Here is a 47,393-nt window from a genome sequence, read left to right as displayed (position 1 = left end):
GAACTCGGCCCCGACGGTGTGCTCTCCGCCCTCGTCGACGCCGCCGCGCCCGCGCTGCGCGCGGACCGGCCGGAGGCCCGCCAGACGGTGACGGCCCTCGCGCACGCCTTCGTCCACGGTACGGACGTCGACTGGCCCACTCTGTTCGCGGGCCATGACCCGCGCCTGGTCGAGCTGCCGACGTACGCCTTCCAGCGCGAGCGCTACTGGCTGGAGCCGGCGGCTGGGGGCGATGTGTCCTCGGCGGGGCTGTCCGACGCCGGGCACCCGCTGCTCGCCGCCTCGGCCGAACTCCCGGACGGCGGAGCGCTGCTGACCGGGCGGATCTCCCTCGCCACCCACCCCTGGCTGGCCGACCACGCGATCGACGGGCTGGTCGTGCTCCCCGGTTCGCTGCTGCTCGACCTGGTGATCGCCGCCGGTGACCGGGCAGGCGCGCCCCGGGTGGCGGAGGCGACGGCGACGGTGCCGCTCGCCCTGCCGGAGCAGGGCGCGGTCCGGGTCCAGGTGGTCGTCGGGGCGGCGGACGGCGCCGGCCTGCGGTCGGTCGTCGTGCGGTCGTGCCCCGAGGCGGGCGACGGAGAGGAATGGACCGTCCATCTGACGGCCGCCGTCGGTGCCGAGCGGGAGCCGGCCGCTCCGGTGGTCTGGCGGCCGGGCACGGAGCTCGCCGCCGACACGGTGGCCGAGCGGATCGCCGACCAGGGCATCGCGTACGGACCGGCGTTCCCGGGGCCGCGGCGGGTCTGGCAGGAGGAGGCCCGGGTGTGGGCCGAGGTCGAACTGGCCGAACCGGGGGCGTTCGTCCTGCACCCGGCGCTGTTCGACGCGGCGGTCCGGGCGTGGACCGCCACCCGGGACGCGTCGGGGCCGCTGGTGCCGGTGTCCTGGACGGAGGTGCAGGTGCACGCCGCCGGGGCCACCGCCGTCCGGGCCGTGATCGGCCGCGCGGGGGCGACGGAGTCGCACCAGGACACGGACGCGGACACCGTCTCCGTGGTCCTGACGGACCACGACGGCATGGTGGTCGCCTCGGCCGGTTCGGTGCGGCTCGCGCCGGCGCCGTCCGCCGGGCGGCGCGGCGAGCCGGACGCCCTGTTCCGGCTGGAGTGGCAGCCGGCCGCCACCGCGGCGCCGGTGGACCGTGCCGACTGGGCGGTCCTCGGCGACCGGCCCGGCGGCCCGGAGGGCATCCGCGCGTTCGCCGGTCTCGGTGCGCTGGCCGCCGCGGTCGACACCGGCACGGCAGTGCCGCCGGTGGTGCTGGTCCGGGTGACGGCGCCCACCGGGGACGTACCGGCCGCCGCCCACACGGCGGTCCGGGAGGCGCTGGCGCTCGTCCAGGAGTGGCTGGCCGACGAGCGGTTCGCCGAGTCCCGGCTGGTGTTCGTCTGCGCCGGGGCGACCGACGGCGGCGATCCGGTGGCCGCCGCGGTCTGGGGTCTGGTCCGCTCCGCGCGGTCGGAGCACCCGGGCCGGTTCGGGCTGCTGGACGCGGACCTGGACCGGGCGGCGGACACGGCCGCGCTGGCCGCGGTCCCGCTCGGGGCGGAGACGGAGGTGGCCGTCCGGGACGGCGCGCCGCTGGTGCCCCGGCTGACCCCGGCGGTCCGGGCCGAACAGGCCGAACAGGCCCCGGACCGGGCGTTCCCGGCCCTGGACCCGGCGGGCACGGTGCTGGTCACCGGCGCCACCGGCGTGCTGGGCCGCCTGGTGGCCCGTCATCTGGTGACGGCCCACGGGGCCCGCCGGCTGCTGCTGATCAGCCGGAGCGGTCCGCGGGCCGAGGGCGCCGAGGAGCTGCGGGCCGAGCTGACCGGGCTGGGGGCGGAGGTCGTCCTCACGGCCTGCGACGCCGCCGACCGTGACGCGCTGGCCGGGCTGCTGGCCGCGATCCCGGCGGCGCACCCGCTCACGGCCGTCGTCCACACGGCGGGCGTGCTGGACGACAGCCTGATCACGTCGATGACCGCCGAACAGGCGGCCGGGGTGCTGCGCCCGAAGGTGGACGCGGCCTGGCACCTGCACGAGCTGACCCGCGGGCTGGACCTCTCGGCCTTCGTGCTGTACTCCTCGGCCAGCGGTGTGCTGGGCGGCGTCGGCCAGGCCAACTACGCGGCGGCCAACGCCTTCCTGGACGCGCTCGCCGCCCACCGGGCCGGGCTCGGCCTGCCCGCGACCTCGCTGGCGTGGGGCCTATGGGCCGACGCCAGCGCGATGACCGGGCACCTCTCGGAGGTGGACCTGCGCCGGCTGGCCCGGGGCGGGCTGGTGCCGCTGACCGCACGGGACGGCATGGCGCTGTTCGACGAGGCCGTCGGCACCGGTGAGCCGCTGCTGGCGGCGGTCCGCTGGGACGTGGGCGCGCTGCGTGCGCAGGGGTCGGCCCTGCCGTCGGTGCTGCACGGTCTGGTCCGGGGCCCGTCCGGCCGTCGGCAGGCCTCGGCCGGCCGCTCCGGGGCGCTGCTGGACCGGCTCGCCGCGGCCGGCGCGGCGGAGCGCGACCGGATCCTGCTGGACGCCGTGCGGGAGGCGATCGCGACCGTGCTCGGTCACGACGGCACCCAGCGCGTCCAGCCGGACCGGGTCCTCTCGGAGCTGGGGTTCGACTCGCTGACCGCGGTCGAACTGCGCAACCGGCTCGGCCTGCTGACCGGGCTGCGGCTGCCCACGGCGCTGGTCTTCGACCACCCGACGGCCGCGGCGATCGCCGCCCACCTGGCCGAGCGCCTGGTGCTGCCCGGTACGCGGGAGGACCACCCGGTGGCGAGCGTCGGCGAGGAGCTGGACCGGCTGGAGGCGGCGCTGGCCGCCACCTCGGTGACGGACCTGGACGGCCGGGCGGTAGCGACCAGGCTGGAGACGCTGCTCGCCCGGTGGCGGGACGCGATGGCCCGCCCCGAGGAGGCGGCGGACTCGGAGCGGATCGCCAGCGTCTCGGTGGACGAGCTCTTCGACATCATCGACGCCGAACTCGACCCCCAGTGATGGGACAAGTGACGGGTCCGGTGACCGGTCCGGTGGCCGTGCCGGTGATCGGACCAACGGCCGACCCGGCAGCCGAAGCGGCGCCCGGACCAGTGACCGTCCCGGTCGCCCGCCCGGGGAACGACCCGCACACGACGCAGCACGGAAGGGAACGACAGGTGTCGGAGCAGGACAAGGTCGTCGAGTATCTGCGACGGGTGACCGCCGACCTCAAGCGGTCGCGCCAGCGGGTGCGCGAGCTGGAGGACCGCGAGCACGAGCCGATCGCGATCGTCGGCATGGCCTGCCGCTACCCCGGCGGGGTCCGGTCGCCGGAGGACCTCTGGCGGCTGGTGGAGGACGGGCGCGACGCGATGTCGGAGTTCCCGACCGACCGGGGCTGGCCGGCCGACCTCTACCACCCGGACCCGGACCACCCGGGCACCACCTATGCGCGGGCGGGCGGATTCCTCTACGGCGCGCCGGAGTTCGACGCCGGGTTCTTCGACATCTCGCCGCGCGAGGCGCTCGCCATGGACCCCCAGCAGCGGCAGCTGCTGGAGACCGCGTGGACCGTCGCGGAGGGCGCCGGGATCGACCCGCTGACCCTGCGCGGCAGCGACACCGGGGTGTTCGTCGGGGCGATGTACCAGAACTACGCGCTGCGGCAGAGCACGGTGCCCGAGGAGGTGGCGGGTTACCTGATCAGCGGCAGCGCCGACAGCGTCGTCTCCGGCCGGATCTCCTACGCGATGGGGCTGGTGGGCCCGGCGGTCACCGTCGACACGGCCTGCTCCTCGTCGCTGGTGGCGATCCACCTGGCCGCCCGGGCCCTGCGGGCCGGTGAGTGCTCGCTGGCCATGGCGGGCGGCGTGACGGTGATGTCGACGCCGACGCTGTTCATGGAGTTCTCCCGCCAGCGCGGGCTGTCCGCCGACGGCCGCTGCAAGTCGTTCGCGGCGGCGGCCGACGGGACGGGCTGGTCCGAGGGCGTCGGCCTGGTGCTGCTGGAGCGGCTGTCCGAGGCACGGCGCAACGGCCACCGGGTGCTCGCGGTGCTGCGCGGCAGCGCGGTGAACCAGGACGGCGCCAGCAACGGGCTGACCGCGCCGAACGGGCCGTCCCAGCGCCGGGTGATCCGCCGGGCCCTGGCCGACGCGCGGCTGACCACGCAGGACGTGGACGTGGTGGAGGCGCACGGCACCGGCACCCGGCTCGGCGACCCGATCGAGGCGGAGGCGCTGCTGGACACCTACGGCCGGGACCGCCCGGACGGCCCGCCGCTGTACCTGGGCTCGGTGAAGTCGAACATCGGGCACACCCAGGCCGCCGCCGGGGTCGCCGGGGTGATCAAGGCGGTCATGGCGATGCGGCACGGGGTGCTGCCCCGGACGCTGCACGTGGACGCGCCGTCCCCGCACGTGGACTGGGCCTCCGGCGCGGTGTCGCTGCTGGCCGAGCCGGTGGCGTGGCCGGAGACCGGGCGGCCGCGCCGGGCGGCGGTGTCGGCGTTCGGGATCAGCGGCACCAACGCGCACCTGGTGCTGGAGCAGGCCCCGGCGGTCGAGGAGCCGGCCGAGGGGCCGACCGGGGAACCGGCCGACGGGGCGGTGGCGCGCGGCACGCTGCCGTGGGTGGTGTCCGGGCGCGGTCCCGAGGCGCTGCGCACCCAGGCGGCCCGGCTGGCCGACTTCCTGACCGCCGACTCCCTGACCGCCGGGGCCGCCGCAGGGTCCGCGCCCGGACCGGTCGACGTCGCGTGGTCGCTGGCCACCACCCGCCCGGCGCTGGAGGACCGGGCCGTGGTGCTGGGCGACAGCCCGCAGGAGTTGCTCGACGGCCTGCGGGCCGTCGCGGCCGGCACGGCCCACCCCGCCGTCGTGCGGGCCGAGGGCGCGGCCGGGACCGGCCGCGGGGTGGCGTTCCTGTTCACCGGCCAGGGCGCCCAGCGGGCCGGGATGGGCACCGGGGCGGCCGAGGCGTTCCCGGTGTTCGCGGCGGCGCTCGACGAGGTGTGTGCCGCGTTCGACCCGCTGCTGGGCGTCCCGCTGCGGGAGGCGATGGCCACCGGGGTCGCCGCCGACGGCCGGTCGCTGGACCGGACCGATCTGGCCCAGCCCGCGCTGTTCGCCCTCCAGGTCGCGCTGGTCCGGCTCGCCCGGTCGTGGGGCATCCGGCCGGCGGCCGTGGCTGGCCACTCGATCGGCGAGCTGACGGCCGCGTACGTCGCGGGCGTCTGGTCGCTCCCCGACGCCTGTGCGGTGGTGGCGGCCCGCGGCCGGCTGATGCAGGCGCTGCCGACCGGTGGCGCGATGCTCGCGGTGCAGGCCGAGCCGGACCGGGTGCTCGGCTGGGTGGCCGAGCAGGAGGCCCGGACCCCGGGGCAGCTGGCGGTCGCCGCGGTCAACGGTCCGACCTCGGTGGTGGTCTCCGGCCGGGCGGACGCGGTCGAGGGGGTCGGCCGGGTGGCCCGCGCGGCGGGCTGCCGGGTCAAGGCGCTCACGGTGAGCCATGCCTTCCACTCGCCGCTGATGCGGCCGATGCTCGACGCGTTCGGCGAGGTGCTGGCGGGGGTGACCACCCGGTCGCCCGAGCTGCCCGGGGTCGCCGCGGTGACCGGCCGGTGGAGTGACGGGGCGTCCTGGGGCTCGGCGGCCTACTGGGTGGACCAGATCTGCGCGCCGGTGCGCTTCGCGGACGTGACGGCCACCCTGCTCGCGGACGGGTTCGACACCTGCCTGGAGGCGGGCCCGGACGGGGTGCTGTCGGCGCTGGTCGCGGAGTGCGCCTCGGCGGTCCGGGCCGCCGCGGCCGGCCCGGCCGGCGAGCTGCCGGGCGCACCGCTGGCCGTGCCGCTGCTGCGCCGGGACCGCCCGGAGCGCGGCGCCGCGCTGGCCGCCGCCGCGGCCCTGTTCACGGCCGGCGTCCCGGTCGACTGGGCCGGGGTGGTCTCGGCCGGGACCGACGGCAGCCCCCGGCGGGTGGACCTGCCGACGTACACGTTCCGGTCCGACCGGTACTGGCTGTCGCACGAGGAGGGCGCCGACCCGGCCGGCCCGGCCGGGCGGACCGACCCGGAGTTCTGGCGGCTGGTGGACCAGGGCGACCTCGAAGGGCTCACCGCCGCACTGGAGTTGACGGGCGACGTGCCACTGAGCCGGGCGCTGCCCGCGCTGTCGGCCTGGCACCACTCGCGGCAGGCCGGCGAGCGGGCGGCCGACTGGCAGTACCGCACACGCTGGCAGCGGCTGCCCGAGGCCGACCTGGCGGACCTGGCTGCCCTGACCGACCCGACCGCCCCCGCCGGCGCGCCCGGCCGCTGGCTGGTCGTCGTCCCGGAGGGGGAGGACGACCGGCCGTGGGCGGCGGAGGTGGTCGCGAGCCTGCGCGGGCGCGTCGAGCCGGTGATCGTGCCGGTGGCCGCTCGCGCGGAACTCGCCGACCGGATCCGCGCCGCCCTCGCCGACACCCCGGCCCCCGCCGACACCCCGGCCCCCGCCGCCCCCGACGCCGCCCCCGCCCTTCGTGGCGTGCTCTGCCTGGCGGGCGTCGACGAGCGGCCCGAGCCGGACCACCCCGAGATCACCCGCGGCCTCGCCGGCGCCCTCGCGGTCCAGCAGGCCGTCACCGACCTCGGCCTCGACGTCCCGCTCTGGACGGCGACCAGGGACGCCGTCCCGGCGACCCCGCAGGACGGCCTCGGCGGCTACGCCCAGGCCCCGCTCTGGGGGATCGGCCAGGTCGCCCGGCTGGAACAGCCGCTGACCTGGGGCGGCCTGGTGGACCTCCCGGCCGCGCCGGACGGGCGGACCGGCGCTCGGCTCGCCGGCCTCCTCACCGGGGCGACGGGCGAGGACCAGGCCGCGATCCGCGGCGACGCGGTGTTCGCCCGCCGGCTGGTGCGCGCCCGGCCCGGCCCGACGCCGCCGCGCTGGCAGCCGTCCGGCACCGTCCTGGTGACCGGCGGCACGGGCGCGCTGGGCGCCGAAGTGGCCCGCTGGCTCGCCCGGGAGGGCGCCGGGCACCTGGTGCTCACCGGCCGCCGGGGCGCCGACGCACCGGGCGCCGAGGAGCTGGCCGCCGAACTGGCCGCGCTGGGTACCGAGGTGAGCATCGAGGCGTGCGACGTGGCGGACCGCGCCGCGCTCGCCGCCCTGCTGGCCGGGCTCCCGGCCCCGGTCACGGCCGTGGTGCACGCCGCCGGGGTGCTCGACGACGGCGTGCTGACCGCGCTGACGCCCGGGCGGCTCGCCGAAGTGGCCCGGGCGAAGGCCGCCGCCGCGCTGAACCTGCACGAACTGACCCTCGGTACCGAGCTGTCGGCGTTCGTCCTCTTCTCCTCCGTGGCCGGCACGCTGGGCAGCGCCGGCCAGGGCAACTACGCGGCAGCCAACGCGTTCCTCGACGCGCTGGCCGAGCGCCGGGTGCGGGACGGCCTGCCGGCCACCTCGATCGCGTGGGGGCCGTGGGCCGGCGCCGGGATGGCGGCGGGCGACGGCGCCCGGCAGAAGCTGGCCCGGCTCGCGGTCGAGCCGATGGCGGCCGGGCCCGCCCTCGCGGCGCTGCGCACGGCGGTGGACGCCGGCGCCGCCACCACCGTGGTCGCCGACGTCCGCTGGGCGCGGCTGGCCGCCGCGGGAGCGCCGCTGCCGCCGATGCTCGCCGACCTGCCCGAAGCCCGGCCGGAGCCCGCCCCGAGCGGCGCGACGGCCGGCCCGGGCAGCGCCACGACCGGGCTCGCCGCCCTGCCGCCCGCCCAACTCGACCGGGCCCTGCGCGACTTGGTGGCGGCCACCACGGCCCGGGTGCTGGGCCACCGGGACGCGACGGCGGTCGTCGCCGACAAGCCGTTCCGGGAACTCGGCCTGGACTCGCTCACCGCGGTCGAACTGCGCAACGCGCTGGGCACCGCCCTCGGCGTCACCCTGCCCCCGACCCTCGCGTTCGACCACCCGAACCCGCAGGCGCTCGCCGCCCATCTGCGCACCCGGCTGCGGGACGACACCGAGCAGCGGGCCGACCGGTCCGCGGCCGGTGCCGATCCCGCGGAGGACCTCGTCGCGATCGTCTCGATGGACTGCCGGTTCCCCGGCGGCGTCGCCAGTCCGGAGGACTTCTGGGAGCTGCTGCGCACCGGGCGCGACGCGGTGTCCGAGTTCCCGACCGACCGCGGGTGGGACCTCGCCACCCTGTACGACCCGGACCCGGAGCGGTCCGGCACCAGCTACACCCGCCACGGCGCCTTCCTGGACCGGCCCGACCGCTTCGACGCGGCGTTCTTCGGGATCGGCGAGCGCGAGGCGGCGGCGATGGACCCGCAGCAGCGGCTGCTGCTGGAGATCGCCTGGCGGGCGGTGGAACGCGCCGGCCTGGACCCGCTCGGTCTGCGGGAGAGCCGCACCGGGGTGTTCATCGGCACCAACGGGCAGGACTACCTGTCGTTCGTCCGGGAGATCCCGGACGGCCTGGACGGCTACCTGGGCACCGGCAACGCGGCCAGCGTGCTCTCCGGCCGGCTCGCCTACACCCTGGGCCTGCGCGGTCCGGCGCTCACCGTGGACACCGCGTGCTCGTCCTCGCTGGTGGCACTGCACCTCGCCGCCCGGTCGCTGCGCCAGGGCGAGTGCTCGCTGGCGCTGGTCGGCGGGGCGACGGTGATGTCCGGCCCCGGAGTGTTCGTCGACTTCAGCCGCCAGCGCGGACTCGCCGAGGACGGCCGCTGCAAGGCGTTCGCCGCGGGGGCCGACGGCACCGGGTGGGGTGAGGGCGCGGGCGTCCTGGTGCTGGAGCGGCTCTCCGACGCGCGCCGCAACGGGCACCCGGTGCTCGCGGTGCTGCGCGGCAGCGCGGTGAACCAGGACGGCGCCAGCAACGGCCTGACCGCGCCGAACGGGCCCGCCCAGCAGCGGGTGATCGGCGAGGCGCTGGCCGACGCCGGTCTGACGCCGGCCGAGGTCGACGCGGTGGAGGCGCACGGCACCGGCACCCGGCTGGGCGACCCGATCGAGGCGCAGGCTCTGCTGGCCGCCTACGGGCAGGAGCGCCCGGCCGACCGGCCGCTGTACCTGGGCTCGGTGAAGTCGAACATCGGGCACACCCAGGCCGCCGCCGGCCTCGCCGGGCTGATCAAGATGGTGCTGGCGATGCGGCACGGGGTGCTGCCCCGGACGCTGCACGTGGACGCGCCGTCCCCGCACGTGGACTGGTCGTCCGGCGCGGTGTCACTGGTGACCGAGCCGGTGGCGTGGCCACGGACCGACCGGCCGCGCCGCGCCGGGGTGTCCTCCTTCGGGGTCAGCGGCACCAACGCGCACGCGATCATCGAGGAGGCCCCCGAGCCGGAGCCCGGGCCGGCCCCCGCCCCCGCGGCGGACCTCGCGACCGGCTCCGTCACCGCCACCGGGACCGCCGCCGCGGCCGCCGGCGTCCTCGCGCTGCCGGTCTCCGCCCGGGGCGCGGACGCGCTGCGCGCCCAGGCCCGCTCGCTCCGCGCCCACCTCGGCACCCACCCCGACCAGACGCTCGCCGACCTCGGCTGGTCCCTCGCCACCGGCCGGGCCGCGCTGACCCACCGGGCGGTCGTCCTCGCCGAGGACCGGGCCGGCTTCGACGCCGGCCTCGCCGCACTCGCGGCGGACCGCCAGGTGCCCGGGGTAATCACCGGCCGGGTGGCCGCGGACGGCGCGGTGGCCTTCCTCTTCACCGGGCAGGGCAGCCAGCGCCCGGGAATGGGAAGGGAGTTGTACGAGGCGTTCCCGGTCTTCCGGGCGGCGTTCGACGAGGCCTGCGACGGGCTCGAAGAGCGGCTCGGCCACTCCGTCCGGGGCGTGCTGCAGGCCGGCCCCGGCTCCACCGGGGCCGCCCTGCTGGACCGGACCGGGCACGCCCAGGCGGCGCTGTTCGCGCTGGAGGTCGCCCTCTTCCGGCTCGTGGAGAGCCGGGGCCTGGTGCCGGACGTGGTGGCCGGGCACTCGATCGGGGAGCTCGCCGCCGCCCATGTGGCCGGTGTGTTCGACCTCGCGGACGCCACCGCACTGGTCGCGGCCCGGGCGCGGCTGATGGAGGAGCTGCCGCCCGGCGGCGCGATGACGGCCGTCGAGGCCGGGCCGGACGAGGTGGCGGAGCTCGTCGCCGAGCGTGCCGACCGGCTCTCGGTGGCCGCGGTCAACGGCCCCGCCGCCACCGTGCTCTCCGGCGACGAGGACGCCGTCCGGGAGGTCGCCGCCGTGCTGGCCGCCAGGGGCCGGCGGACCAAGCGGTTGCGGGTCAGCCACGCCTTCCACTCCCCGCACATGGCGGGCATGCTGGCCGCGTTCCGCGCCGAGGCCGAGCGGATCGCCTACCACCCGCCGGTGATCCCGCTGGTCTCCAACCTGACCGGTGCGGTGGTCGGTCCGGCCGAGGTGACCGGCGCCGACTACTGGGTGCGGCACGTGCGGGAGCCGGTCCGGTTCGCCGACGGCGTCCGGACGCTGGAAGGGCGCGGGGTGCGCACCTTCGTCGAACTCGGGCCGGACGCCGTGCTCACCGCGATGGTCCAGGACTGCCTCACCGATCCCGGGGCCGCCGCGGCCGTCCCGCTGCTGCGGGCCGACCGCCCGGACCGCGCCGCGCTGACGGCCGCGTTCGCCCGCCTCCACGTACGGGGACTGCCGGTGGACCTGACCGCCCCGGGCGGCGGCCGCCGGGTGGACCTGCCGGTCTACCCGTTCCAGGGCCGCGGCCACTGGCTGTCCGCGACCCGCTCCACCGCCATGACCGGCCGGCCCGGGGCCGGGAACGGCACCGGCCGGGAGGCCTTCACCGGACAGGAGCCGGCCGGCAGCCCGCACACGAGTCCGCACACGAGTCCGCACACGTATGTGCGGCCGGGGTCGAAGCCGGACGAGGCCGAGACCGGGAGCGAGACGCTGCGCCGACGGCTCCGCGAAGCGCCGCCCGCGTCCCGGACGGCGCTGCTGACCGAGGTGGTGCTGGATCAGGTCGCCGCCGTGCTCGGCGATCCGGACGCGCCCGCCGGGCCGGCCGACGCCTTCACCGAACTCGGGCTCAACTCCCTGGGCGCGGCGGAGCTGCGCACCCGGCTGCACGAGGCGACCGGGGTCCGGCTGGCCCCGTCGGCGATCGTCGAGTGCCCGACGGGCGCGGCGCTGGCCGCCCTGCTGACCGAGCGGATCGTCGACGCACCCCCGGTGGACCCGACTCCGACTCCCACTCAGGCTCCGACTCAGGCTCAGGCTCCGGCCCCGAACGGGTCCGAGACCCCGCTGGTGGCGCTGTTCCGGCAGGCCAGCCTGGCCGGCCGGGCCGGCCAGGGGCTGCGCCTGCTCGCCGCCGCCGCCCACCTGCGCGACGAACCGGACGGCCCGGACCGCCCGGACGGACCGGACGCCCCGGCGTCGGCGCCGCCCGCACCGCGGAGCGCCCGCTTCGCCGAGGGACCGGCCGGACCGCCCCTGGTCTGCTTCCCCTCGCTGGTGGCACCCGCGCACGCCTACCAGTACGCCCGGTTCGCGACCGCGTTCCGGGGCCGCCGGGGCCTGACCGTGCTCGTGCCGTCCGGGTACGCGGCCGGTGAGGCACTGCCCCGCACCCTGGCGGAGTTCGTCGGCCGCCAGGCGGCCGCCGTCCGCGCGGAGCACGGCGACCGGCCCGTCGTCCTGGTGGGCTACTCGTCGGGCGGCTGGGTCGCGCACGCCGTGGCCGGAGCGCTGGCGCAGGAGGGAGCGGCCCCGGCCGCCGTGGTCCTGCTCGACAGTCACCTGCCGGGCAGCCCGGGTCTCACCGCCCTGGAGTCGACGCTGTTCACCGCCCTGGCGGACCGCGCGGAGCTGGTGGAGGCGACCACGGACGCCGGACTCAGCGCGATGGGCCGTCACTTCGACCTGTTCCGCGACTGGCGGCCGGCGCCGGTGGCGAGCCCGGTCCTGCTCGTCCGGGCGACCGAGTCCCTCCCCGGCACCGCGGCGGACCGACCGGTCCCCGCGGCGTCCTGGCCCACCCGGCACACGACGGTCGACGTGCCGGCAGATCACCTGACCATCATCGGAGACTCCGGACCCTCGACCGGCCGTGCCGTCGAGTCGTGGCTGTCCGGATCGGTACCGGAGGAAGAAGCACCGCGATGACCACCGAATCCACCCCGCCCGCACCGGCCCCGGAGGCCGACACCGTGTTCGGTCCGACGTTCATGCAGAACCCCTATCCCTCCTACGACGTCCTGCGCACCGAGGCGCCGGTCGGCCGGCACGTGGTGAAGACGCTCGCCTCGGAGGTCAACGCCTGGGTGGTGACCCGGCACGAGGACGTCCGGGCGCTGCTGGCCGACCAGTCGCTGTCCAAGGACGCGCTCGGCCTGCCCCGGATCATCGAGCGGCACGCCCTGCACCCCGACGGCTCGGCGGGCAGCAACCCGCGCAGCATGCTCTTCAGCGACCCCCCGGACCACACCCGGCTGCGGCGGATCGTCTCCAAGGCCTTCACCATGCGCCGGGTCGAGCAGATGCGGCCGTGGATCGAGGAGTTGGCCGACGACCTGGTCGAGGACGTCGTGCCGGGCGCGGAGTTCGACCTGGTCGAGCAGATCGCCCTGGCCTTCCCGATCTACGTGATCGGCGCCCTGCTGGGCGTGCCGGTGTCCGACTTCGCCGATCTGCGCCGCTGGAACGGCGTGCTCACCAGCGTCCGGTCCACCGCCGCCGAGAAGCGGGAGGCGGTCGGGCTGGCGTACGGCCACCTGGCGGCGGTGGTCGAGGCCAAGCGCAAGGAGCCCGCCGACGACCTGGTGAGCGCGCTCATCGACGCCGAGGACGACGGCAACCGGCTGGACGGCGGCGAACTGATCTCCAGCCTGTTCCTGCTGATGAACGCGGGCTACGAGACGACCGCGAACATGATCAGCAGTGGCGTGCTGGCGCTGATCCAGCACCCCGACCAGCTGGGCCGGCTCCGGGCCGACCCCACCCTGCTGGCCGGTGCGGTCGAGGAATTCCTGCGCTACGAGAGCCCCTTGAACCTCGCCACCATCCGCTGGACCACCAAGCCGGTCCAGGTGGGCGAGGTGACCATCCCGGCGGACGAGATCGTCTTCGTCTCGCTCTGCGCCGCCAACCGGGACCCGGCGGTCTTCGCGGACCCCCACCAGCTGGACGTGGGCCGCACCAGGAACCAGCACCTGTCCTTCGGCCACGGCATCCACCACTGCATCGGCGCCCCGCTGGCCCGGCTGGAGGGCGAGGTGCTGTTCGGCCGCCTGCTGAGCCGCTTCCCCCGCTGGGAGCTCGCGGTGCCGGCCGACCGGCTGGTCTGGCGGCACAGCCTCCAGTTCCGCGGGCTGGAGAGCCTGCCCGTCCTGCTGTCCTGACCGGCACCCACCCGGCCCGCCCGGCCCACCCGGCCCGCCCGGCCCGTTCCGTACGACCGAGCGTGCCCGACACATCCCGACCAACAGATTCCGACCGACACATCCCGACCCGAGAGAGACGAGATCACGATGACCGACAACGCGGTAGCCGGCACGGCGGTGGGCGAGGGCAAGGTCGCGGCCTTCTTCGACGCGTGCGCCCGGGACGCCTTCGACGAGGCGGTCGCCTGCTTCGCCGAGGACGGCGTCTGGAGCGTGGCCGAGGGGCCCGAGCCCGGCACCACCTACCGGCGCGACGAGATCCGGGACTACCTGGTGGACCTGGTCAAGAAGCGCGAGGAGTTCGGCGATCAGGGGATCGCCCTGGTCTTCGAGCCGGCCGTGGTCGTGGGGGACCGGCAGATCATCGAGTTCACCCTGCGCGACGCCACCGGCCGGGTGCTGGACCGGGGCGTGGACCTCTTCACGCTCAAGGACGGCCTGATCCTCGTCAAGGACGTGTTCCGCAAGGCCTGACAACCCCGGTACCCGACCGCCCCGGCTCGTCCCAGGGCACCCGACCCCACCCGTCATGACCGCCGGGAGCACCCGGCACCCCTACCGAAGGAACGATGGACAATGTTCGAGAACCTCAGTGAGCACCTGGTCACCTTCGCCAACGACATCGACTTCGAGGACCCGAAGGTCGGACAGAGCGGCACCTACGTGGCGGAGCTGCGCGACCCGTCGGGTGCCGCGATCGGTACGGTCGACGGCTTCTACAAGATCGTCACGCGCCGCGAGAGCGACGACGAGCTGATGACCTGCATCACCGAGAAGATCGCGCTCGCCGACGGCGACGTGCACGTCGAGGCCTGGGCGCGGTTCAGCAACCTGGTCTCCGGTGAGTGGCTCTACTGCCCGGTGGTCGGCGTGAGCGGCAGCTACGCCGGGCGCACCGGGGTCCGCCAGTGGCGCCCGGTCGACCCCGGCAAGGTCGCCGAGGCCAAGCTGGTCTTCTTCTCGACCCTGCTCTCCTAGCCCGGACGCATGGACACGACTCCGGACACGGCCGGCCCCGCGGGCCCCGCGAGGTCCGCGGACCTCGCGGGCTTCGCGGGCAAGGTCGTACTGATCACCGGCGGGGGCGGCGGAATCGGTTCCGCCGCCGCCCGGCGGTTCACCGCCCAGGGCGGTCACGTCGTGCTGGCCGACATCGACCGGGCCCGCGGCGAGGCGGTCGCCCGGGAGACCGGCGCCCTGTTCGTCCGGGCGGACACCGCCGAACTGGCCGACAACGAGCGGCTGGTGCGGGCCGCGGTCGACCGGTTCGGCGGCCTGGACGCCGTCTGGCTCAACTCCGGTGTCCTGGCCGGGAGCGCGATCGGCGACGGGTTCGATCCCGAGGCCTACCGGCGGCTGCTCGCGGTCAACGTCGACTCGGTGGTCTACGGGGTGCAGGCCGCGCTCCCGGCGCTGCGGGCCCGTGGCGGGGGCTCGATCACGGTCACCGCCAGTACCACCGGGCTGCGTCCCTCGCCCGACGTGTTCTACGCCGCCTCCAAGCACGCCGTGGTGGGGCTGGTCCGGTCGCTGGCGCCGGCCCTCGCGGGCGACGGCGTCACCCTCAACGTGCTCTGCCCGGGCGCGGTCGAGACGCCGCTGATCGCCGGGCGCCTCGCCGCCTGGCGGGCCGCCGGGGTGGCGGTGGCCGCCCCGGACCTCGTGGTGGACGCGATGGCCGTCGCCGTGCGGGACGGGCGCACCGGACAGGCGTGGGTCGTCGCGGCGGACACCGGCATCACCCGCTTCGAGTTCGCCGACCTGGTCGTCGCCGGGGAGGGCCGGCTGCGCTTCGCCGACGGCCGGGTGACCAGCACCACCGCCGGTCCGCACGACGACGGCGGCCACGACGCCCCGGTCGACCCGCCCGGCGCCCGCCCCGGCGACCCGGCGGCCGCCCCCGCCGCCCCGCCGGCCCCGGGTCGGTGACCCGGGGCCGGCCCCTGCCTCTGCCCACCGTCATGAGAGAGGACCCGAATGCTGTCCATCAAGGCCGCCGTCGCCCGAGGCAAGGGCGGGCCGTTCACGGTCGAGGACGTCCTGCTGGAGCCGCCCCGGGCCGACGAGGTGCTGGTCCGGCTCGTCGCCACCGGCCTGTGCCACACCGACCTGCTGGCGCTGGACCAGATCCTCCCGCCGGGCCTGCCCGCCGTCCTCGGGCACGAGGGCAGCGGTGTGGTCGCGGCCGTCGGCGCGGGGGTGACCTCGGTCGCCCCCGGCGACCCGGTGGTGCTGGCGCCGATGAGCTGCGGCTCCTGCCGTCCCTGCCTCACCGGCCACCCGATGCACTGCGCGTCGTTCCTGCCGCTCAACCTGCGCGGCCGGCGGGCGGACGGCTCGACCGCCTACCGGGACGCGGACGGCGCCGAGATCAACGGGCACTTCTTCGGCCAGTCCTCCTTCGGGGACCACGTCGTCGCCCACCGGCGCAGTGTCGTGAAGGTCCGTGAGGACGCCCCACTCGAACTGCTCGGCCCGCTGGGCTGCGGGCTGCAGACCGGCGCGGGCGCGGTGCTCGGGGTGTTCGCGGCACCGCCCGGGAGCAGTCTCGTGGTGTTCGGCGCCGGGCCGGTGGGGCTGGCGGCGGTGATGGCGGCCAGGATCGCCGGCTGCTCACGGATCATCGCCGTCGACCTGAACCGGGCCCGGCTGGACCTCGCGCTCGAACTCGGTGCCACCGACGTGCTCGACGGCGCCCAGGACGGCGTGGCGGCCGCCGTGGTCCGGCTCAGCCGGGGCGGTGTCGACTTCGCGCTCGACGCGGTGGGCCTGCCGCGGACCGCCCGGGCCGCCGTGGAGTCGCTGGCGGTCGGCGGAACGGCCGGCATCGTCGGTTCGGCGGGCACCGGGCAGGACCTCTCGGTCGGGCTGGTCCAGCTGCTCGGCCGCACGGTGAAGGGCATCCTCCAGGGCGACAGCGTCCCGCAGCTGCTGATCCCGCAGCTGCTGGACTTCTTCCTGGCGGGCCGGTTCCCGCTGGACCGGCTCGTCCGGTCGTACCCGCTGGCCGACATCAACCGCGCGGTCGCGGACTCGGTCGCCGGAGCTGCCGTCAAACCGGTACTGCTGCACGGCCCGGCACCCGCCTGAGCCCGGTGCCCGCCGGGTGCCCGCCGGGTGCCCGCCCGCCCCCTACGGGCCCGGGCGGGCACCCGCGCCTCCCGCGCGACCTACAGCGCGTACGGCCGGTGCGTCCGGGCGAAGGCCGCGGCGTCCCAGTCGCCGCCCAGCTCGGGCGCCAGCGAGGCGACGGCCAGCGCGGCGAAGTCCGGCGCGCCGCCCGCGTGCGCCGGGAGGGCGCCGAGCAGCGGAGCGTCCGCCGACCGGGGCAGGTCGGCGAGGTTGCAGCGCTCGGCGAGCCCGGGGCGCTGCGGCCAGGAGCCGACGACGACGCCGGCCAGCGGCAGCTCGCGCGCCCGCAGGGCCTCCGCCGTGAGCGCGACGATGTTGAGCGTGCCCAGCCCCGCCGAGGCCACCAGCAGCACCTCGGCCGCGAGACCGGCCCGCCGCACCGCGCGCGCCTGGTCGGCCAGCGTCCGGCCCTCGTCGTCGTAGTGCACCAGCAGTCCGCCGGCGCCCTCGACCAGTACCAGCTCGTGCGACGCGGCCAGCGCCGCGACCTCCGCCGCCACCTCGTCGGGCGACACCGGGGGCAGTCCGGCGCGCCGCGCCGCCGTGTTCGGGGCCAGCGGCTCCGGGTACCGGGCCAGCTCGCGCGTGGTCAGCCGACCGGCCGGCGCGCCCGCGGCCGGGTCGGCGGCGAGGCGGCGGACGTCGTCCACGTCGCCCGGCTCGCCGGCGGCCAGACCGGTCTGGCCGGGCTTCAGCACCGCGACCCGCGCGCCGCCCCGCAGCGCCGCCGAGGCGACGGCGGCGGTGGCGACGGTCTTGCCGACCTCGGTGTTGGTCCCCGTGACGAACAGGATCCGCGCGCTCATCCGGCCACCGCCGCCGCCGTCACGGCCGCGGCGATCCGCGCCACGTCCTCGTCCTGCGTCACGTACGGCGGCATCGTGTAGAGGAGGTCGCGGAACGGCCGCAGCCAGACGCCCTCCCGGGCTGCGGCCTCGGTCGCCGCCGCCACGTCCACCGGGTGGTCGAGCTGCACCACCCCGATGGCCCCCTGCACCCGTACGTCCCGGACCCCGGGCAGCTCGGCGGCGTCCGCCAGGCCGTCCCGCAGGCCGCCCTCGATCCGCTTCACCTCGACCTGCCAGTCCTGGCCCAGCAGCAGGTCGATCGAGGCGTTGGCGACCGCCGCGGCCAGCGGGTTGCCCATGAACGTCGGCCCGTGCGCCAGCACCGGCATCTCGCCCCGGCTGATCCCGTCCGCGACCTCGGCGGTGCAGAGCGTGGCCGCCATGGTCAGGTAGCCGCCGGTCATCGCCTTGCCCAGGCACATGACGTCCGGCGAGACGCCGGCGTGGTCGGCCGCGAACAGCGCGCCGCTGCGGCCGAACCCGGTGGCGATCTCGTCGAAGACGAGCAGCACCCCGTACCGGTCGCAGAGTTCGCGCAGCATCCGCAGGTAGGCCGGGGAGTGGAACCGCATCCCGCCCGCGCCCTGCACGACCGGCTCGACGATCACGGCGGCCAGTTCGCCCGCGTGCCGCTCCATCAGCGACTCGAACCGCGCCGCGTACCCGGCGTCCGGCGGGGCGTCGAAGCCGGCCGGCGGCTGGGGTGCGAAGAGCTGGTCGGGCAGCACCCCGCCCCAGAGGTGGTGCATGCCGCCCTGCGGGTCGCAGACCGACATCGGGTGGAAGGTGTCCCCGTGGTAGCCGCCGCGCCAGGTGAGCAGCCGCCGCTTCTCCGGCCGCCCGACGGACTGCCAGTACTGCAGGCACATCTTCATCGCCACCTCGACCGCCACCGAGCCGGAGTCTCCCAGGAAGACGTGCCGCAGCGGTTCCGGGGTGATCTCGACCAGCCGGGCGGCGAGCCGTACGGCGGGCTCGTGGGTGAGCCCGCCGAACATCACGTGGCTCATCCGGCCCAGCTGGTCGCGCACCGCCTCGTCCAGCACGGGGTGCCCGTAGCCGTGGATCGCCGCCCACCAGGACGACATGCCGTCGACCAGCTCGCGGCGGCCCGCGACGGGCTCGGCGAGCCGCAGCCGCACCCCGGACGCCGATTCGACGACGTAGGGGGTGGCGGTGCCGGGCATCGGGCCGTACGGGTGCCAGACGTGCGCCCGGTCGAGGGCGAGGAGGGTGTCGGTGGTCAGCTGAGCCATGGTGAGTCTTTCCCTGCGGACGGTCAGGCGTTGGGGGCCAGCTCGGTACCGGCACCGCGCCGGCGGACCCGGACGAGGTCGCTGCGCAGCCCGTCGCCGGTGTTCGCCCCGGCGACGGCCGTCCCGGCCCCGGCGGTCTCGGTGGCCTCGGCGGTGTCCGCCTCGACGGCCGGCGCGGTATGCCCGCCGCAGGGCCCGCAGCCCCCGGCCTGCTCCGCGGTCGGCTGTTCGGCCGGCGCGGCGTGCCCGCCGCACGGCCCGCAGCCGCCGCCCGTCCCGCACGCGCCGCCCTCGGCGGCGGCCGCGATGTCGGCCCGGTGCCGGGGCAGGGTGGCCTCGCCGGCGCCCTCCACCTCGAAGCCCGCGTCCTTGATCATGTCGAGGTCGGCCTGGCCGGCCTGGCCCTCGCTGGTCAGGTAGTCGCCCAGGAAGATCGAGTTGGCGATGTGCAGGCCCAGCGGCTGCAGCGAGCGCAGGTGGACCTCGCGCCCGCCCGCGATCCGGACCTCGACGTCGGGGCAGACGAAGCGGACCATCGCCAGGATCCGCAGGCAGCGCTGCGGGGTGAGGTTCCACTCCTTGGCCAGCGGGGTGCCCTCGAACGGGATGAGGAAGTTGACCGGCACCGAGTCCGAGCCCAGCTCGCGCAGCGCGAAGACCACGTCGACCAGGTCGCCGTCGCTCTCGCCCATGCCCGCGATCAGGCCGGAGCAGGCGGACAGGCCCGCGCCGTGCGCCTTCTGCACGGTGTCCACCCGGTCCGCGTAGGTGTGGGTGGTGGTGATGTCCCCGTAGGTGCCCTCGGAGGTGTTGAGGTTGTGGTTGTACGCGTCGGCGCCGGCCGCCCGCAGCCGCTCGGCCTGGTTGTCGGAGAGCAGGCCGAGGCAGGCGCAGATCTCGACGGCCGGGTCGGCGTCCTTGATGGCCGAGATGGTGTCGGCCACCCGGTCGATGTCACGGTCCGTCGGGCCGCGGCCGCTGGCCACCAGGCAGACCCGCTTGGCGCCGCCGGCGACGCCCGCCTTCGCCGCCTCGGCGGCCTGGTCCGGCTTCAGCCAGGTGTACTTGAGGATCTCGGCCTTGGAGCCCAGCCGCTGCGAACAGTACGAGCAGTCCTCCGGGCAGAGCCCGCTCTTGAGGTTCACCAGGTAGTTGAGCTTGACCCGGCGGCCGAACCACTGCCGGCGCACCCGCCCGGCGGCCGCGACCACGTCCAGCAGCTCGTCGTCGGTGGTGGCGAGGACGGCCAGGGCCTCCTCGCGGGTGGGGATTTCCCCGCGCAGGCCCTTGGCGGTGAGGGTATCGAGCAGATCCATGAGGCTGATCCTGCCTGCTGGCCGTCGGGCGACGCCAGAGGGAACCCACCAGAAGATCTCCGGGAGGATGTGCGAGTTGTCACAGTGTCACAGCTCACGGTAGTGGTGCAGGTCACGTCCCCCGGGGGCCGGGGTTACCGACCGGTAGTACGGGTGATCGTCAACGGCCCGCCCCCGTGATCTCCACCACCCGCGCACTGCTTAGAATCTGCGCCATGACCACGCAGGGGGAGCGGACCCCGCCATCGGGTGACCAGGAACAGCACGGAGCCGCCCGGCCGGCCGAGGCCCATCGACAGCCGCCCGGGAGATTCGGCGCCCGCCGCGTCGTGGGCTGGGTCGTGGTGGTCGGCGTGGTGGCGGCCGGCGGCTGGATCATCACCCGCCCGGCGCCCGGCGACTGGATACCCGGACTGGGCCCGGCCAGCAAGGACGCCTCCAGCACCCCGCGGGTGGTCGGCAGTCCGCCGCCGCGCGCCGCGACCGACCCCGAGGGCCTCAACGTCGACACCCTCTTCCCCGCCCAGCGGGTGATCGAGGTCGGCGCCTACCGGGGCAAGCGCTCCGGTGTCCGGCAGGGCGAGAGCTGCGCCGAGACCCTCCAGGACCGCGCCGAGGACCTGCTGCGCGACAGCGGCTGCCAGGCCTACCTCGCCGTCAGCTTCGCCGGCCAGGCCCAGCCGGTGCTCAGCAGCGTCACCCTGCTGCGCTTCGCCGACCACGCCGCCGCCGCCAGGGCCGCCGAGACCCTGCGGGCCAAGCCGGGCGCGCTCACCTTCATCCTCCCGGACGCCTCCACCGCCCCCGCCCAGCCCGCCGGCAGCGCCAAGCCCGGTTCGGAGCAGCGCGTCGCGGCGGTCGGCCAGTACGTGACGGTCACCAGCTCGCGGCCCGTCGAGCCGCACGGTGCCCCGCCCGCCCCCTCCGGCCCGCCCACCCCGGTCGGCGCCCCGTCCACCGCCCCGGCCGGCGGCGAGCAGGCGCTCGACGAGGCCACCCGGGCGGTCTCCTTCTCGGCGGGCGCGCCCTTCGTCTGGATGTGACGCGGCGGCGGGGCCCACCCGTGGTGGACCCCGCCGCCGTCGGGTGGTCAGCCGTCGAGCCGGTCCACCGAGGTGACCCGCAGGACCGCCCGGCCCTCCTCGTCGGAGCCGTACAGGTCGACCTCGGCGCTGATGCCCCAGTCGTGGTCACCGGCCGGGTCGTCGAAGATCTGCCGGACCTTCCAGGAGGAGTCCTCCTCCTCGATCAGCAGCATCTTCGGGCCACGCGCGTTCGGCCCGGTCCCGAGGTCGTCGTGCTCGTCCCAGTACCCGTCCATCGCCTCCGCCCAGCGGTCCGCGTTCCAGCCGTACTCGCCGTCCAGCTCGCCGAGGGCGTGGTAGTTCTCCAGCGCGGCCAGCTCGACCCGGCGGAACAGCTCGTTGCGCACCAGCACCCGGAACGCCCGCGCGTTGGCCGTCACCGGCGCCGGCTTGTCGTCCAGCGCGACCTCGGGGGCCTGCGGATCGGTCGGGTTGGCCAGCTGCTCCCACTCGTCCAGCAGGCTGGAGTCGACCTGGCGGACCAGCTCGCCGAGCCAGGCGATGACGTCCTTGAGGTCGTCGGTCTTGAGGTCGTCGGGCACGGTCTGCTCCAGCGCCTTGAAGGCGCCGGCCAGGTAGCGCAGCACGATGCCCTCGGTGCGCGCCAGGTCGTAGTGGCCGACGTAGTCCGAGAAGGTCATCGCCCGCTCGTACAGGTCGCGGACCACGGACTTCGGCCGCAGCTCGTGGTCGCCGATCCACGGGTGCGCCCGCCGGTACACCTCGTAGGCGTGGGTGAGCAGCTCCTCCAGCGGCTTCGGGTAGGTGATCTCCTGGAGCCGCTCCATCCGCTCCTCGTACTCGATGCCGTCGCGCTTCATCTCGCCGATGGCCTCGCCGCGGGCCTTGTTCTGCTGCGAGGCGAGGATCTGGCGCGGGTCGTCGAGGGTGGCCTCGACCACCGAGACGACGTCCATCGCGTACGAGGGCGAGGCCGGGTCGAGCAGCTCGAAGGCGGCCAGCGCGAAGGTGGAGAGCGGCTGGTTGAGGGCGAAGTTCTCCTGGAGGTCGAGGGTCAGCCGGACGATCCGGCCCTCCGCGTCCGGCTCCGGGAGCCGCTCGACCACGCCGCCCTCCAGCAGCGAGCGGTAGATGGCGATCGTGGTGCGGATGTGCCGACGCTGCGCACCGCGCTCCTCGTGGTTGTCGGTGAGGAGCTTGCGCATCGCCTCGAAGGCGTTGCCGGGCCGGCCGATCACCGACAGCAGCATCGCGTGGCTCACCTTGAACCGGGAGACCAACTGCTCCGGGTCGGCCGCGATCAGCCGCTCGAAGGTCTCCTCGGACCACCCGACGAAGCCCTCCGGCGCCTTCTTGCGGACGATCTTGCGCTTCTTCTTCGGGTCGTCGCCCGCCTTGGCGACGGCCTTGTCGTTCTCGATCACGTGCTCGGGCGCCTGCGCGACGACCTGACCGACGGTGTCGAACCCGGCCCGCCCGGCCCGTCCGGCGATCTGGTGGAACTCCCGGGCCCGCAGCACCCGCACGCGCACGCCGTCGTACTTGGACAGCGCGGTGAACAGCACCGTGCGGATCGGCACGTTGACACCCACGCCGAGCGTGTCGGTACCGCAGATGACCTTCAACAGCCCCGCCTGGGCGAGCCGTTCGACCAGTCGGCGGTACTTGGGCAGCATGCCCGCGTGGTGCACGCCGATCCCGTGCCGCACGAAGCGGGACAGGTTGCGGCCGAACTTGGTGGTGAAGCGGAAGTTGCCGATGAGGGCGGCGATGGCGTCCTTCTCCGCCTTCGAGCACATGTTGATGCTCATCAGCGACTGCGCCCGCTCGACGGCTTCCTTCTGGGTGAAGTGCACGACGTAGACCGGGGCCTGACCGGTCTTCAGCAGCTCCTCCAGGGTGTCGTGCATGGTGGTGCGGCGGTACTCGTAGAACAGCGGGACGGGCCGGGTCGCCGAGCGGACCACGGTGGTCGGCCGGCCGGTGCGGCGGGTCAGGTCCTCCTCGAAGCGGCGGACGTCGCCGAGCGTCGCGGACATCAGCAGGAACTGCACCTGCGGGAGTTCCAGGATCGGGATCTGCCAGGCCCAGCCGCGGTCCGGCTCCGCGTAGAAGTGGAACTCGTCCATGACGACCTGGCCGACGTCGGCCCGGGCGCCGTCCCGCAGCGCGATCTGCGCCAGTACCTCGGCGGTGCAGCAGATGATCGGCGCGGTCGGGTTGACGCTCGCGTCGCCGGTCATCATGCCGACCTGCTCGGTGCCGAACATCTTGCAGAGGTCGAAGAACTTCTCCGAGACCAGTGCCTTGATCGGCGCGGTGTAGAAGGTCCGCTTGCCCTCCGCCAGCGCGGCGAAGTGCGCACCGGCCGCCACCAGGCTCTTCCCCGACCCGGTCGGCGTCGCGAGGATGACGTTGTTCCCCGACACCAGCTCGATCAGGGCCTCCTCCTGCGCCGGGTACAGCGTGATCCCGCGCTCCTCCGCCCAGGCGGCGAACGTCTCGTACAGCGCGTCGGGGGTAGCGGGCTTCGGCATCAGATCAAGGAGGGTCACCCGGCTATCTTGCCTGCTCGCGCACACCCCGGGCAAAGCCCGGGGCTCAGCTCCTCCCGCAGCCGCGGGCACCCGCTCGGCGAGGCGCACCCCGGCGCACCCCTCCTGCCGGACGGCCTCCCCGGCGCCCCGGTGCGCGAGGTCGACGAACACCCGGGCCCGCTTACGCTCCGACGGCGCCGGCAGCCCGAGGCCCCCACTGACCTCGATCCGCCGGTAGACGGCGTCGGAACGGCCGCCCGGGCGTGTGCCGCTTCGCACATTGCCCGGGTCGCGCCCGCCGTGCCAGAGTGCCGGGCATGGCCCACCGCACCGCGTCCGAACCGCCCGTCCGCACTCCGGCGGACGCCGTTCCCGCCCCCGCCGCCGTCTTCGACTGGCTCGACGAGACGGCCGAGCTGCGGGCCCGGGCGGGCCTCACCCGGACGCTGCGCAGCCGCCCGAGCGAGGACCCGGTGCTCGACCTCGCGGGCAACGACTACCTCGGGCTGACCCGGCACCCCGCGGTCACCCGGGCCGCCGCCGACGCGGCGCTGCGCTGGGGCGGCGGCGCCACCGGCTCCCGGCTGGTCACCGGAACCACCGCCCTGCACACCGAACTGGAGGGCGAGCTGGCCGAGTTCTGCGGGGTGGAGGCGGCCCTGGTGTTCTCCTCCGGCTACACCGCGAACCTGGCCGCGCTGACCGCGCTCACCGACCCGGACACCCTGATCGTCTCCGACGCCTACAACCACGCCTCGCTGATCGACGGCTGCCGGCTCGCCCGCGGCGACGTCCACCGCGCCCCGCACAGCGACCCGGACGCCGTCCGGGCCGCGCTCGCCGAACGCGCCCACCGCCGGGCGCTGGTGGTCACCGACTCGGTCTTCTCCGTCGACGGCAACGCCGCCCCGCTGCCCGGACTCTCCGCCGCCGCCCGCGCCCACGGCGCCGCCCTGCTGGTGGACGACGCGCACGGCCTGGGCGTGCTCGGCCCCGGCGGCGCCGGTGCGCTGGCCGCCGCGGGCCTGGCCGGCGAGCCCGACACCGTCGCCACCGTCACGCTGTCCAAGTCGCTCGGCTCGCAGGGCGGCGCGGTGCTCGGCCCGCGCCGGGTGATCCGCCACCTCACCGAGACGGCGCGCACCTTCATCTTCGACACCGGCCTGGCCCCGGCCGCCGCCGGCGCCGCCCTCGGCGCCCTGCGCCTGCTGCGGGCCGAGCCGCACCGCGCCGAGCGGGCCCGCGAGGTCGCCCGCACCCTCGCCGCCCGGCTCACCGCCGCCGGCCTGCGGGCCTCCACCCCGGACGCGGCGGTCGTCTCGGTCCGCGCCCCCGGCCCGGAGGCCGCCGTGGCCTGGGCCGCCGACTGCCGCCGGGCCGGTCTCGCGGTCGGCTGCTTCCGTCCGCCGTCCGTCCCGGACGGCGTCTCCCGGCTGCGCCTCACCGCCCGGGGGGACCTCACGGACGGCCAGATCGCCGACGCGGTCCGGATCATCGCCTCCCTCGCCCCGGCCGGCGCGCACTCCGCCTGACCGCACCCGCCCCCCGCAACCACGCACCGGTCGGTCCGCGTCCCCTCCCGGGGGCAGTGCGCTCCGCCGGGGGGCGGAGCGAATTGCGGGGGAGCGATGGCGGGGGCGGCGGATGCGACCGTTCCTCGGCAGGGTATTCGTCCTGACGGCGGCCGCCGCGCCGTGCGGCGTCGGCCCCGCTGGTGCCGAGCCGCACCGCAGCGCACGCGGCCCCGGCCGCCGGGTGGTCCGGCGAGCCCGGCCGGCACATTCGCGGACTCTGCGCACCGTGGCACGAGGGCCCGCCCGAGAACTGCCCGGGGACGTTCAACCCCGCACGGCGCACCCGTCTCCTCCTGCACGTTCCAGGAGGACGTCGGCCACCTGGCCGTCAGGCCCGTCCGGTGCGAGGACGGCGTCTGCCGCGCGAGCGGGGGGAAGCCGGTGGCGCACTGGCCGGCGATGAGCCTGTTCGGACTGGCCGCCGTGCCGTTGGCGGTCTTCCTGCTCGTCGTCGGCTTCAGTGGCCCGGACTCCTGGGAGCGGCGTCGGGCTGCCCCGGGTCACCGGCGGTGCGCTCCCGCTCGCCTTCCGCTGCCTCCTCGTCTCCGGCGAGGCCGCCGAGCACTCCTGACCGCCGCCCTTCCCGACCGCCGGCCTACGGAGCCGAACCGGGCGGCCGGTCGGTGCGTCCCTGCAACCGGGGGCGACGGAACAGGGGTGGCGATGGATCCGGACATTCGGCGGGCACTGGTGAAGGCGCTGACGATCGCCGCCGCCGTGCTGGCGCTGCTCGGGGTGGGCGGCTGGGGCGCGGTGACGGCCGGGGAGGGGCTCGGGTACGCGACCGGCCTCTCCGGCACCCCCGGAGTGCTGGTGGCGGACCGGTGCCTGCGGACCGACTCCGCCGAGGCCGTCCCGACCGAGACCGGCGACTGCCGGGGCACCTTCTACCCCGACGGCGGCGGCCTGCCGAACGAGTACGCCCGGATCGACTGGAAGGTCGACACCCACAACCGCGTCCGGGTCTCCTGCGAGGACGGCGAGTGCCGCCTGGCGGGCACGGCCGGGCTGTTCAAGTGGCTGAGCCTCTTCCTGTTCGCCCTCGCGGCGATCACCCTCGGCGCCTGCCTGGCAGCCCGGCTGCTGAAGTCGCTGATCCCCTGGAAGTGGCTGGTCACCGCCCTGGCGATCACCACCGGCGCCCTCCTCACCGGCGCCTTCGCCTTCCTCCTGGGCGGCCTCGCCGCGGGCTGAGGTCCCGCCCTCGGCGCTCGCGCAGGAAGTCGGCCCCGCCGACTTCCGGCGCGGACAGGGTGGCCTCAGGACCCCGGCGCCGTCCGGTGCTGCGCCGGGGCCTCAGAACCCCGCCAGCTCCAGCAGGAACGCCGTCTCCGCGTCGCGCCGGCCCGCTGCCGCGCGGGGGGCGGCGACGATCACCGCGAGGGCGCGGCACCAGGCCAGGACGCGGGCCGGATCGGCCCCGGGGACGCGGGCGCTCAGGTCGGCGATCGCCCGGTCCAGGGCGGGCCGGTCGGTGACGCCGTCGAGCACCCAGTCCACCAGGTCGAAGTCCGGGTCCCCGAGGGACGGGCGCGGGTCGATCGCGACCGGTCCGGCCGGGCCGTCCAGGACGTTGGCCGGGTGCAGGTCCCCGTGGACGAGCGCGAGCGGCCCGCCGGCCGCCAGCTCCCGGGCGAAGGCACGCGCCCCGGGCGGCACCGCGCCGGGCGCGCGCCGTTCGGTGAGGTCGAAGAGGAACTCCACCCGGTCGCCCAGCGGCCGCAGGGCCAGCCCGTCCACCGGCACCGAGCGCAGGGCGCCGAGCAGCGGCGCCACCTCCGCCGGCCGCCAGGCCCGCTGCCGCAGCGGCGCCCCGGGCTCCACGTCCGCCAGCAGCAGGGCGTTCGCCGCCGTGTCCGTCGCCAGGAGCCGCACCACGGACGGCAGCCCCGACCAGGCCCGCAGGGCCACCGCCTCCTGCGCGGCCACCTCGGGATCGGGCGTCAGCTTCAGCCAGACCGCGGCGCCGTCACCGCGCGAGCAGCGGAACACCCGGGACGTCCCGCCGCCGCCGGCCGCGCGCAGCTCCAGGCCCCAGCGCCGGGCCAGCTCCTCGACCACCGCCGGGAGGGCCGCGCACCACGCCTCGGCCGCCGGGCCGAAACGGACCGTCAGCCGGTCCCGGACCTCGGCCGGCACCGTCACCAGGTCGCCCGGAACCACCTCGCCCGGAACCGCCCCGCCCGGGAGCGCCCCGCCCGGAACCGCCCCGCCCCCCTTCACGGCCGCCCCACCACCAGCAGCGCCTCCGCGCCCACCGGGCGGTAGCCGGCCGCCTGGAACGCCCGCACGCTGGTGGCGTTGCCCGGCGCCTGCTGCGACCAGATCCACTCGCCCTCCGGGAGCAGATGCCGGGCGCTCGCCGCCAGCGCGCGCCCCAGGCCCCGGCCGCGCGCCTGTGGGTCCACCTCGATCGCGCACTCCCACCGTCCGGCCACCCCGCGCCCGAGCACCAGGACCCCGCCGTCGACCGTGAAGACCCGGACGTCCTCGCGGTAGCGCAGCGCGCGCACCACCCGGGGGTGTGCGCGGTCCCGGACCTCGGCCAGCGGCAGCGGGGGAGCACCGGGCAGCCGGCCGGCCACGGTCAGCAGGTCGATGGTGCCGGCCACCCGGCCGGTCCGCTCGGCGAGCGCGGTCAGGAAGGGCGGGCAGAGCGGTGCGGCCAGCGGGTCGCTCGGCACGGCGGCCAGCGCGGCCCGCACCCAGGCCGGGTCCTCGTCGGTGAACACCACGGCGTGCGCGGAGAACGCCAGCACCCCGGCCTCGCGCGCCGACGGCTGCGGCACCACCGTCACCGAGCCGTCCGGCGGCGGGAACAGTCTGCCCGCCGCGTCGGCCATGATCTCCCGCAGCCCTCGCCCGCCCACCCCGACGCCCCCCGTTCCACCCGTTCCACCCGTTCGGAGAGCGTCAGCCTATGCGACCACCGCGCGGTGCCCGCCGCCCCGTCAGGTCTTCCGGGCCCGGCTCGGCTGCACCCGGCTCGGCTCGCCGGGGGCCTTCGGATGGTCGGGCGGGTACGGCAGCTCGCCCAGCCCCTCGTCCCGCAGCTGGCGCTCGTACAGCTCCAGCAGCCCGTCCAGCCGGTACGCCTTGTCGTCCATCTCCGCCTGGAGGTCGCCGAGTTCGGCGAACCGCGGTGGCACCGTCCGCAGGTCGAAGTCCTCCGGTGCGGCGTCGTCCAGCTCCTCCCAGCGCAGCGGCGTCGAGGCGGTCGCCCGGGGGCGGGCGCGCAGCGAGTAGGCGGAGGCGATGGTCCGGTCCCGGGCCATCTGGTTGTAGTCCACGAAGATCCGCTCGCCGCGCTCCTCCTTCCACCACGCGGTGGTCACCCGGCCCGGCATCCGCTGCCCCAGCACCCGGCCGAGCGCGATCACGGCGTGCCGGCCGTCGGTGAACGTCCACCGCGGCTCCAGCGGCACGTACACGTGTACCCCGCGTCCGCCGGAGGTCTTCGGCCAGCCGCGCAGTCCGTGCTCCTCCAGCACGGCGCGGAGTTCGTGGGCGGCCAGGGCGGCGTCGTGGAAGTCGGTGCCCGGCTGCGGGTCGAGGTCGATCCGCAGCTCGTCGATGTGGTCGGTGTCGGTGCGCCGCACCGGCCACGGGTGGAAGGTCAGACAGCCCAGGTTGGCGGCCCAGAGCACGGCGGCCGGCTCGGTGGGGCAGATCTCGTCGGCGGACCGCCCGCTCGGGAAGCTGATCCGGGCCGTCGGCAGCCACTCCGGGAGGCCCTTCGGCGCCCGCTTCTGGTAGAAGAACTCGCCCGTGACGCCGTCCGGGAACCGCTGCAGCGTGGTCGGCCGGTCCCGCAGCCCGCGCAGCACCCCGTCCGCGACGGCCAGGTAGTACTGCGCGACGTCCAGCTTGGTGAAGCCGCGCTCGGGGTAGTACACCTTGTCCGGATTCGACAGCCGTACGCTGCGCCCGGCGACATCCAGTTCCACGGCTGCGCCCATGCCTCTCACGCTAGACGCGCTCCGCCCGGCGCGCGCCCCGGAACGGTTGGCGCGAGGATCGGAGCCATGGACCTGCCCGTGATGCCGCCGGTGGCGCCGATGCTCGCCAAGTCGGTCGCCAAGATCCCGCCGGGAATGCAGTACGAGGCCAAGTGGGACGGCTTCCGCACCGTCGTCTTCCGCGACGGTGACGAGGTCGAGCTCGGCAGCCGCACCGGAAAGACGCTCACCCGGTACTTCCCCGAACTGGTGGAGGCCCTGAAGCGGGAGCTGCCGCCGCGCTGCGTGCTGGACGGCGAGGTGGTGATCGCCCGGGACGGCCGGCTGCGGTTCGAGGAGCTGCTGGAGCGGATCCATCCGGCGGCCAGCCGGGTGCGGCTGCTGGCCGAGCGCACCCCCGCCTCCTTCGTCGCCTTCGACCTGCTCGCGCTCGGCGACGCCTCGCTGCTCGACGAGCCGCTCTCGGTGCGCCGCCCGGCCCTGGAGGCGGCGCTCGGCGGGGCGGCCGACCCGGTCTTCACCGCCCCCGCGTCCACCGACCGCGAGCTGGCGCAGAGCTGGTTCGCCGAGTTCGAGGGGGCCGGACTGGACGGCGTGGTGGCCAAGCCGCTGGACCAGCCCTACCGGCCGGGGGAGCGGACCATGTTCAAGATCAAGCACGAGCGCACCGCCGACTGCGTGGTGGCCGGCTACCGCGAGCACAAGAGCGGACCGGTGGTCGGCTCGCTGCTGCTCGGCATCAACGACGCCGAGGGCCGCCTGCAGCACGTCGGCGTCTGCGCCGCCTTCTCGATGGCCCGCCGACGTGAACTCGTCGAGGAACTGGCGCCGTTGCGGATGACGGACGTCTCCGCCCACCCGTGGGGCGGCTGGGCGGACGAGGCCGCCCACGCCGATGCCCGGCTGCCCGGCGCGGTCAGCCGCTGGACCGGCGGCAAGGACCTCTCCTGGGTGGCGCTGCGCCCCGAGCGGGTGGTCGAGGTGGCCTACGACCACATGGAGGGCACCCGGTTCCGGCACACCGCCCAGTTCCGCCGCTGGCGCCCGGACCGCACCCCGGAGAGCTGCACCTACGCGCAGCTGGAGGAGCCGGTCTCCTACGACCTGGCCCGGGTCCTGGGGAGCTGACCGGCCGACGGGCCCGCCGGCCGGTCGGCTCCCCGGGGCACCGGGGGGACCGCTCAGGTCACCGAGGCGGACGGCGACGAGCTCGCCGTCGCGGGCGGGAACGAGTAGACGTTCCCCGGCGAGACGATCTCGGTGATCGCCTTGGCGAAGAGCGTCGACGGCTCCTCGCCCTGGGACGAGATGTCCGTGTTCAGCAGCACCGCCAGGGTGGCCTGCGCCGACGGCAGGTAGACCACGGCGCTCTGGTAGCCGGGCAGCGAGCCGTTGTGCCCGACCCAGCCGTGGTTGACGAACAGCCCGAGCCCGTAGCCGACGTCCGGCAGCGGGGTGGGCGGCGTCACCAGCCGCTCGGCCTGGGTGGCCGGCTTGAGCAGCGTGCCGGTGGCCAGCACCTTCGCCCACTTCTGCATGTCGGCCAGGTCGGAGATGACCGCGCCCGCCGCCCAGGCCCAGGACGGGTTCCAGTCGGTGGCGTCCGCGATCGAGCCGTCCGGCGTCTGGTCGGTGTACCCGCGGGCGTGCGGCTGGGGGAACGCCGCGTCGGTCGGGAAGACCGTCCGGCCCAGCCCGGCGGGGTCGAACACCTGCTGCTTCAGGAAGACGTCGAGCGGCTGCCCGCTCAGCTTCTCCACCACCAGGCCGATCAGCACGGTGTTGGTGTTGCTGTACTCGAAGGCGCTGCCCGGGGCGAAGTCCGCGGGGTGGTCGAAGGCGTAGGAGAGCAGCTGCTGCGGGGTGAAGACGCGGTTCGGGTCGTTGACCACGGCCTGCTGGAAGTCCGGGTCCGCGCTGTAGTTGAAGAGGCCGCTGCGCATGTCGGCGAGCTGGCGCAGGGTGATCGTGTCCCCGCCGGGCACGCCCGCGATGTACGTGCCGACCGGGTCGTCCAGCCCGGCCTTGCCCTGGTCGACCAGCCGGAGCAGCCCGGTGACGGTGAAGGTCTTGGTCTCGCTGCCGATCCGCATGTTCAGCCCGGTGACCATCGGCGTACCGGCGACCTTGTCGGAGACGCCGAAGGCCTTGAGGTAGCTGCCGTCGGGCGTGGTCAGAGCGACCATCACCCCGGGGACGGAGGCCTCGCTCAGCACCTTCTGCACCGCCGAGTCCAGCCGGGCGGTGACGTCCGGGGTGAGCGCGGCCACGGTGCCGCCGGCCGTCGGCGAGGAGCCGGACGCGCTCGGCGAGCCCGAAGCGGAACCCGAGGCGGAGCCCGAGGCGGAGGACGGGCCGGAGGACGGACCCGACGACGGGCCGGACGGGCTCGCCGAGGGGCTGAGCGCGGCGGGGACGGCCGTGACCGCGCCGGCGGGCGGGGGGTCGGACGCCGTCCGGCCGGAGCAACCCGCGGCGGTCAGCAGACCGGTCAGGGCCAGGACCGCGGTGGCCGCCCGCACGGAGCGGCGGGGGAGCGGGGCGAGCGGCCGTCGTGTCTTCGTCATGATCGGAGCGCCTCTCTGGGCCGAACGGCCCCGGAGCGGCGCTCCACGGGGCCATGGGGGGAGCGATCGCCACCGTATGCGCGCCACGACCGGCCCGCGCGCGGGCCGCCGCCGCACTGGCCCGAACGGCCCCACCCCCAAGCACCCCGGAACCGCCGGCGCGCCGAACCAGTCGAACCCCCAGTCACCCGGCCCGGTTCACGCCCGGCCGGGCCGCCGCGCCCGTGCCGAGCGCCCCCAGCGCTCCGCCGAACGGGTGGCCACCGGCACGCCGCGCCGGTCGGCGGGCCCGGCTCGGGCACGATCGTTTAGCCCAGCTGTGGCGCCCCTTAAGAATTCCTCGATGGACCGCACCCCCTCCCACCAGGCAGATTGCTCCATGTTCGGTGCGAGGAGGCAGGAGCAGCCACCCCGCCGGGCCCCGTCGGCCTGCCCACACCAGGCCGCCCCACCATGCGTCAGGAGCCGCCGCAGTGAAGGCACTCGTCAAGCAGAAGGCAGAGCCCGGACTCTGGCTGATGGACGTCCCGAAGCCTGCCATCGGCCCCGGCGAGGTGCTGATCAAGGTACTGCGCACCGGGATCTGCGGCACCGACCTGCACATCCGCAAGTGGGACGGCTGGGCCCAGCAGACCATCCGGACCCCGCTCGTCCTCGGCCACGAGTTCGTCGGCGAGGTGGCCGAGATCGGCGCGGCCGTCGCGGACATCTCGGTCGGCGACCTGGTCAGCGGCGAGGGCCACCTGGTCTGCGGCAAGTGCCGCAACTGTCTGGCCGGCCGCCGTCACCTCTGCCGCAACACCGTCGGCCTCGGGGTCGGCCGGGACGGCGCCTTCGCCGAGTTCGTCGCGCTGCCCGCCTCCAACGTCTGGGTGCACCGGGTTCCGGTGGACCTCGACGTCGCGGCGATCTTCGACCCCTTCGGCAACGCCGTGCACACCGCGCTCTCCTTCCCGCTGGTCGGCGAGGACGTGCTGATCACCGGTGCCGGTCCGATCGGCATCATGGCCGCCGCCGTCGCCAAGCACGCCGGTGCGCGCAACGTGATGATCACCGACGTCTCGCCGTACCGCCTCGACCTGGCCCGCGAGGTCGGTGTCACGCTGGCCCTGAACGTGGCCGAGCACACCATCGAGGAGGGCCAGCAGAAGCTCGGCCTGCGCGAGGGCTTCGACGTCGGCCTGGAGATGTCCGGCCGCCCCGAGGCGATGCAGTCGATGATCGCCAACATGACCCACGGCGGGAAGATCGCCATGCTCGGCCTGCCCGCCGAGCAGTTCCCGGTCGACTGGGCCTCGGTCGTCACCTCGATGATCACCATCAAGGGCATCTACGGCCGCGAGATGTTCGAGACCTGGTACGCGATGTCCGTCCTGCTGGAGGGCGGGCTCGACCTCAGCCCCGTGATCACCGGCCGCTACGCCGCCGCCGACTTCGAGGCCGCCTTCGACGAGGCCGCGAGCGGCCGCTGCGGCAAGATCATCCTCGACTGGACCGTCTGAGACCGTCTGACCCCCTCTAGGGAGACACCGTGTTCGACAACGTGCGCGACGACCTGGCCGCCACCCTCGACGAGATCCGCGAGGCCGGCCTGTTCAAGCCGGAGCGGGTGATCGGCACCCCGCAGAGCGCCGCCGTCACCGTCACCGCCGGCGGGCAGCCCGGCGAGGTACTGAACTTCTGCGCCAACAACTACCTCGGCCTCGCCGACCACCCCGAGGTGCTCACCGCCGCCAAGGACGCCCTGGACCGCTGGGGCTACGGGATGGCCTCGGTCCGGTTCATCTGCGGCACCCAGGACGTCCACAAGGAGCTGGAGGACCGCCTCTCCGGGTTCCTCGGCCAGGAGGACACGATCCTCTACTCCTCCTGCTTCGACGCCAACGGCGGCGTCTTCGAGACCCTGCTCGACGAGCGCGACGCCGTCATCTCCGACGCGCTGAACCACGCGAGCATCATCGACGGCATCCGCCTCTGCAAGGCCCGCCGGCTGCGCTACGCCAACCGCGACCTGGCCGACCTGGAGCAGCAGCTCAAGGAGGCCCAGGGCGCCCGCCGCCGGCTGGTCGTCACCGACGGCGTCTTCTCGATGGACGGCTACGTCGCCCCGCTGCGCGAGATCTGCGACCTGGCCGAGCGCTACGACGCCATGGTCATGGTCGACGACTCGCACGCGGTCGGCTTCGTCGGCCCGAACGGGCGCGGCACCCCCGAGCTGCACGGCGTGACGGACCGCGTCGACATCATCACCGGCACCCTCGGCAAGGCCCTCGGCGGCGCCTCCGGCGGCTACGTCGCGGCGCGCCGCGAGATCGTCGCCCTGCTGCGCCAGCGCTCGCGGCCGTACCTGTTCTCCAACTCGCTCGCCCCGGTGATCGCCGCCGCCTCGCTGAAGGTGCTCGACCTGGTCGAGCGCTCGACCGAGCTGCGCGAGAAGCTGGCCGCCAACACGGCGCTGTTCCGCTCGCGGATGACCGAGGCCGGCTTCGAGATCCTGCCCGGCGACCACCCGATCGCCCCGGTCATGATCGGCGACGCGGCCGAGGCCGGCCGGCTCGCCGAGCTGCTGCTGGAGCGCGGCGTGTACGTGATCGGCTTCTCCTTCCCGGTCGTGCCGCACGGCGCGGCCCGGATCCGGGTGCAGCTGTCCGCCGCGCACTCCACCGAGGACGTCGAGCGCGTGGTGGCGGCCTTCGTCGACGCCCGCGCCGCCCTGGGGGAGTAGCCCCCGGCCGGGGCACCTCCCGGGACCGCCCGTGGCCCGTCCGCCCGGAACCGGACGCGCCACGGGCACCCCCGGGCCGCCGTGCGGCGCACCACGTCCGCTCGGCACCCCGCCGCCGCACGGTGCGCCGCGGCGCACCACCAGAGACCAACTGCCCCACCCTCCCGCCCGGGAGTGGGACGTCGGCCCGGCCGACGCCCCACTCCCGTTCGCGGTTTCGGCGGACCCGCCCGCCCACGGCGCCGCCCGCTGTTCCCCCCGCTGCGCCGCCGGACGTCCCCCCCGGTGGCTCCGGCACCCCGCGGCACGCTGGCAGAATTGGCGTGTGATCGACGCACGACGGCTGCGGACCCTGCGGGCCGTGGCGGACCACCGCACGGTGACCGCCGCGGCGGCCGCCCTCTACCTCACCCCCTCGGCGGTGTCCCAGCAGCTGGCCGCGCTGGAGCAGGAGACCGGCCACCACCTGCTCGCCCGCGAGGGCCGGGGGGTGCGGCTCACCGCCGCCGGGGAGATCCTGCTCGGCCACGCCGACGCCGTCCTCGCCCAGCTGGAACGGGCCGAGGCCGATCTCGCCGCCTACAGCGCCGGTGTGGCCGGTGAGGTCACCGTGGCCTCCTTCGCCACCGGGATCTCCCTGGTGCTGGCGCCCGCCATCGGGACCCTCGCCGCCCGGGCGCCCGGCGTCCGCCTCAAGGTGCTGGACGCGGAGGGCGACGCCAGCCTGCCGATGGTCCTGGAGGGGCGGGCCGACCTGGCGGTGGCCGTCGAGTACCGGGGGGCGCCGCGGGCCGACGACGCCCGGCTCACCCGGGTGCCGCTGTACGCCGAACCGTTCGAGGCGGTGCTGCCGCTCGGCCATCCGCTGGCCGCCGGGGAGGGGCCGATCGCCGTGGCCGACCTGGCCGCCGAGCCGTGGATCGGGCCCTACCCGGGCAATCCGTGCCACGACGTGGTGCTGCTGGCCTGCGAGCACGCCGGGTTCCAGCCGCGTCTGGTGCACTCCTCGGACGACTTCCGCGCCGTCGTTGCGCTGGCCTCGGCCGGTGCGGGGGTGGCGCTGGTGCCCCGGTCCGCCCTGCTCGGGGTGGATCTCGGACGGGTCGCGGTGCGGCCGGTGGACAGCGCGCTCGCCACCCGCCGGGTCTTCGCCGCCGTCCGGGCCGGCGCCGACGGCCACCCGTTGATCCGCCCGGTGCTGGAGGCCCTCACGGAGGTGGCCGCCGCCACCGGCTGACCGCGCCCGGGGCGGCGGCCCCGGAAACCACCGGGACCCCGCCTCCCCCGGTGGGCCGGGGGAGGCGGGGTCCCGGGTGGGACTCAGATGCTGAGCAGACCGATGACGTGCCCGTCGTCGTCCACGACCGGCCAGGTGTCCAGACCGCGGGCGCGCATGGTGGCCGTCGCGGTGGCGGCCGGCATCCCGGCGGTGGCGAACGGCGCGCGGTCGTGCTTCACCGCCCGCACCGGGGTGCGCTCGGTGTACCAGGAGCGGGCCCGGAACGGCGCGAGGTGCAGACGGGTCAGCAGCCCGGCGCAGCGGCCCTCCTCGTCGCGGACCAGGGCGTGCGGGGCGCCGGAGCTGAGCAGGATGTCCAGCGCGGTGTCGACCATGACGTCGTCACTGATCTGCAGCTCGGGTCGGGTCATCACGTCCCCGACCGTGGTCAGGGCGTCGGCGGCGAAGTCGGCGGGGTGTTCGAGGGCCATGGTCATGGGGCTCCTTCGGGTCGGTCCACCGGTGACGGCGGCGATCAGGGAGGTGCTCGACGGTGCTGCCGCGGTTGGGCCCGGCCCGCGGGTGTCCGGCCGGATCCGGCCGGTCCCGCCGACGCGCGGCGGGACCGACCGGACGCGGGGCCTACGCGGCCAGGTCGACGCGCCGCGGCCCGCCACGGCGGGCGCCGCCGGTGCCGCCGCCCTGGCCGCGGCCGCCGGTGCCGCCGCCCTGCTGGCCGCGGCCGGCCGAGGTGGGGCGGCTGCGGCGGTTGCGACCGCCCGAGGCGCTGCGCCGGGGCCGCTCGACCACGGGGTCGGCGATCACCACGGGCACGCCGGTGGGCACGCGGGCGCCGGTGATGCGGGCCAGCTCGTCATCGGTGGAGTGGACCCGGGTGGACTCGGGGGTGATGCCGGCGGTGGCCATCATCCGGGCCGTCTCGCGGCGCTGGTTGGGCAGGACGAGCGTCACGACGGTGCCGGACTCGCCCGCCCGGGCGGTGCGGCCGCCGCGGTGCAGGTAGTCCTTGTGGTCGGTCGGCGGGTCCAGGTTGACGACCAGGTCGAGGCCGTCGACGTGGATGCCGCGGGCCGCGACGTTGGTCGCGATCAGCGCGGTGACCTGGCCGTTGCGGAACTGCTGGAGGGTGCGGGTGCGCTGGGGCTGGGACTTCCCGCCGTGCAGCGCGGCCGCCTTCACCCCGCTGGCGAGCAGCTCGTCCACCAGCCGGTCGGCGCCGTGCTTGGTGTCGGTGAACATGATCACGCCGCCCTCGCGCGAGGCGATGTGGGCGATCGTGGCGTTCTTGTCGCCGTTCTGCACGTGCAGGACGTGGTGCTCCATGGTGCTGACCGCGGCGGCGGACGGGTCCACCGAGTGGGTGACCGGGTCCTTGAGGAACCGGCGCACCAGGCGGTCGACGTTGCGGTCGAGGGTGGCGGAGAACAGCATCGTCTGGCTGTCGGCCTCGACCTGGTCGAGCAGCTCGATGACCTGCGGCAGGAAGCCCATGTCGGCCATCTGGTCGGCCTCGTCGAGGACGGTGATCCCGACGCTGTCGAGCCGGCAGGCGCCGCGCTGGATCAGGTCCTTGAGGCGGCCGGGAGTGGCCACGACGACCTCCGCCCCCCGGCCCAGGATCTGGGCCTGGCGGCCGATCGAGACCCCGCCGACCACGGTGGCGAGCCGCAGCCGCACCGAGTGGGCGTAGGGGGTGAGCGCCTCGGTGACCTGCTGCGCGAGCTCACGGGTGGGCACCAGGACGAGAGCCAGCGGCCGGCCCGGCTCGGCCTGCCGGCCGGCGATGCGGGCCAGCAGCGCGAGGCCGAAGGCGATGGTCTTGCCGGAGCCGGTCCGGCCGCGGCCGAGGACGTCCCGGCCCGCCAGCGAGTTCGGCAGCGTCGCGGCCTGGATCGGGAACGGCGAGGTGACGCCCTGGCGGGTGAGCACCGTCAGCAGGGCCTTCGGCATGTCGAGCTGGTCGAAGGTCTCGACGGCCGGCAGGGCCGGGGTGGTGCTGACCGGCATCGCGAACTCGCCCTGCACGGAGGAGCTCTGGCGCCGCCTCGGACCGCCGCCCGAGCGGGAGCCGTACGAGGAGCCACCACCACCGGAACGCGAGCCGTAGGAGCCGCCGCCACCACCCGAGCGGGAGCCGTACGAGGAACCGCCCCCGCCGGAACGGGAGCCGTAGGAGCCGCCGCCGGAGCGGGACTCGGAATTCTGGTACGAGGAGCGACTGGAGCGATTCATCAGGAGACCTTCCTCAAGGTGGCACGTCACGAGGAAGGCTCCGCGCCCACGGGTAATCCGGGCGGAGGCTGCAAGGAACGGGCCGGAACTGGCGGAGCGTGGACGGTGAAACCGTGCGGCACGTCACCTACGGTCGGCGCTCACCGCGCGGGCGGGAGCGAAGAACCTCGAACCGTGAATCATCACGGCGGGGCGCCGACCCGGACGCGGCGCGGAGCAGCTCGCGTGGGGAAGGCCGCCGGTGGCGGAGCCGGGAATGAAGCCCGGGCAGCGGTGGGTCCTGCGAAAAGCCGAGGGGCCCGCACCAGGCATGAACGCGGTGCGGGCCCCTCGCTGCCGGGCGGGTGCCGTGGCAGAAACTACAGCGGACGAATGTTCTCGGCCTGCGGGCCCTTCTGGCCCTGCGTGACGTCGAACTCGACCTTCTGGCCCTCGAGCAGCTCACGGAAGCCGTTGGCGTTGATGTTCGAGTAGTGGGCGAAGACGTCGGGGCCGCCACCCTCCTGCTCGATGAAGCCGAAGCCCTTTTCCGCGTTGAACCACTTCACAGTGCCATTAGCCATAAAGAAATCTCCTTCAAGGGGCTGTCCGGAGCTCGCACGGTGCGTGCTCCGAGATGCCGCGATGATGACCCACCCGGGGAAGAGCCGGGAAACAAAAATGCGCCTGCGAGACCTCAGCAGGCCCACACAAAGTTCATGGGAACCACTACTGCAACTCATTCGACTCTAGCAGGCCGGGGGTCTCCGTGGTGGAGCGATTCACCCCCGGCGGCTCCGCGGCCCCGCCCGGGGCCGGCTGTCGCGGCGGCGGAAGCAGCGCCAACCGGTCGGCCGCCCGGCGGAGTTGGCGTCCCGGTGCGCGGGGTCGGCCGGGCCTGCGAATCGCTCGAAAGAGCGGCGGGCACAGGTGCGCTGACCGCCCCCGCCGACGCGGTTCGCGCCGGCGGCAGACCGTCCGCGCCCGCGAAATTCCGTCGGCGCGGTGGTGAACCGCACCATACGGATTCCGGTTATGTGCGAATTCGAGACCTTCCGGAGGGCCCGCTGGGGCGAGTTCCGGCGCATACTGGGGGAGATGACGAAATCAGCAGCAGTCCGGCGTACTCTGCCCACCAGCCCCTTCAAGGCCCGGGTCGAAGCTCCTCTCAAACGGTTCGCCGTCGGCGACAGGGTCACCCACGACACGTACGGCCTCGGCCGGGCCATCGCCGTCGAGGGTGGCGGTGACATCGCGGTACTGGTCGACTTCGGTTCACGGCAGGAACGGATCACCCAGCCGTACACCGCCATGTTCAAGCTCTGATCCGCGGTTCGACCTCCACCCGGGGCGCCCCGGGGCCGTGCGGCCCCGGGGGCGCGGTGCTGTCCCGCCGCACCGGCCCGGCACCCGTGCCGCCGTGGAGTTCCGGCGGCCGGCCCGTCCGTCTGCCCTAGCGGCGCCGGGCACTCCCTCCATGCTCCGGCCGGGCTGTCTCTGCCGCGCCGGTCTCCCCTCCGGCGCGGCCGGTCACAGCCCTGTCCGCGCCCGGGTCAGCCGCCAGACCTTGTCCACCCCGGTCTGCGCGGGCGCCAGGCGCTCGGCGGGCCGGCAGAGGTGCTCGGCGAAGCCGAGGCGCGCCGGTACGGCGCCGCTCGCCCGGTTGGCCGGGTCGTGGACGATTTCGACGTGGTCGACGCCGGGCAGCAGGAACGCCTCGTCGACCAGGGCCCGGACGGCTCTGGTGGCCAGACCGCGGCCGGTGGCGGCGGGGTGCAGCCAGTAGCCGATCTCCAGGCCGTCGTCCGGCAGGCCCTCGCGGCGGAACAGCTGGCAGGCGCCGACGATGCCCCGCTCCGTCACCATCGCGTAGGTGAACGCGGCGCCGCTCTCCCACTGCTCGGCGCGGCCGGCCAGGAAGGCACGGGTGGCGTCGGGGCTGTGCGTGGCGACCCAGGGCATCCACGGGCGGAGGTGCTCCAGGGACTCCTCGATGACCCGGAAGAGCTCGGGAAGGTCCGCCTCGCCGTCGAAGCGGCGGAGCGTGAGGTCGTCCAGCGTGATCGACTCGGGCGGAGTGGTCATGCCGAGAGCCTCGCCCACGAGCCGTCCCGGTCACAACCGGATTCTCCCGTCGGGGGAGGCCCGGAGCGGGGCGGAGTAAGGCCGACTCGCGGACGACCATGCGCACGCCCAGCACGTTCCGGGTGGCGGGCACCTGGTCGGGCTCGTTCACCGACCGGTCGACCGGGACGGCGAGTTCCTCCCCGCCCGGCAGGGCCGGATGGCCGTGGTCGGCCTCGGGTGGCCCGGCATGATCGTCTTCTCCGTGGTCAGCGGACTGGCCCTCGGCCGCTCCACGGCCGTCGACACCGCGCCGGTCACCCCGGTGCTGCCCAAGACGGACGACGCCCGGGACATGGGCGGGCTCGACATCGTCAACGCCTGGCCGCGGATCCTGGCGCCCTTCGTCGCCTCCGTCGTGCCCGGCCCCGGCGGCCGCACCCCGCTGTTCCTGCTCGGCGCGGCCCTCGCCGGGCTCGGCGCCCTCGCGCCGAAGCGGGTCCGCGGTGTTCGCTGAGTACGCCGGCACCTCCCGGCACACCCACGACGTTCACCCGACCGAGTAAGTCCGCCCACCCGAGCGTTCCCAGAAAGGTTTCCATCTCGTGAAGTTGCACACCCAGGAGTGGGGTTCCGGCGACCGCGTCGCCCTGCTGGTGCACGGCATCATGTCCGACCACCGCACCTGGCGGCGGGTCGGCCCGGCCCTGGCCGCGCGCGGGTACCGCGTCATCGCCGTCGACCAGCGCGGCCACGGCCGGAGCCCGCGCGGTACCGGCGGGAGCCCGCAGGAGCGGTACGCCCTGGAGGCCTACGCCGAGGACCTCGTCGAGACCCTGCCGGCCGGCGCGGAGCTGGCCGTCGGCCACTCGCTCGGCGGCATCAGCCTGCTGGGCGCGGTCGAGCGGCTGAAGCCGGCCCGCGCCGTGTACGTCGACCCGGCCTGGCAGTTCGGCCGGATCGAGGGCGCCGACCCGCGGATGTTCGTGGAGTTCCGGCACGCCACCCGGGAGCAGATCGCCGGGTTCAACCCCCGCTGGGAGGCCGCCGACGTGGACGTCGAACTCGCCACCCTCGCGGCCTGGGACGAGGAGTCCGCACTCGCCCTGTCCGGCCAGGAGTGCGGTCTGCCGGCCGCACCGGCCGTGCCCTCGCTGGTGCTCCTGGCCGACCGGAGCTTCCTGGTGAGCGCCGGGGACGCCGAACTGCTGCGCGCCCGGGGCTTCGAGGTGCGCACCGTGCCCGGCGCCGGCCACACCGTCCACCGGGACGATCACGACGGTTTCCTGGCCGCGCTCGACGGCTGGATCTGAACCATGACGAGGCCGAGGAGTTCGCCGTGACGAAGGCGCCAGGCGCGAGGCCGCCGTCGAGGCCGCCCTCGCGCGACTGGACCTCACCGCCGAGGCCGCCCTGCTGAGCGGGGCCGACCTGTGGTCGCCGCCCGCCGGCGAGGCGATCGGCCTCGGCCGGCTGCCCGCCCGGGTGAGCACCCCGCTGCGGGCGGTGCGGACCCGGGACACCGCCGTGCGCGCCTGGGCGGCTCACCCCGGCGGGTCCACCGTCACGGCCGGCCGCTGCATGGCGGACCGCCCGCTGACGCGCGCGCTCGACATCGACTGAGCGGGGGACGGTGGGGCCCCGGCCACCGGTCGGGGCCCCACCGCGCCGGCACCGCCGCACGCGTCCGCCGGGTGCGCCGGGCCACCCCGCCGGCCGCCGGGGGAGCGGCGAGTAGGGTGGGCCGGGCCGATGATCGTCCGGACCACTGGAGCACCGATGAGCCTGACCTCCGCCCCCGACGCTCTCCTCCCCGTCGGGGTAATCGGGCTCGGTGACATCGCCCAGAAGGCCTACCTCCCGGTCCTCGGCACGCTGCCCGGCCTCGACCTGCGCCTGATGACCCGGGACCGGGCCAAGCTGGACCGGATCGGCGAGGCCCACCGGATCGCGCCCGAGCACCGGTTCACTGACCTCGGCGCGCTGATCGGCAGCGGCATCCGGGCCGCCTTCGTGCACGCCGCCACCGACCAGCACGTCCCGATCGTCGAGCAGCTGCTGACGGCCGGGGTCGACGTCTACGTGGACAAGCCGCTCGACCAGACCCTGGACGGGTCCCGCCGGCTGGTCGACCTCGCCGACCGCACGGGCCGCTCGCTGATGGTCGGTTTCAACCGCCGCTACGCGCCCGGGTACGTGCAGGCGAAGGAGCGGCCGCGCGACCTGATCGTCCTGCAGAAGAACCGCGAGGGCCTGCCCGAGGCGCCCCGCTCGATGGTCTTCGACGACTTCATCCACGTGGTGGACCTGCTGCGCTTCCTGGCGCCCGGGGAGATCGAGCAGGTCGACGTCCGCTCCCGGGTGCGCGACGGCCTCGTCGAGCACGTCGTCCTCACCCTCTCCGGTGAGGGCTTCACCGCCCTGGGCATCATGAACCGCGTCTCCGGCTCCACCGAGGAGATCCTCCAGGTGTCCGGCGGGGACTCCAAGCGCGAGGTCCACAACCTCGCCGACGTGATCGACCACCGCGGCCAGCCCACGATCCGCCGTCGCGGCGACTGGGTCCCGGTGGCCCGCCAGCGCGGCATCGAGCAGGTCGTCCTCGCCTTCCTCGACGCCGTCCGGACCGGGAAGACGATCGACGCCCACGACGCCCTGCGCACCCATGAGCTGTGCGAGCTGATCGTCGGTCGCCTGGAGGGAACGGCGACGTCCGCCACCCGGTAGGAGTCGCCCCGCCCCGGCCCCGGCTGGTGGGCCTGCGGCCGCGATCCGGGCCGCGAGGTGACAATGGGGCATGCCCTCCAGCCCCCACCCGACGGATCCGCGGCGGGTGACGCCGGACCGGGCCGCGGTGAGCGGCGAGCACTGGTGGCCGGTGGTGCTGGCGGTCGCGGTCGTCGCGATGCTCCACGTGACGCTGCCGGCCCGCTACCGGGTCGACCCCGCCTGGGTGCTGCCGGTCGCCGTGGGCTCGTTGCTGGCGGTGCTGATCATCGGCGACCCGGGCCGGATCGACCGGCAGAAGGCCTGGCTCCGGGTCGTCACCCAGCTGCTGATCGGCGCCATCACGGTGGCCAACGTGTTCGCGGGCGTCCATCTGGTGGTGGACATCCTGACCGACAACAAGCTGTTCGCGAACAACGCCGTCGGGCTGCTGGCGACCGGCGGCGTGGTCTGGGTGACGAACGTGGTGGCCTTCGCGCTCTGGTACTGGAGCCTGGACCGCGGCGGCGCCGCCGCCCGCGCCCACCGGCCCTTCGCGAACCCGGCGTTCGTGTTCCCCGAGATGCAGTACCCGGACCACGCGCCGGCCGCCTGGGTGCCGCGGTTCGCCGACTACCTGACGCTCTCCTTCTGGACCGCCACGGCCTTCAGCCCCACCGACGTCTCGGCGGTCAGACGGTGGGCCAAGCTGCTGATGATGGCGCAGGCGGCGACCTCCCTCGCGCTGGGCGCCCTGGTCGTCGCCCGGGCGATCAACATCCTGCAGTGAACGCGCTGTGAGCACGGTGCGACGGCACTGTTTCGGCCCGGCGTCGGCGTCCGGCGATTCGGGATTGCCCCTGGTCCCGGGCCGCTCGAGCGGTACTGTGGACCTTCACGGTTGCCGGACGCGAAACGGACGGGCGATGCACGCACGCCAACTGCGGGGCGGGCGGGTGGTCTTCGGACACCCGCTGCGGCCGCGCGCGGCGTTCCGCCCGCAGGCCGGAGCCCACGCGGCCGCCGGCACCCGGACCGTCGGCATCCGGCCCGGTGGCGCCCGGCTGGTGCGGCGCCGCTGGATCGACGGGGTCGGCTCCCCGACCGGCCTCTGTCGCCCGTAACCGCCCGTAACCGCCCGTCGTCACGCGTGCCCGGTGCCCCGGTGCCCCGGTGCGCCCGGCAGCCCCGCTCCGCCGTGGCCCGTGCCTGCCGGCGGCCGCCCGAGGTCCTGCCCCCCGGCCGGCGACGCCCCGGGCCGACGCGACCGAGAAGACCGAGATCGAGGAACGGCTCCCGCATGCCCCAGTACCCCGTGCTCATCCCCGACGACGCCCCGGACACCGCCGAGCGGCGCCACCCCCTGGACAACCCCGCCCGCGCCGCCCTGCTCGGCCCGCACGCCCACCTGGCCGAGCGAAGCGGTGAGGTGCTGCGCTACCCGGCCGACGTGTCGCCGTTCGTCGCCCTCCCCGACCGGCCCGACCGGGAGACCTGGCGGGACGTCGCGGCGCTGTACGGCCCGGGCGCCGTCGTCGCCGCCACCGGCTCCCCGGACGCCGTACCGGCCGACTGGGAGATCCTGCTGCGCGGCCGGGGCGTCCAGCTGGTGGACGACGGCGTCCGGGCCCGGCCCGACGAGGAGGCCGTCCGGCTGGGCCCCGCCGACGTACCGGAGATGCTGGCGCTGGTGGAGCACGCCCGGCCCGGCCCGTTCCTGCCCCGGACCATCGAACTCGGCGGCTACCTGGGCATCCGCCGCGGCGGCGCGCTGGTCGCGATGGCGGGGGAGCGCCTGCGCCCGCCGGGCTGGACCGAGATCAGCGCCGTCTGCACGGCCGAGTCCCACCGGGGCCGGGGGCTCGGCTCCCGGCTGGTCCGGGCGGTCGCGGCCGGGATCCGTGAGCGGGGCGACACGCCGTTCCTGCACACCTCCGCCGAGAACACCACCGCGATCCGGCTCTACGAGTCGCTGGGGTTCCGGCTGCGCCGGCACGTCACCTTCCTGGGCCTGCGGACGCCCGGCGGGGGCCCGGGCGCGTGACGAAGCCCCGGCGCCCCGCCTCCGCACCGAGACCACCCGCCGAGCCGCACCGTTCCACCCTTCCGAGGAGTCCGAGGAGTTCGATGTGAGTCAGAACGCGCACTACGCCAGCCCCGCCGACACCGCCGTCCACGGCGAGTACCGGATCACCAGGGCTCCCGGCGACGAGCGCCCGCTGTACCGCTTCACCGGGCGGATCACCGCCGACGGGAGCAGCGGCTTCGCCGCCGAGCCCGGCCGCTACCACATCTACGCCGGCTGGTTCTGCCCCTGGGCGCAGCGCACCACCATCCAGCGCGCGCTCAACGGGCTGGAGGACGTCGTCTCGGTCTCCTACGTCGACGGCCGCCGTGACGGCCGCGGCTGGGCCTTCCGGGAGACCTACGGGCCGGACCCGGTGAACGGGTTCACCCTGCTGCGCGACGCGTACGAGCGGACCGAGCCCGGTTTCGACGGGCACATCTCGGTGCCGACGCTCTGGGACCGCCGGACCGGCCGGGTGGTCAGCAACGACTTCCGGACCATAGGCATCGACCTGGCGACCCAGTTCGGCCGGTGGAGCAACGGCGCCGACACCTATCCGGAGGACCTCCGGGCCGAGATCGACGCGCTGGACGCCCGGCTGGGTCCGGCCGTGAACCACGGCGCGGGCGCGGCGGCCGGCACCGGGGACGCCGCGCTCGCGGCCCGCACCCTGCTGCTGGAGACCTTCGCGGAGCTGGACGCCCGGCTGGCCACCAGCCGCTACCTGCTGGGCGACCGGCTGACCGAGGCCGATGTGCGGCTCTGGGTGACGCTGGTGCGCTACGACGTCGGGCCCAACCACGCGCGCGCGGTGAACCCCGGTCTGGCCGCGTACCCGCACCTGTGGGCCTACGCCCGCGATCTCTACCAGCGGAAGCCGTTCACCGGCACCACGGACTTCGCCGCCTTCACCGAGCCGGGCGCGAGCGTCCCGGACTGGCACGCCCCGGTGGAGCGTCCGCTCCCCGCCTGAGTCCGGCGGCCCGGGGCCGCGGACCCGAACGGCCGGTGCACCGGGAACCATCCCCGGTGCACCGGCCGTTCCGTCTGTGGTGGGCGCCGCTGACCAGGGCGCCGACCGGTCGCCCGGGCGCGGCGGCGGCGCCCTGACGGGCCGTCGGTCGACCTCCGGACGTCCGCCCGGTAGCGGTACGTGGATATGACATGTACGCTGCGTATCGCTGGTTGTACAGCATGCGGGCCTGGCCGCCGCTCCGTGGGGGGAGTCACGTCCAGGCCCGGTCGCCGGCCGGGGCCTCGGTTGCGCTCGTGGGGGAGCTTCAACCGGGGCCCTTCGGCGGGCTACTGACGGTATGCCCGCTCGGGGCCTGGTTCAGTCATGTCAAATTCGCCGGCGCCGCCCCGATGCCGGGGCGCGGCCGACCGGACGGCCTCCGGCCCGCTCCGCACCGCCCCCGCGCCGTCCTCCATGCCGCCCGCAGGGGTGACCGCCCGGCTGCTCCGAACGGCCGTCCCGGCTTGCGCTCCGTCCGGGTGCTCGCCCGGCCCTGCGGACCGGCGGGCCGCCGCAACCGCTGCTATGACTGGTTTGAGCCTTTTTGTCCGGCTCCCAGTTCCGAGGAGGCATCCTCATGGGTGCTGCAGCAACGAGCGCCACCGACGCTGACGTGGTGCACATTCTCTGGATCAACGCGGGCCTGAGCTGCGACGGTGACTCGGTCTCCCTGACCGCGGCCATGCAGCCGAGCATCGAGGAGATCGTCACCGGCGCGCTGCCGGGCCTGCCGAAGATCGCCGTCCACTGGCCGCTGATCGACTTCGAGTGCGGGCCGGTCCAGGGCGCGGACAACTTCGTGGAGTGGTTCTTCAAGGCGGACCGCGGGGAACTCGACCCGTTCGTCCTGGTCGTCGAGGGATCCATCCCGAACGAGAGCATCAAGGAGGAGGGCTACTGGTGCGGTTTCGGCGACGATCCGCGGACCGGTCAGCCGATCACCACCAGTGAGTGGCTGGACCGGCTCGCGCCCAAGGCCACGGCGGTCGTCGCGATCGGCACCTGCGCCACCTACGGCGGCATCCACGCCATGGCCGGCAACCCGACCGGTGCCATGGGCGTCCCCGACTACCTGGGCTGGGACTGGAAGTCCAAGGCCGGCCTGCCCATCGTCTGCGTGCCGGGCTGCCCCATCCAGCCCGACAACTTCTCCGAGACCCTGACCTACCTGCTCTACCAGCTGGCCGGCTCCGCGCCGATGATCCCGCTGGACGACAAGCTGCGCCCGACCTGGCTGTTCGGCGCCACCGTGCACGAGGGCTGCGACCGCGGCGGCTACTACGAGCAGGGCCAGTTCGCCACCGAGTACGGCACCCCGGAGTGCCTGGTGCGGCTGGGCTGTTGGGGCCCGGTCGTCAAGTGCAACGTCACCAAGCGCGGCTGGATCAACGGCATCGGCGGCTGTCCCAACGTGGGCGGCATCTGCATCGCCTGCACGATGCCCGGCTTCCCGGACAAGTTCATGCCCTTCATGGACCCGCCGCCGGGCTCGCACATCTCGGCCAACGCCAGCTCCGCGTACGGCGCGGTGATCCGGCGACTGCGCTCGATCACCATGAAGACCCTCGACAAGGAACCGAAGTGGCGCCACCCGGGGCGCACGCTGACGACCGGTTACCGCACACCGCGGTGACCCAGGCGGGGGGGGGCCCCCCCCCGCGGCGGGCCCCCCCCCCCCCCCGCGCCCCCCCCGGCCCCACCCCCCCCCCCCAAACACAGCCCCCCCCCCCAAAACCACCCCCCCGCGCCCCCGCCGG

General features: G+C 75.3%; 36 protein-coding genes. 24 read left to right on the top strand and 12 right to left on the bottom strand.

Going from position 1 to position 47,393, the window contains the following annotated elements; translation table 11 throughout:
* The 7 genes from ABT263_RS29255 to ABT263_RS29225 form a co-directional block, all read left to right on the top strand.
* Positions 1 to 2,988: type I polyketide synthase (locus ABT263_RS29255; RefSeq protein ID WP_352294868.1), on the top strand; the 2,988-nt coding region annotated here is incomplete at its 5' end.
* 158 nt (positions 2,989 to 3,146) lie between these two features.
* Complete coding sequence (locus ABT263_RS29250; RefSeq protein WP_352294866.1) at positions 3,147 to 12,095, top strand: type I polyketide synthase; 8,949 nt, start codon at positions 3,147 to 3,149, stop codon at positions 12,093 to 12,095.
* A complete protein-coding gene (locus ABT263_RS29245) occupies positions 12,092 to 13,330 on the top strand; it encodes a cytochrome P450 family protein (RefSeq protein WP_352294864.1) in 1,239 nt (412 codons plus the stop codon). The genes ABT263_RS29250 and ABT263_RS29245 overlap by 4 nt, the downstream gene beginning before the upstream one ends.
* Positions 13,331 to 13,459: 129 nt before the next feature.
* Entirely contained in the window at positions 13,460 to 13,846 is a 387-nt protein-coding gene (locus ABT263_RS29240) for a nuclear transport factor 2 family protein (protein WP_352294862.1), read from the top strand.
* Between the two features lie 102 nt (positions 13,847 to 13,948).
* A complete protein-coding gene (locus tag ABT263_RS29235) occupies positions 13,949 to 14,350 on the top strand; it encodes an allene oxide cyclase barrel-like domain-containing protein (RefSeq protein WP_329486217.1) in 402 nt (133 codons plus the stop codon).
* Between the two features lie 9 nt (positions 14,351 to 14,359).
* Positions 14,360 to 15,301 carry an SDR family NAD(P)-dependent oxidoreductase gene (locus ABT263_RS29230; protein ID WP_352294860.1) on the top strand — a complete coding sequence of 314 codons (942 nt, stop codon included), beginning with the start codon at positions 14,360 to 14,362 and terminating at the stop codon, positions 15,299 to 15,301.
* Positions 15,302 to 15,349: 48 nt separating this feature from the next.
* Entirely contained in the window at positions 15,350 to 16,462 is a 1,113-nt protein-coding gene (locus ABT263_RS29225) for an NAD(P)-dependent alcohol dehydrogenase (protein ID WP_352294858.1), read from the top strand.
* An 80-nt stretch (positions 16,463 to 16,542) separates the two neighbouring features.
* Here ABT263_RS29225 and bioD read toward each other — a convergent pair whose 3' ends face one another.
* The 3 genes from bioD to bioB are packed head-to-tail and all read right to left on the bottom strand — an operon-like array spanning position 16,543 to position 19,924.
* Positions 16,543 to 17,310, bottom strand: coding sequence for a dethiobiotin synthase (gene bioD, locus ABT263_RS29220; RefSeq protein WP_352294856.1), 768 nt, complete (start codon positions 17,308 to 17,310; stop codon positions 16,543 to 16,545).
* Entirely contained in the window at positions 17,307 to 18,608 is a 1,302-nt protein-coding gene (locus ABT263_RS29215) for an adenosylmethionine--8-amino-7-oxononanoate transaminase (protein ID WP_352294854.1), read from the bottom strand. The genes bioD and ABT263_RS29215 overlap by 4 nt, the downstream gene beginning before the upstream one ends.
* Before the next feature lie 23 nt (positions 18,609 to 18,631).
* Positions 18,632 to 19,924 carry a biotin synthase BioB gene (gene bioB, locus ABT263_RS29210; RefSeq protein WP_329486212.1) on the bottom strand — a complete coding sequence of 431 codons (1,293 nt, stop codon included), beginning with the start codon at positions 19,922 to 19,924 and terminating at the stop codon, positions 18,632 to 18,634.
* A 215-nt stretch (positions 19,925 to 20,139) separates the two neighbouring features.
* Here bioB and ABT263_RS29205 point away from each other — a divergent pair, with 215 nt between their 5' ends.
* Positions 20,140 to 20,967: a hypothetical protein gene (locus ABT263_RS29205; protein ID WP_352294852.1), complete on the top strand. Its 828-nt coding sequence runs from the start codon at positions 20,140 to 20,142 to the stop codon at positions 20,965 to 20,967.
* Positions 20,968 to 21,014: 47 nt separating this feature from the next.
* On the opposite strand, the gene ABT263_RS29200 is transcribed toward ABT263_RS29205, so the two are convergent.
* Entirely contained in the window at positions 21,015 to 23,507 is a 2,493-nt protein-coding gene (locus tag ABT263_RS29200; protein WP_380388750.1) for a DEAD/DEAH box helicase, read from the bottom strand.
* Positions 23,508 to 23,824: 317 nt separating this feature from the next.
* Between ABT263_RS29200 and ABT263_RS29195 the strand changes: the two genes are divergently transcribed.
* The gene (locus tag ABT263_RS29195; RefSeq protein WP_352294848.1) at positions 23,825 to 25,039 is read left to right on the top strand and encodes an 8-amino-7-oxononanoate synthase; all 1,215 of its coding nucleotides are present in this window, start codon (positions 23,825 to 23,827) and stop codon (positions 25,037 to 25,039) included.
* Positions 25,040 to 25,744: 705 nt separating this feature from the next.
* Positions 25,745 to 26,275 carry a hypothetical protein gene (locus tag ABT263_RS29190; RefSeq protein ID WP_329486206.1) on the top strand — a complete coding sequence of 177 codons (531 nt, stop codon included), beginning with the start codon at positions 25,745 to 25,747 and terminating at the stop codon, positions 26,273 to 26,275.
* A gap of 102 nt (positions 26,276 to 26,377) precedes the next feature.
* On the opposite strand, the gene ABT263_RS29185 is transcribed toward ABT263_RS29190, so the two are convergent.
* The 3 genes from ABT263_RS29185 to ligD form a co-directional block, all read right to left on the bottom strand.
* Entirely contained in the window at positions 26,378 to 27,244 is an 867-nt protein-coding gene (locus ABT263_RS29185; protein ID WP_352294846.1) for an aminoglycoside phosphotransferase family protein, read from the bottom strand.
* 56 nt (positions 27,245 to 27,300) lie between these two features.
* The gene (locus ABT263_RS29180) at positions 27,301 to 27,924 is read right to left on the bottom strand and encodes a GNAT family N-acetyltransferase (RefSeq protein WP_352294844.1); all 624 of its coding nucleotides are present in this window, start codon (positions 27,922 to 27,924) and stop codon (positions 27,301 to 27,303) included.
* A gap of 108 nt (positions 27,925 to 28,032) precedes the next feature.
* On the bottom strand, positions 28,033 to 29,040 hold the full coding sequence (gene ligD / locus ABT263_RS29175; protein WP_352294843.1) for a non-homologous end-joining DNA ligase: 1,008 nt from the start codon (positions 29,038 to 29,040) through the stop codon (positions 28,033 to 28,035).
* Positions 29,041 to 29,106: 66 nt separating this feature from the next.
* Between ligD and ABT263_RS29170 the strand changes: the two genes are divergently transcribed.
* Positions 29,107 to 30,168: an ATP-dependent DNA ligase gene (locus ABT263_RS29170; RefSeq protein WP_352294842.1), complete on the top strand. Its 1,062-nt coding sequence runs from the start codon at positions 29,107 to 29,109 to the stop codon at positions 30,166 to 30,168.
* A 53-nt stretch (positions 30,169 to 30,221) separates the two neighbouring features.
* On the opposite strand, the gene ABT263_RS29165 is transcribed toward ABT263_RS29170, so the two are convergent.
* Positions 30,222 to 31,607, bottom strand: a complete 1,386-nt coding sequence (locus ABT263_RS29165; RefSeq protein WP_352294840.1) for a serine hydrolase domain-containing protein — start codon at positions 31,605 to 31,607, stop codon at positions 30,222 to 30,224.
* A gap of 473 nt (positions 31,608 to 32,080) precedes the next feature.
* Between ABT263_RS29165 and tdh the strand changes: the two genes are divergently transcribed.
* The 3 genes from tdh to ABT263_RS29150 all read left to right on the top strand — a co-directional run bounded on the left by tdh (position 32,081) and on the right by ABT263_RS29150 (position 35,569).
* Entirely contained in the window at positions 32,081 to 33,109 is a 1,029-nt protein-coding gene (gene tdh / locus ABT263_RS29160) for an L-threonine 3-dehydrogenase (protein ID WP_329486201.1), read from the top strand.
* Between the two features lie 29 nt (positions 33,110 to 33,138).
* A complete protein-coding gene (locus tag ABT263_RS29155; RefSeq protein ID WP_329486200.1) occupies positions 33,139 to 34,332 on the top strand; it encodes a glycine C-acetyltransferase in 1,194 nt (397 codons plus the stop codon).
* Between the two features lie 325 nt (positions 34,333 to 34,657).
* The gene (locus tag ABT263_RS29150; protein ID WP_329486199.1) at positions 34,658 to 35,569 is read left to right on the top strand and encodes a LysR family transcriptional regulator; all 912 of its coding nucleotides are present in this window, start codon (positions 34,658 to 34,660) and stop codon (positions 35,567 to 35,569) included.
* Between the two features lie 83 nt (positions 35,570 to 35,652).
* On the opposite strand, the gene ABT263_RS29145 is transcribed toward ABT263_RS29150, so the two are convergent.
* From ABT263_RS29145 to ABT263_RS29135, 3 genes are all read right to left on the bottom strand, one after another.
* A complete protein-coding gene (locus tag ABT263_RS29145) occupies positions 35,653 to 36,048 on the bottom strand; it encodes a CBS domain-containing protein (RefSeq protein ID WP_329486198.1) in 396 nt (131 codons plus the stop codon).
* 145 nt (positions 36,049 to 36,193) lie between these two features.
* The gene (locus tag ABT263_RS29140) at positions 36,194 to 37,804 is read right to left on the bottom strand and encodes a DEAD/DEAH box helicase (RefSeq protein ID WP_352294838.1); all 1,611 of its coding nucleotides are present in this window, start codon (positions 37,802 to 37,804) and stop codon (positions 36,194 to 36,196) included.
* A gap of 359 nt (positions 37,805 to 38,163) precedes the next feature.
* Positions 38,164 to 38,367: a cold-shock protein gene (locus ABT263_RS29135; RefSeq protein ID WP_030918248.1), complete on the bottom strand. Its 204-nt coding sequence runs from the start codon at positions 38,365 to 38,367 to the stop codon at positions 38,164 to 38,166.
* Positions 38,368 to 38,881: 514 nt separating this feature from the next.
* On the opposite strand from ABT263_RS29135, the gene ABT263_RS29130 reads away from it, so the two are divergent.
* Positions 38,882 to 39,109, top strand: a complete 228-nt coding sequence (locus ABT263_RS29130; RefSeq protein WP_329486196.1) for a hypothetical protein — start codon at positions 38,882 to 38,884, stop codon at positions 39,107 to 39,109.
* A gap of 204 nt (positions 39,110 to 39,313) precedes the next feature.
* Here ABT263_RS29130 and ABT263_RS29125 read toward each other — a convergent pair whose 3' ends face one another.
* Positions 39,314 to 39,868: a GNAT family N-acetyltransferase gene (locus tag ABT263_RS29125; RefSeq protein WP_352294836.1), complete on the bottom strand. Its 555-nt coding sequence runs from the start codon at positions 39,866 to 39,868 to the stop codon at positions 39,314 to 39,316.
* A 229-nt stretch (positions 39,869 to 40,097) separates the two neighbouring features.
* Here ABT263_RS29125 and ABT263_RS29120 point away from each other — a divergent pair, with 229 nt between their 5' ends.
* From ABT263_RS29120 to ABT263_RS29080, 9 genes are all read left to right on the top strand, one after another.
* Positions 40,098 to 40,364, top strand: a complete 267-nt coding sequence (locus tag ABT263_RS29120) for a hypothetical protein (RefSeq protein WP_352294834.1) — start codon at positions 40,098 to 40,100, stop codon at positions 40,362 to 40,364.
* An 88-nt stretch (positions 40,365 to 40,452) separates the two neighbouring features.
* A complete protein-coding gene (locus ABT263_RS29115) occupies positions 40,453 to 41,160 on the top strand; it encodes an alpha/beta fold hydrolase (protein WP_352294832.1) in 708 nt (235 codons plus the stop codon).
* A gap of 172 nt (positions 41,161 to 41,332) precedes the next feature.
* On the top strand, positions 41,333 to 41,470 hold the full coding sequence (locus ABT263_RS29110; protein ID WP_352294830.1) for a hypothetical protein: 138 nt from the start codon (positions 41,333 to 41,335) through the stop codon (positions 41,468 to 41,470).
* 156 nt (positions 41,471 to 41,626) lie between these two features.
* On the top strand, positions 41,627 to 42,574 hold the full coding sequence (locus tag ABT263_RS29105; RefSeq protein ID WP_352294828.1) for a Gfo/Idh/MocA family protein: 948 nt from the start codon (positions 41,627 to 41,629) through the stop codon (positions 42,572 to 42,574).
* A 70-nt stretch (positions 42,575 to 42,644) separates the two neighbouring features.
* On the top strand, positions 42,645 to 43,343 hold the full coding sequence (locus ABT263_RS29100; protein WP_352294826.1) for a hypothetical protein: 699 nt from the start codon (positions 42,645 to 42,647) through the stop codon (positions 43,341 to 43,343).
* 136 nt (positions 43,344 to 43,479) lie between these two features.
* Positions 43,480 to 43,677: a hypothetical protein gene (locus ABT263_RS29095; protein WP_352294825.1), complete on the top strand. Its 198-nt coding sequence runs from the start codon at positions 43,480 to 43,482 to the stop codon at positions 43,675 to 43,677.
* A gap of 176 nt (positions 43,678 to 43,853) precedes the next feature.
* Positions 43,854 to 44,597 (top strand): GNAT family N-acetyltransferase, encoded by a 744-nt coding sequence (locus ABT263_RS29090; protein WP_329486186.1) that lies wholly within the window; start codon positions 43,854 to 43,856, stop codon positions 44,595 to 44,597.
* A gap of 85 nt (positions 44,598 to 44,682) precedes the next feature.
* Positions 44,683 to 45,594, top strand: a complete 912-nt coding sequence (locus tag ABT263_RS29085; protein ID WP_352294823.1) for a glutathione S-transferase C-terminal domain-containing protein — start codon at positions 44,683 to 44,685, stop codon at positions 45,592 to 45,594.
* Positions 45,595 to 46,213: 619 nt separating this feature from the next.
* Complete coding sequence (locus ABT263_RS29080) at positions 46,214 to 47,269, top strand: NADH-quinone oxidoreductase subunit B family protein (protein ID WP_352294821.1); 1,056 nt, start codon at positions 46,214 to 46,216, stop codon at positions 47,267 to 47,269.
* Positions 47,270 to 47,393 lie beyond the last annotated feature (124 nt).

Source organism: Kitasatospora sp. NPDC001603 (genome assembly GCF_040298365.1).
In the GTDB taxonomy this organism is placed as follows: domain Bacteria; phylum Actinomycetota; class Actinomycetes; order Streptomycetales; family Streptomycetaceae; genus Kitasatospora.
Note: the sequence above shows the minus strand (reverse complement) of the source record. Positions and strands in the feature narration are given on the sequence as shown.

Bases quoted from the DNA above. Each gene is read 5' to 3' on its own strand.
- ABT263_RS29245 (WP_352294864.1), top strand. From the start codon at position 12,092: ATGACCACCGAATCCACCCCGCCCGCACCGGCCCCGGAGGCCGACACC.
- ABT263_RS29240 (WP_352294862.1), top strand. From the start codon at position 13,460: ATGACCGACAACGCGGTAGCCGGCACGGCGGTGGGCGAGGGCAAGGTC.
- ABT263_RS29235 (WP_329486217.1), top strand. From the start codon at position 13,949: ATGTTCGAGAACCTCAGTGAGCACCTGGTCACCTTCGCCAACGACATC.
- ABT263_RS29230 (WP_352294860.1), top strand. From the start codon at position 14,360: ATGGACACGACTCCGGACACGGCCGGCCCCGCGGGCCCCGCGAGGTCC.
- ABT263_RS29225 (WP_352294858.1), top strand. From the start codon at position 15,350: ATGCTGTCCATCAAGGCCGCCGTCGCCCGAGGCAAGGGCGGGCCGTTC.
- bioD (WP_352294856.1), bottom strand. From the start codon at position 17,310: ATGAGCGCGCGGATCCTGTTCGTCACGGGGACCAACACCGAGGTCGGC.
- ABT263_RS29215 (WP_352294854.1), bottom strand. From the start codon at position 18,608: ATGGCTCAGCTGACCACCGACACCCTCCTCGCCCTCGACCGGGCGCAC.
- bioB (WP_329486212.1), bottom strand. From the start codon at position 19,924: ATGGATCTGCTCGATACCCTCACCGCCAAGGGCCTGCGCGGGGAAATC.
- ABT263_RS29205 (WP_352294852.1), top strand. From the start codon at position 20,140: ATGACCACGCAGGGGGAGCGGACCCCGCCATCGGGTGACCAGGAACAG.
- ABT263_RS29200 (WP_380388750.1), bottom strand. From the start codon at position 23,507: ATGCCGAAGCCCGCTACCCCCGACGCGCTGTACGAGACGTTCGCCGCC.
- ABT263_RS29195 (WP_352294848.1), top strand. From the start codon at position 23,825: ATGGCCCACCGCACCGCGTCCGAACCGCCCGTCCGCACTCCGGCGGAC.
- ABT263_RS29190 (WP_329486206.1), top strand. From the start codon at position 25,745: ATGGATCCGGACATTCGGCGGGCACTGGTGAAGGCGCTGACGATCGCC.
- ABT263_RS29180 (WP_352294844.1), bottom strand. From the start codon at position 27,924: ATGGCCGACGCGGCGGGCAGACTGTTCCCGCCGCCGGACGGCTCGGTG.
- ligD (WP_352294843.1), bottom strand. From the start codon at position 29,040: ATGGGCGCAGCCGTGGAACTGGATGTCGCCGGGCGCAGCGTACGGCTG.
- ABT263_RS29170 (WP_352294842.1), top strand. From the start codon at position 29,107: ATGGACCTGCCCGTGATGCCGCCGGTGGCGCCGATGCTCGCCAAGTCG.
- ABT263_RS29165 (WP_352294840.1), bottom strand. From the start codon at position 31,607: ATGACGAAGACACGACGGCCGCTCGCCCCGCTCCCCCGCCGCTCCGTG.
- ABT263_RS29145 (WP_329486198.1), bottom strand. From the start codon at position 36,048: ATGACCATGGCCCTCGAACACCCCGCCGACTTCGCCGCCGACGCCCTG.
- ABT263_RS29140 (WP_352294838.1), bottom strand. From the start codon at position 37,804: ATGAATCGCTCCAGTCGCTCCTCGTACCAGAATTCCGAGTCCCGCTCC.
- ABT263_RS29135 (WP_030918248.1), bottom strand. From the start codon at position 38,367: ATGGCTAATGGCACTGTGAAGTGGTTCAACGCGGAAAAGGGCTTCGGC.
- ABT263_RS29130 (WP_329486196.1), top strand. From the start codon at position 38,882: ATGACGAAATCAGCAGCAGTCCGGCGTACTCTGCCCACCAGCCCCTTC.
- ABT263_RS29125 (WP_352294836.1), bottom strand. From the start codon at position 39,868: ATGACCACTCCGCCCGAGTCGATCACGCTGGACGACCTCACGCTCCGC.
- ABT263_RS29120 (WP_352294834.1), top strand. From the start codon at position 40,098: ATGATCGTCTTCTCCGTGGTCAGCGGACTGGCCCTCGGCCGCTCCACG.
- ABT263_RS29105 (WP_352294828.1), top strand. From the start codon at position 41,627: ATGAGCCTGACCTCCGCCCCCGACGCTCTCCTCCCCGTCGGGGTAATC.
- ABT263_RS29100 (WP_352294826.1), top strand. From the start codon at position 42,645: ATGCCCTCCAGCCCCCACCCGACGGATCCGCGGCGGGTGACGCCGGAC.
- ABT263_RS29095 (WP_352294825.1), top strand. From the start codon at position 43,480: ATGCACGCACGCCAACTGCGGGGCGGGCGGGTGGTCTTCGGACACCCG.
- ABT263_RS29090 (WP_329486186.1), top strand. From the start codon at position 43,854: ATGCCCCAGTACCCCGTGCTCATCCCCGACGACGCCCCGGACACCGCC.
- ABT263_RS29080 (WP_352294821.1), top strand. From the start codon at position 46,214: ATGGGTGCTGCAGCAACGAGCGCCACCGACGCTGACGTGGTGCACATT.